At 69.2% G+C, this 55595-nt stretch carries 58 protein-coding genes and 1 pseudogene (2 of these 59 running past the window's edge); 24 read left to right on the plus strand and 35 right to left on the minus strand.

Annotated features, from left to right (window positions below):
* On the plus strand, positions 1–626 hold the 3' end of the coding sequence (locus FCG67_RS20640; protein WP_136911523.1) for a DEAD/DEAH box helicase. 1879 nt of this gene lie to the left of the window's left edge; 626 of the gene's 2505 nt are visible here — the last part of the coding sequence; the start codon falls outside the window, past its left edge; it ends in the stop codon at positions 624–626.
* 5 nt (positions 627–631) lie between these two features.
* Positions 632–2062: an amidohydrolase gene (locus FCG67_RS20645; protein WP_136911590.1), complete on the plus strand. Its 1431-nt coding sequence runs from the start codon at positions 632–634 to the stop codon at positions 2060–2062.
* Here FCG67_RS20645 and FCG67_RS20650 read toward each other — a convergent pair.
* Positions 2059–2496: a DUF5997 family protein gene (locus tag FCG67_RS20650; protein ID WP_136911524.1), complete on the minus strand. Its 438-nt coding sequence runs from the start codon at positions 2494–2496 to the stop codon at positions 2059–2061. The genes FCG67_RS20645 and FCG67_RS20650 overlap by 4 nt on opposite strands.
* 55 nt (positions 2497–2551) lie before the next feature.
* Between FCG67_RS20650 and FCG67_RS20655 the strand changes: the two genes are divergently transcribed.
* The gene (locus FCG67_RS20655) at positions 2552–3298 is read left to right on the plus strand and encodes a LysR substrate-binding domain-containing protein (RefSeq protein WP_136911525.1); all 747 of its coding nucleotides are present in this window, start codon (positions 2552–2554) and stop codon (positions 3296–3298) included.
* A gap of 62 nt (positions 3299–3360) precedes the next feature.
* Here the strand turns inward: FCG67_RS20655 and FCG67_RS20660 are convergent, their stop codons facing one another.
* From FCG67_RS20660 to FCG67_RS20675, 4 genes are all read right to left on the minus strand, one after another.
* Positions 3361–4539: an acetyl-CoA C-acyltransferase gene (locus FCG67_RS20660; RefSeq protein WP_136911526.1), complete on the minus strand. Its 1179-nt coding sequence runs from the start codon at positions 4537–4539 to the stop codon at positions 3361–3363.
* A 98-nt stretch (positions 4540–4637) separates the two neighbouring features.
* The gene (locus FCG67_RS20665) at positions 4638–6827 is read right to left on the minus strand and encodes a heavy metal translocating P-type ATPase (RefSeq protein ID WP_136911527.1); all 2190 of its coding nucleotides are present in this window, start codon (positions 6825–6827) and stop codon (positions 4638–4640) included.
* A gap of 6 nt (positions 6828–6833) precedes the next feature.
* On the minus strand, positions 6834–7121 hold the full coding sequence (locus tag FCG67_RS20670; RefSeq protein WP_136911528.1) for a DUF1490 family protein: 288 nt from the start codon (positions 7119–7121) through the stop codon (positions 6834–6836).
* Between the two features lie 64 nt (positions 7122–7185).
* The gene (locus FCG67_RS20675) at positions 7186–8127 is read right to left on the minus strand and encodes a LysR substrate-binding domain-containing protein (protein WP_136911529.1); all 942 of its coding nucleotides are present in this window, start codon (positions 8125–8127) and stop codon (positions 7186–7188) included.
* A 188-nt stretch (positions 8128–8315) separates the two neighbouring features.
* Between FCG67_RS20675 and FCG67_RS20680 the strand changes: the two genes are divergently transcribed.
* The 3 genes from FCG67_RS20680 to FCG67_RS20690 all read left to right on the plus strand — a co-directional run bounded on the left by FCG67_RS20680 (position 8316) and on the right by FCG67_RS20690 (position 10211).
* Positions 8316–8903: a peroxiredoxin gene (locus tag FCG67_RS20680; protein ID WP_077041398.1), complete on the plus strand. Its 588-nt coding sequence runs from the start codon at positions 8316–8318 to the stop codon at positions 8901–8903.
* A 2-nt stretch (positions 8904–8905) separates the two neighbouring features.
* Positions 8906–9445 carry an alkylhydroperoxidase, AhpD family gene (gene ahpD, locus FCG67_RS20685; protein ID WP_136911530.1) on the plus strand — a complete coding sequence of 180 codons (540 nt, stop codon included), beginning with the start codon at positions 8906–8908 and terminating at the stop codon, positions 9443–9445.
* 91 nt (positions 9446–9536) lie between these two features.
* Positions 9537–10211, plus strand: a complete 675-nt coding sequence (locus FCG67_RS20690) for a PhzF family phenazine biosynthesis protein (protein ID WP_136911531.1) — start codon at positions 9537–9539, stop codon at positions 10209–10211.
* Positions 10212–10220: 9 nt separating this feature from the next.
* Here the strand turns inward: FCG67_RS20690 and FCG67_RS20695 are convergent, their stop codons facing one another.
* A complete protein-coding gene (locus FCG67_RS20695) occupies positions 10221–10793 on the minus strand; it encodes a TetR/AcrR family transcriptional regulator (protein WP_136911532.1) in 573 nt (190 codons plus the stop codon).
* A 70-nt stretch (positions 10794–10863) separates the two neighbouring features.
* Here FCG67_RS20695 and FCG67_RS20700 point away from each other — a divergent pair, with 70 nt between their 5' ends.
* Positions 10864–11442 carry a dihydrofolate reductase family protein gene (locus FCG67_RS20700; RefSeq protein ID WP_136911533.1) on the plus strand — a complete coding sequence of 193 codons (579 nt, stop codon included), beginning with the start codon at positions 10864–10866 and terminating at the stop codon, positions 11440–11442.
* Positions 11443–11464: 22 nt separating this feature from the next.
* Here FCG67_RS20700 and FCG67_RS20705 read toward each other — a convergent pair whose 3' ends face one another.
* A complete protein-coding gene (locus FCG67_RS20705) occupies positions 11465–12163 on the minus strand; it encodes a hypothetical protein (RefSeq protein WP_136911534.1) in 699 nt (232 codons plus the stop codon).
* 17 nt (positions 12164–12180) lie between these two features.
* On the opposite strand from FCG67_RS20705, the gene FCG67_RS20710 reads away from it, so the two are divergent.
* The 3 genes from FCG67_RS20710 (at position 12181) to FCG67_RS20720 (ending at position 14525) form a co-directional block, all read left to right on the plus strand.
* The gene (locus FCG67_RS20710) at positions 12181–12447 is read left to right on the plus strand and encodes a hypothetical protein (RefSeq protein ID WP_136911535.1); all 267 of its coding nucleotides are present in this window, start codon (positions 12181–12183) and stop codon (positions 12445–12447) included.
* Positions 12422–13411: a TauD/TfdA family dioxygenase gene (locus FCG67_RS20715; RefSeq protein WP_246045195.1), complete on the plus strand. Its 990-nt coding sequence runs from the start codon at positions 12422–12424 to the stop codon at positions 13409–13411. The genes FCG67_RS20710 and FCG67_RS20715 overlap by 26 nt, the downstream gene beginning before the upstream one ends.
* A gap of 136 nt (positions 13412–13547) precedes the next feature.
* Positions 13548–14525, plus strand: a complete 978-nt coding sequence (locus FCG67_RS20720) for an Acg family FMN-binding oxidoreductase (protein WP_136911536.1) — start codon at positions 13548–13550, stop codon at positions 14523–14525.
* Positions 14526–14550: 25 nt separating this feature from the next.
* Here the strand turns inward: FCG67_RS20720 and FCG67_RS20725 are convergent, their stop codons facing one another.
* The gene (locus FCG67_RS20725; RefSeq protein ID WP_136911592.1) at positions 14551–15744 is read right to left on the minus strand and encodes an aminotransferase family protein; all 1194 of its coding nucleotides are present in this window, start codon (positions 15742–15744) and stop codon (positions 14551–14553) included.
* A gap of 35 nt (positions 15745–15779) precedes the next feature.
* Positions 15780–16481 carry a Pr6Pr family membrane protein gene (locus FCG67_RS20730; RefSeq protein ID WP_136911537.1) on the minus strand — a complete coding sequence of 234 codons (702 nt, stop codon included), beginning with the start codon at positions 16479–16481 and terminating at the stop codon, positions 15780–15782.
* Positions 16482–16554: 73 nt separating this feature from the next.
* On the opposite strand from FCG67_RS20730, the gene hrpA reads away from it, so the two are divergent.
* A complete protein-coding gene (gene hrpA, locus FCG67_RS20735; RefSeq protein WP_136911538.1) occupies positions 16555–20463 on the plus strand; it encodes an ATP-dependent RNA helicase HrpA in 3909 nt (1302 codons plus the stop codon).
* 3 nt (positions 20464–20466) lie between these two features.
* On the opposite strand, the gene nrdR is transcribed toward hrpA, so the two are convergent.
* Together nrdR and FCG67_RS20745 are read right to left on the minus strand one after the other, a co-directional pair.
* Entirely contained in the window at positions 20467–20931 is a 465-nt protein-coding gene (gene nrdR / locus FCG67_RS20740; RefSeq protein ID WP_077041388.1) for a transcriptional regulator NrdR, read from the minus strand.
* A gap of 108 nt (positions 20932–21039) precedes the next feature.
* Positions 21040–21507, minus strand: coding sequence for a LysM peptidoglycan-binding domain-containing protein (locus FCG67_RS20745; protein WP_136911539.1), 468 nt, complete (start codon positions 21505–21507; stop codon positions 21040–21042).
* 187 nt (positions 21508–21694) lie between these two features.
* Here FCG67_RS20745 and lexA point away from each other — a divergent pair, with 187 nt between their 5' ends.
* The gene (gene lexA / locus FCG67_RS20750; RefSeq protein ID WP_136911540.1) at positions 21695–22426 is read left to right on the plus strand and encodes a transcriptional repressor LexA; all 732 of its coding nucleotides are present in this window, start codon (positions 21695–21697) and stop codon (positions 22424–22426) included.
* A gap of 79 nt (positions 22427–22505) precedes the next feature.
* Here lexA and FCG67_RS20755 read toward each other — a convergent pair whose 3' ends face one another.
* Positions 22506–23651, minus strand: a complete 1146-nt coding sequence (locus FCG67_RS20755) for an acyl-CoA dehydrogenase family protein (RefSeq protein WP_027499503.1) — start codon at positions 23649–23651, stop codon at positions 22506–22508.
* 121 nt (positions 23652–23772) lie between these two features.
* The gene (locus FCG67_RS20760; protein WP_425467868.1) at positions 23773–25050 is read right to left on the minus strand and encodes a uracil-xanthine permease family protein; all 1278 of its coding nucleotides are present in this window, start codon (positions 25048–25050) and stop codon (positions 23773–23775) included.
* A gap of 149 nt (positions 25051–25199) precedes the next feature.
* Between FCG67_RS20760 and FCG67_RS25460 the strand changes: the two are divergent.
* Positions 25200–25799, plus strand: a pseudogene (locus FCG67_RS25460) (pyridoxamine 5'-phosphate oxidase family protein); the annotation flags it as partial.
* Between the two features lie 354 nt (positions 25800–26153).
* On the opposite strand, the gene FCG67_RS20770 reads toward FCG67_RS25460, so the two are convergent.
* The 3 genes from FCG67_RS20770 to FCG67_RS20780 all read right to left on the minus strand — a co-directional run bounded on the left by FCG67_RS20770 (position 26154) and on the right by FCG67_RS20780 (position 29169).
* Positions 26154–27164: a PHP domain-containing protein gene (locus FCG67_RS20770; RefSeq protein ID WP_136911541.1), complete on the minus strand. Its 1011-nt coding sequence runs from the start codon at positions 27162–27164 to the stop codon at positions 26154–26156.
* A gap of 60 nt (positions 27165–27224) precedes the next feature.
* Positions 27225–28553, minus strand: coding sequence for an alpha/beta hydrolase (locus FCG67_RS20775; protein WP_136911542.1), 1329 nt, complete (start codon positions 28551–28553; stop codon positions 27225–27227).
* Between the two features lie 82 nt (positions 28554–28635).
* Positions 28636–29169, minus strand: coding sequence for a PadR family transcriptional regulator (locus FCG67_RS20780; RefSeq protein ID WP_136911543.1), 534 nt, complete (start codon positions 29167–29169; stop codon positions 28636–28638).
* Positions 29170–29266: 97 nt separating this feature from the next.
* On the opposite strand from FCG67_RS20780, the gene FCG67_RS20785 reads away from it, so the two are divergent.
* The gene (locus FCG67_RS20785; RefSeq protein ID WP_136911544.1) at positions 29267–29827 is read left to right on the plus strand and encodes a hypothetical protein; all 561 of its coding nucleotides are present in this window, start codon (positions 29267–29269) and stop codon (positions 29825–29827) included.
* 37 nt (positions 29828–29864) lie between these two features.
* The gene (locus FCG67_RS20790) at positions 29865–31160 is read left to right on the plus strand and encodes a carotenoid oxygenase family protein (protein WP_136911545.1); all 1296 of its coding nucleotides are present in this window, start codon (positions 29865–29867) and stop codon (positions 31158–31160) included.
* A 57-nt stretch (positions 31161–31217) separates the two neighbouring features.
* On the opposite strand, the gene FCG67_RS20795 is transcribed toward FCG67_RS20790, so the two are convergent.
* The 8 genes from FCG67_RS20795 to FCG67_RS20830 form a co-directional block, all read right to left on the minus strand.
* Positions 31218–32276: a beta-ketoacyl-ACP synthase 3 gene (locus FCG67_RS20795; protein WP_077043629.1), complete on the minus strand. Its 1059-nt coding sequence runs from the start codon at positions 32274–32276 to the stop codon at positions 31218–31220.
* Positions 32277–32369: 93 nt separating this feature from the next.
* Complete coding sequence (locus FCG67_RS20800) at positions 32370–33425, minus strand: hypothetical protein (RefSeq protein ID WP_246045196.1); 1056 nt, start codon at positions 33423–33425, stop codon at positions 32370–32372.
* Positions 33418–34359: a hypothetical protein gene (locus FCG67_RS20805; protein ID WP_136911546.1), complete on the minus strand. Its 942-nt coding sequence runs from the start codon at positions 34357–34359 to the stop codon at positions 33418–33420. Before FCG67_RS20805 ends, FCG67_RS20800 begins: the two co-directional genes overlap by 8 nt.
* Before the next feature lie 86 nt (positions 34360–34445).
* Entirely contained in the window at positions 34446–35930 is a 1485-nt protein-coding gene (hflX, locus tag FCG67_RS20810) for a GTPase HflX (RefSeq protein WP_136911547.1), read from the minus strand.
* Between the two features lie 45 nt (positions 35931–35975).
* The gene (gene dapF / locus FCG67_RS20815) at positions 35976–36845 is read right to left on the minus strand and encodes a diaminopimelate epimerase (protein ID WP_136911595.1); all 870 of its coding nucleotides are present in this window, start codon (positions 36843–36845) and stop codon (positions 35976–35978) included.
* Positions 36846–36979: 134 nt separating this feature from the next.
* On the minus strand, positions 36980–37825 hold the full coding sequence (locus tag FCG67_RS20820; RefSeq protein WP_136911548.1) for a TrmH family RNA methyltransferase: 846 nt from the start codon (positions 37823–37825) through the stop codon (positions 36980–36982).
* Positions 37822–38739, minus strand: a complete 918-nt coding sequence (miaA, locus tag FCG67_RS20825) for a tRNA (adenosine(37)-N6)-dimethylallyltransferase MiaA (RefSeq protein WP_136911549.1) — start codon at positions 38737–38739, stop codon at positions 37822–37824. Before miaA ends, FCG67_RS20820 begins: the two co-directional genes overlap by 4 nt.
* The gene (locus FCG67_RS20830) at positions 38736–39449 is read right to left on the minus strand and encodes a class III extradiol dioxygenase subunit B-like domain-containing protein (RefSeq protein ID WP_136911550.1); all 714 of its coding nucleotides are present in this window, start codon (positions 39447–39449) and stop codon (positions 38736–38738) included. The genes miaA and FCG67_RS20830 overlap by 4 nt, the downstream gene beginning before the upstream one ends.
* A 161-nt stretch (positions 39450–39610) precedes the next feature.
* On the opposite strand from FCG67_RS20830, the gene FCG67_RS20835 reads away from it, so the two are divergent.
* Positions 39611–40966, plus strand: a complete 1356-nt coding sequence (locus tag FCG67_RS20835) for a DUF349 domain-containing protein (RefSeq protein ID WP_136911551.1) — start codon at positions 39611–39613, stop codon at positions 40964–40966.
* On the opposite strand, the gene FCG67_RS20840 is transcribed toward FCG67_RS20835, so the two are convergent.
* The 4 genes from FCG67_RS20840 to FCG67_RS20855 all read right to left on the minus strand — a co-directional run bounded on the left by FCG67_RS20840 (position 40963) and on the right by FCG67_RS20855 (position 44613).
* On the minus strand, positions 40963–41904 hold the full coding sequence (locus FCG67_RS20840; RefSeq protein ID WP_136911552.1) for a tellurite resistance/C4-dicarboxylate transporter family protein: 942 nt from the start codon (positions 41902–41904) through the stop codon (positions 40963–40965). The two genes, FCG67_RS20835 and FCG67_RS20840, sit on opposite strands and share 4 nt — an antisense overlap.
* A 97-nt stretch (positions 41905–42001) precedes the next feature.
* Positions 42002–42577 carry an Rv2732c family membrane protein gene (locus tag FCG67_RS20845; RefSeq protein WP_097211219.1) on the minus strand — a complete coding sequence of 192 codons (576 nt, stop codon included), beginning with the start codon at positions 42575–42577 and terminating at the stop codon, positions 42002–42004.
* Positions 42574–44124: a tRNA (N6-isopentenyl adenosine(37)-C2)-methylthiotransferase MiaB gene (miaB, locus tag FCG67_RS20850; RefSeq protein ID WP_136911553.1), complete on the minus strand. Its 1551-nt coding sequence runs from the start codon at positions 44122–44124 to the stop codon at positions 42574–42576. The genes FCG67_RS20845 and miaB overlap by 4 nt, the downstream gene beginning before the upstream one ends.
* A 57-nt stretch (positions 44125–44181) precedes the next feature.
* On the minus strand, positions 44182–44613 hold the full coding sequence (locus FCG67_RS20855) for a group III truncated hemoglobin (protein ID WP_136911554.1): 432 nt from the start codon (positions 44611–44613) through the stop codon (positions 44182–44184).
* A 164-nt stretch (positions 44614–44777) separates the two neighbouring features.
* Between FCG67_RS20855 and FCG67_RS20860 the strand changes: the two genes are divergently transcribed.
* From FCG67_RS20860 to FCG67_RS20875, 4 genes are all read left to right on the plus strand, one after another.
* Positions 44778–45506 (plus strand): amino acid ABC transporter ATP-binding protein, encoded by a 729-nt coding sequence (locus tag FCG67_RS20860; protein WP_097211334.1) that lies wholly within the window; start codon positions 44778–44780, stop codon positions 45504–45506.
* A gap of 72 nt (positions 45507–45578) precedes the next feature.
* Positions 45579–46412 (plus strand): glutamate ABC transporter substrate-binding protein, encoded by an 834-nt coding sequence (locus FCG67_RS20865; protein WP_136911555.1) that lies wholly within the window; start codon positions 45579–45581, stop codon positions 46410–46412.
* 97 nt (positions 46413–46509) lie between these two features.
* Complete coding sequence (locus tag FCG67_RS20870) at positions 46510–47190, plus strand: amino acid ABC transporter permease (RefSeq protein ID WP_097211215.1); 681 nt, start codon at positions 46510–46512, stop codon at positions 47188–47190.
* Complete coding sequence (locus FCG67_RS20875; RefSeq protein WP_136911556.1) at positions 47187–48095, plus strand: amino acid ABC transporter permease; 909 nt, start codon at positions 47187–47189, stop codon at positions 48093–48095. The genes FCG67_RS20870 and FCG67_RS20875 overlap by 4 nt, the downstream gene beginning before the upstream one ends.
* Positions 48096–48116: 21 nt before the next feature.
* Here FCG67_RS20875 and FCG67_RS20880 read toward each other — a convergent pair whose 3' ends face one another.
* A complete protein-coding gene (locus FCG67_RS20880; protein WP_136911557.1) occupies positions 48117–49007 on the minus strand; it encodes an alpha/beta fold hydrolase in 891 nt (296 codons plus the stop codon).
* Between the two features lie 165 nt (positions 49008–49172).
* Between FCG67_RS20880 and FCG67_RS20885 the strand changes: the two genes are divergently transcribed.
* The 3 genes from FCG67_RS20885 (at position 49173) to FCG67_RS20895 (ending at position 50769) form a co-directional block, all read left to right on the plus strand.
* Entirely contained in the window at positions 49173–49631 is a 459-nt protein-coding gene (locus tag FCG67_RS20885) for a pyridoxamine 5'-phosphate oxidase family protein (RefSeq protein ID WP_136911558.1), read from the plus strand.
* A gap of 50 nt (positions 49632–49681) precedes the next feature.
* Positions 49682–50164, plus strand: a complete 483-nt coding sequence (locus FCG67_RS20890) for a hypothetical protein (RefSeq protein WP_136911559.1) — start codon at positions 49682–49684, stop codon at positions 50162–50164.
* A 164-nt stretch (positions 50165–50328) separates the two neighbouring features.
* The gene (locus FCG67_RS20895; RefSeq protein ID WP_136911560.1) at positions 50329–50769 is read left to right on the plus strand and encodes a hypothetical protein; all 441 of its coding nucleotides are present in this window, start codon (positions 50329–50331) and stop codon (positions 50767–50769) included.
* On the opposite strand, the gene recX is transcribed toward FCG67_RS20895, so the two are convergent.
* From recX to FCG67_RS20925, 6 genes are all read right to left on the minus strand, one after another.
* The gene (gene recX, locus FCG67_RS20900) at positions 50766–51326 is read right to left on the minus strand and encodes a recombination regulator RecX (RefSeq protein WP_136911561.1); all 561 of its coding nucleotides are present in this window, start codon (positions 51324–51326) and stop codon (positions 50766–50768) included. The genes FCG67_RS20895 and recX overlap by 4 nt on opposite strands.
* A 7-nt stretch (positions 51327–51333) precedes the next feature.
* Positions 51334–52377: a recombinase RecA gene (gene recA / locus FCG67_RS20905; protein WP_136911562.1), complete on the minus strand. Its 1044-nt coding sequence runs from the start codon at positions 52375–52377 to the stop codon at positions 51334–51336.
* A gap of 235 nt (positions 52378–52612) precedes the next feature.
* Positions 52613–52807: a DUF3046 domain-containing protein gene (locus FCG67_RS20910; RefSeq protein ID WP_077041371.1), complete on the minus strand. Its 195-nt coding sequence runs from the start codon at positions 52805–52807 to the stop codon at positions 52613–52615.
* Positions 52808–52829: 22 nt separating this feature from the next.
* A complete protein-coding gene (locus tag FCG67_RS20915) occupies positions 52830–53978 on the minus strand; it encodes a glycosyltransferase (RefSeq protein ID WP_136911563.1) in 1149 nt (382 codons plus the stop codon).
* 37 nt (positions 53979–54015) lie between these two features.
* Complete coding sequence (locus FCG67_RS20920) at positions 54016–54414, minus strand: low affinity iron permease family protein (RefSeq protein ID WP_136911564.1); 399 nt, start codon at positions 54412–54414, stop codon at positions 54016–54018.
* A 15-nt stretch (positions 54415–54429) separates the two neighbouring features.
* On the minus strand, positions 54430–55413 hold the full coding sequence (locus tag FCG67_RS20925) for an LLM class F420-dependent oxidoreductase (RefSeq protein WP_211243288.1): 984 nt from the start codon (positions 55411–55413) through the stop codon (positions 54430–54432).
* A gap of 164 nt (positions 55414–55577) precedes the next feature.
* On the opposite strand from FCG67_RS20925, the gene FCG67_RS20930 reads away from it, so the two are divergent.
* Positions 55578–55595 carry the beginning of a pyridoxamine 5'-phosphate oxidase family protein gene (locus FCG67_RS20930; protein WP_136911565.1) on the plus strand. It continues 603 nt past the right edge of the window, so 18 of the gene's 621 nt are visible here — the first part of the coding sequence; its start codon is at positions 55578–55580; its stop codon lies off the right edge, out of view.

A 55595-nucleotide genomic window follows, 5' to 3' on the forward strand; every position in this document is an offset into this window, starting at 1 on the left:
CGTTCGCCGAGCTGGTCAGCCACTACGGGCTGGCCCGCTCCGAGGGTCTGGTGCTGCGCTATCTCGCCGACGCCTACCGGGCGCTGCGTCAGACCGTGCCCGACGCGGCCCGCACCGAGGAGCTCGAGGACATCACCGAGTGGCTGGGCGAGCTGATCCGCCAGGTCGACTCGTCGCTGCTGGACGAGTGGGAGCAGCTGACCAATCCGGGCGTGGAGTCCGACGATCAGCAGATCGCGTTCGGCGCCGACATCCCGCGCCCGGTCTCCGCGAACACCAGGGCCTTCAAGGTGATGATCCGCAATGCGATGTTCAAGCGGATCGAGCTGGCCTCGCGCAAGCGCTGGGACGCGCTCGCCGAACTCGGCGACGGACTGGAGTCGGAGGACTGGTCCGATCTGATGGAGCTGTACTTCGACGAGTACGACGAGATCGGCACCGGGCCCGATGCCAGGGGACCGCAACTGTTCTCGGTCGAGGTGGAGCCGGAGCTGTGGCGGGTGCGCCAGACCATCGCCGATCCGCAGGGCGATCACGGCTGGGCGCTGGTCGGCGAGGTGAACCTGGCGGAGTCGGACGCGGCGGGCGAGGTGGTGTTCGACGAGTTCGAGGTCGTCGAGGGGTGAGCGCGATGCTGCTGCGGGGGGCTCGGTTGGCGCCGGGAGAGGCGCCGACGGATCTGATGGTCACCGGCGACCGGATCGGCGGCGACGGCTCCGCCGCGCCGGACGTCGTCGATCTCGGTGGCCGGCTGGTGCTCCCGGGTCTGTGGGACGCGCACGTGCACCTTGACCAGTGGGCCCTCTCGCGCGCCGCGCTCGACCTGTCGGGGGCGACCTCCGCCGCGCACGCCGTTCGGTTGATCGCGGAGCATCTGCCGTCCGCGGATACCGACGTCGTCGTCGCACACGGGTTCCGGGACGGCCTGTGGCCGGACTCCCCCACCGCCGCGCTGCTGGACGCGGCCACCGCGGACCGCCCGGTCGTCGCGATGAGCGGCGACCTGCACAGCGGCTGGTTCAACACCGCTGCGCTGCGGCGCTTCTCGCTCGCGCCGCACCCGAGCGGACTGCTCACCGAGACCGAGTTCATGCCCATCATGAACGACGTGCAGCGCGTCGACCCGGCGGTGCTCGATCGCCGGGTCGACGCGGCGGTACGGGCCGCGGCCGCGCGCGGGGTGGTCGGGGTGACGGACTTCGAGATCGCTGACAACCGCGCGGTGTGGGCGCGGCGGATCGCCGCGGGCACCGACCTGCTGCGGGTTCGGTGCGGCATCTGGCCGCGGTGGCTCGACCAGGCGATCGCCGACGGTGCGGGCACCGGGGACCCGGTGCCGGGCACCCGCGGGCTGGCGACGGTCGGGCCGATGAAGGTGATCGTGGACGGATCGCTCGGCACCAGGACCGCGTACTGCCACGACCCGTATCCGGGCGGCGGGAACGGGGTGCTGTCGGTGCCGCCGCGCGCGCTGATCGGGCTGATGTCGCGGGCCACCGGCCACGGGCTCGAGTGCGCGATCCACGCGATCGGCGACCAGGCCTGCGAGCACGTGCTCGACGCCTTCGCGGCCACCGGTGCACGCGGGTCCGTCGAGCACGCACAACTGGTGGCGGCGAAGGACTTTCGGCGCTTCGCCGACCTGGGTGTGACCGCGAGTGTCCAGCCCGCACACGTGCACGACGACGCGGACCTGGCCGAACGTTACTGGGCCGGCCGCACCGGCCGGGCCTTCCCGTACGGCACCCTGCTGTCCTCGGGTGTGCGGTTGGCGTTGGGCTCGGACGCCCCGGTGGCGCCGCTGGACCCGTTGCTGACCCTCGCCGCCGCGGTGGACCGCACCCTGCCCGACGGCCGGGTGTGGCACCGCGAACACGAGATCCCGTGGGAGGTTGCCCTCGCCGCGTCGACCGGCGGCCGCGCGAGGGTCACGACCGGTGACCTCGCGGACCTGGTGGTGCTGGACACCGACGAGCTGCCTGCCACCGGCGCCGGCCTGGCCTCGATGCCCGTGTGGGGCACGATGCTCGGCGGGCGGTGGACCTACGAACCGGCGGCCTAGTCCTCGTTCGGGTGGTGGATCGGCTTCGCGAACCGCTGCTTGCGGTTCGACTGCTCGCGGCGGGTCGCCTGCTGCTCCTTGATCCGCTTCTCGTCCTTGCGGACCTCCACCAGGGACTTGCGCTCGGCCTGCAGCCAGTCCGGCTGATCGGCGAGCAGCGCCTCGATCTGAGCGGTGGTGAGCGCCTCCTCGACGCCGCCGCGGGCCAGCCCGGCGATCGAGACGCCGAGCTTGTCGGCGACCACGGACTTCGGGTGCGGGCCCTCGGCGCGCAGGTCGGTCAGCCACTGCGGCGGGTTCGTGCGCAGCTCGGCGAGCTCGTCACGAGTCACCACGCCGTCGCGGAACTCGGCGGGGGTTGCCTCGAGGTAGACGTCCAGCTTCTTCGCGGCGGTCGCCGGCTTCATCGTCTGGGGTGTCTTCTGCGCGCTCATGGGGTTCAGCCTATCGAGCTGCCACCCGAGCTCCCCGCCCCGGTAGCCTGGCGGAATGACCGAGCCCGATGCGCCCACCCCGTTCCGGCTCGCCTATGTGCCCGGCGTCACGCCGTCCAAGTGGGTGCGGATCTGGGGCGAACGCCACCCCGACGTCCGGCTGGAGCTGGTCGTCACCACCGCGGCCGACGCGCCGACTCTGCTGCGTGACGGGCTCGCGGACGCCGGCCTGGTGCGGCTGCCGATCGACGGCGGCGGCCTGAGCGTGATCGCGCTCTACGAGGAGACCCCGGTCGTGGTGGTGCCGAAGGACCACGTGGTCACCGCGGCTGACGAGGTGTCGACGGCGGACCTGGAGGGCGAGATCGTGCTGCACCCGCTCGACGACGCCCTGGACTGGGAGTCGCTGCCGGGGACGCCCGCGGCCCAGCGGCCCGCCACCACCGCCGACGCGATCGAGCTGGTCGCGGCCGGGATCGGGGTGCTGGTGCTGCCACAGTCGCTGGCCCGGCTGCACCACCGCAAGGACCTCACCTACCGCACCGTCACCGATGCACCGGAATCGCCGGTCGCGCTGGCCTGGCCGCAGGACGCGACCACCGACCGGGTGGAGGAGTTCGTCGGGATCGTGCGCGGCCGCAGCGTCAACAGCTCCCGCGGTCGGGATGCGCAGGAGCCTGCCCCCAAGCGCACCGCCTCCCAGAAGGCCGCCGCGAAACAAGCGGCGCGGGTCAAGGCGGGCAAGAACCCGACCCCCCGGAACAGCAAGGGCGGCAAGCCCGCCAAGCGCGGCAGGCGCTGACGCGCCTGTGCGCGGTTGACGAGTCCTGAGACTCGTCAACCGCGCACAGGCGGCGTAGCCGCCTACACCTCGATGATCATGGCGATGCCCTGGCCGCCGCCGCCACAGAGGGCCGCCGCACCCTTGCCGCCGCCGCGCGCCTTGAGCGAATGCGCCAGGGAGAGGACGATCCTCGCACCGGACATGCCGACCGGGTGCCCGACCGCGATGGCACCGCCGTGGATGTTGACCTTGTCCGCGTCGACGCCGAGCTGACGCATCGACGCGATCGCGACACCGGCGAACGCCTCGTTGATCTCGAGCAGGTCGAGGTCGGCGACGGTGGTCTCACCGTCACGCTTCAGCGCCGCCTCGATGGCGTTGGCGGGCTGGTGCAGCAGGGAGGTGTCGGGGCCCGCGACGAGGGCATGCGCCTTGATCTCGGCGATCCACTCGATCCCCCGGGCCTCCGCAACGTCCTTACGCATCACGATGACGGCGGCCGCGCCGTCCGACAGCTGCGAGGACGCGCCCGCCGTGATGGTGCCGTCCTTCGCGAACGCCGGACGCAGCTTGCCGAGGGAGTCCACGGTGGTCCCCGCGCGGATGCCCTCGTCGTCGGCGACGGTGACGGCACCCTTGCGGGACGCGATCTCCACCGGTGCGATCTCGGCCGCGAACGCGCCCGACTCGGTCGCGGCGGCGGCGAGGCGGTGCGAGCGGGCCGCGAACTCGTCCTGCTCGGCGCGGCTGATGTTCTCCGAGGCCTGGTAGCTCTCGGTGGACGCGCCCATCGACACGCCGTCGAACGCGCACACCAGGGCGTCCCGATCGAGGGCGTCCTCGAAGCCGGTGGTGCCGTACTTCAGTCCGGTCCTGGCTCCGCGCACCAGGTACGGCGCGTTCGTCATCGACTCCATGCCGCCCGCGACCACGACATCGGCGGCGCCGGTGGCGATCAGCCGGTCGGCCTGCATGATCGCCTCGAGGCCGGACAGGCAGAGGTTGTTCACGGTGGTGGCGGGCACCGTCATCGGCAGGCCCGCCGCGACCGCCGCCTGCCGCGCCGGGTTCGGGCCGACACCGGCCTGCACCACGGTGCCCATCACCACTGCGTCGACACCATCGGTACCGAGGCCGCTGCGTTCGAGGGCGGCGGCGATCGCGCGCCCACCCAACTCCGCCGCCGTCAGCGACGCCAGCGCGCCGGAGAGCTTTCCGATCGGGGTCCTGGCCCCCGCCACGATGACACTGGTGCTCACGCTGAATCTCCTTCGTCGTTCGATCGCCGCACACCGGTGCGGGTTCGATCCATCGTCCCATCCGCTCCCCGGGGCGACCGTCGTGGGCGGTGACGGTCTCAGCGTTCCCCGTCGACCCGGTACCGGATCAGGCGGGAGCTGTTGGCGACCACGGCGACCGAGGACGCGTTGTGCAGGATCGCCGCGAACACCGGGGACAGCGCGCCGCCTGCCCCGACCAGCAGGCCGAGTGCGTTGACGGCGATGGACATCGAGTAGTTCTGCCGGATCAGGCGGACCGCGTGACCGCCGAGGTCGCGGACGTCGAGCAGTCGGGTCAGATCGTCGCTCGCGAGCGCGACGTCGGCGGTCTCGACGGCGACGTCCGTACCCGCCAGGCCCATCGCTATCCCGATGTCGGCAGCGGCGAGCGCCGGTGCGTCGTTGGTGCCGTCGCCGACCATCGCGACCACATGGCCCTCGGCCCGCAGGCGCTGCACGACCTCCAGCTTGTCGTCGGGGAGCACCTCGGCACGCCACTCCTCGATCCCCAGCTCCGCGGCGACCGCGGCGGCCGTCTCCGGATGGTCGCCGGTGAGCATGATCACCCGCCGCGCCCCGGTGGCCCGCAATCGGTCAAGGACCGATTGCGCCTCCGGTCGCAGCTCGTCGCGCAGGCTGATCAGGCCGACCAGCCTGCCGTCGACGGCCAGCAGCAGCGGGGTCTCCGCCCGGCGACGTAACTTGCCGACCCAGTCGGCGGCCCGTTTCGACACCCGCACGTTCTCCGATTCCAGCAGTGACACGCTGCCGAGCAGCAGTGTCCTGCCGTCGGCCCAGGTGCGCATGCCCAGCCCGACGAGCACCTCGCACTCCTGGTGCGGCGGGATCTCGATGTGCCGTTCCGCCGTCGATCGCAGCACCGCCTCGGCCAGCGGATGCCGCGAGTGGATCTCGGAGCTCGCGGCGTAGGCCAGCACCTGATCGGGTCGCCAGTCCTTCGCCAGCGCGACGATATTGGTCACCACCGGCCTACCGACGGTCAGGGTTCCCGTCTTGTCGAAGACGAACGCGTCCACCCGGCCCGCGTCCTCGAGGTGCGAGCCGCCCTTGATGAGGATGCCCCGCCTGGCGCCGTTGCCGATGGCCGCGCTGATCGCCGTCGGCGTCGCGAGCCCGACCGCGCACGGGCAGGCGACGAGCAGCATGGTCATCGCCCGGCGTACGTCCCGCGTCGCGGCCAGTGTCAGAGCCGAGAGCACGAAGGAGGCGGGCACGAACCGGCGCGAGAAGTTCTCCCCCACCGTCTGGATCGCGGCCCTGTCCTCCTGCGCCTCCTCGACGCGGGTGATGATCCGACCGATGGTGGTGTCATCGCCGACCGCGTCCGCACGCACCACCAGCCTGCCCCGCATCACGACCGAGCCGGCGTGCACCCTGGCCCCTGCGACGATGCTCGCGGGCAGCGTCTCGCCGGTGATCGCGGACCGGTCGACGATGGCCTCGCCCTCGATCACGATCCCGTCGACCGCGAGGGCGACGTGCTCGTGCACGATCACCTCGTCGCCGATCTCCAGCGCGTCGATCCCGACCTGGATCTCACTCCCGTCGGCGGTCCGGACCCAGGCGGTGTCCTGGGTGCCCTTGAGCAGGTCCGAGATGGCGCGTCGGGTCCGGCGCAGGGTCAGATCCTGAAGGTACTCACCGATGTTCAGGAGCCACAGCACGGTGAGGGCGACGACATTCTCACGGAGCACGAGGCTGGCGACGGTCGCGGCCGAGACCAGCGCGTCGGTGCCGGGCGCCCGGCTGCCGCGCAGCGCCCGCAGCGCCCCGCGCAGAAAGGGGTATCCCGTGAACACCGTCGCCCCGGTGGCCACGGCGCGTCCGGTGGGGCCCAGCAGCGCGGGCCTCCCGAGTGCGTGCCGGCGGAAACCGAGCAGCACGAGCGCCGCCCCGCCGACCGCCATCCGCACGACGTCCGCGTTACCGATGTCCGCAGAGGTGGGCGCCCGATCCGGCACCAGGGCGTCGGGGATGAGCCTGCTGGCGCCGATGGCCGCCGCGAATCCGTCCCGGTCGGCGGTGCGGGGCGAGTACCAGATGACGATCGAGGCGGTGCGCGGATAGGCGTGCACGGCCCGCACCCCGGTCAGGGTGCCGACGGCGTCCTCGACGGCGACCGCCCGCGGCCGGCTGCCCCGCAGCCACGGCGCGTGCATCCGCACCCGTCCACCCGCGTCGGAGAGGACGGTCAGGTCTCCGACCGCGGTCGGAACCTGATGCAGCACCGCCGGTTCCGCGGACATCTCGCCCTAGTGAGCGTGCCCGTGGCCGCCCGCGTCCGCAACCCCTGGCGGCGGCACCTCTTCGCCGAGGCGCTCGCGCGCTTCGGCCACCACGTCAGCCATCGTGAGACGGGCGGACTCCGCGCCTTCCTCCGCCTTGCGGGCGCCCCGCAGGCCCCACTCGGTGGCCGTCACGGCGGCCTCCCGCAGCGGCGCCCTCGCGACGATCCGCCGCGCCCCGTTGTAGGCGGCGACCCCCACGGCCCCGGTGACCACCGTCGAGGCGGCCTTGATGATCAGTCCGTGCAGAGGCATCGTCGTTCCTCCTGCTGGTGCGGCGTATGTCCATTGTGACGCACCGACACGCGATCGCGGAGGCCTATCGGGAACCCGCGGACGGCGTCGCGGCAGCGCCAGGCGCGACCGACCGCACCACATCGGCGAGCCTGCGGTAGCCGTCGGCCCGCCCGCTGGAGGAGCGGAACACCAGGCCGATCGTCCGGCCCGGCGCCGGGCTCGCGAACCGGGCGGTGGCGAGGTCGCCGCGGCGGGTCTCCACCGGGACCGCCGAATCCGGCACCAGGGTCACCCCGAGGCCACCAGCGACGCACTGCACCACGGTCGCGAGCGAGGTCGCCCTGGTGTCCCCGGACGACGGGTGCGCGTCCACCGAGCGGCACAGGTCGAGAGTCTGGTCGCGGAGGCAGTGCCCCTCGTCGAGCAGCAGCAGCGGCAGGTCGTCGAGCACCTGTGGCGACAGGTCGACCCGCCCGGCCAACTCGTGGTCACCCGGCACCACCATCACGAAATCCTCTGTGTAGAGAGGGATCTCCACCAACCCGGTCGCCTCCGACGGGAGCGCAAGGACAGCGACGTCCAGCACGCCCGCGCGCAGCGAATCCAGCAGCCGCGCGGTCTGGTCCTCGATCACCTGGGGCACCACGGCGGGCAACTCCGCACGCATCGCGGGCAGCAGAGCGGGCAGCACGTACGGCGCGACGGTCGGGATCAGACCCATGCGAAGCGGACCGCCGAGCCGGTCCCCCACGCCCGCCGCGGTGGCCACGAACCCGTCCGCCGCCTCGAGGATCATCTTCGCCTGCGCGAGCAGCTGGGTGCCTGCGTCGGTCACGAGCACCCGACGGGTGCTGCGCTCGATCAGCTGCACCCCGAGCCCGTTCTCGAGCGCCGCAAGCGCCTGCGACAACGTGGGCTGGCTCACATTCAATCGCGCTGCCGCGGTACCGAAGTGGCGGTATTCGGCGACCGCGACGAAGGCACGCAGCTGCGACAGTGTGGGTTGATAAGTCTGATCAGCCATGCCTATCAGTGTAGTGGCATATATCGCCTTTACCTTTTGAAAGGTTTCGGGCACTATGGACTCATACCAAAGAGCGCAGGTCAGCGGGGACCCGCGAGACCCGCTCCCGGTATCGAAATCACCCCGGCGTAGCCACCAGTGTGGTTGCCCGTGCCCGACGATCCATCACAAGTAGGAGGACGAGACATATGGCTCTGCTGACCATCGGCGACCAGTTCCCGGCGTACAACCTCAAGGCCGTCATCGGCGGGGACCTGTCCAAGGTCGACGCCCAGCAGCCTGACGACTACTTCACCCAGGTCACCAGCGACGACTACGCCGGCAAGTGGCGGATCGTGTTCTTCTGGCCCAAGGACTTCACCTTCGTGTGCCCCACCGAGATCGCCGCGTTCGGCAAGCTGAACGAGGAGTTCGCGGATCGCGACGCCCAGGTGCTCGGCGCCTCCGTCGACAACGAGTTCGTGCACTTCCAGTGGCGCGCACAGCACGACGAGCTCAAGACCCTCCCCTTCCCGATGCTCTCGGACCTCAAGCGTGAGCTGGCCGAGGCCACCGGCGTCCTCAACGCCGACGGCGTCGCGGACCGCGCCACCTTCATCGTGGACCCGAACAACGAGATCCAGTTCGTCTCCGTGACCGCCGGTTCCGTCGGCCGCAACGTCGACGAGGTGCTGCGCGTGCTCGACGCACTGCAGTCCGACGAGCTGTGCGCCTGCAACTGGAAGAAGGGCGACCCGACCATCAACGCCGGCGAGCTGCTGGCCGAGAGCGTCTAGTCATGAGCGTCGAGAACCTGAAGAACTCGCTGCCCGAGTACGCCAAGGACCTCAAGCTGAACCTCAGCTCGCTGGCCCGGTCCACCGAGCTGAACGAGCAGCAGCTCTGGGGCACCTTCCTCGCCGCAGCGGCCGCCACCCGGTCCGCGACCGTGTTGCGGGAGATCGCGGAAGAGGCCGCCGACAACCTGTCGGCGGAGGCGTACAACGCCGCCCTCGGCGCCGCGTCGATCATGGGCATGAACAACGTCGCGTACCGCGCAAAGAGCTTCCTCGGTGACGATTTCACCCAGGTGCGCATGGGCCTTCGCATGAACATCATCGGCAGCCCCGGCGTCGAGAAGGCCGACTTCGAGCTGTGGTCGCTCGCGGTGTCGACCATCAACGGTTGCCACGACTGCACCGCCGCCCACGACGCGGTGGTCCGCAAGGAGGGCCTGACCAAGGAACAGGTCTGGGAGGCCGTCAAGGTCGCCGCCACCCTCCAGGGCGTGGCCCAGGCGGTCACCGCCAGCGAGACCCTCGCGGGCGCGGGCGTCTAGTCCGGCTTCACCCTCAAACCCGAAGGTGTCTTTTGTGCGATCGGATCGCACAAAAGGCACCTTCGGTCGTTACCGGCGGTATCGTTTAACGATGAGTATCGAGGTTGACGTCGTCAGGGTCTTCACCGATGCGAACGGCCACCACGGCAACGCATTGGGCATCGTGGATGCGGCATTGGTGCCGGCGGAGCGCAGGCAGGGCCTGGCCGCCGAACTCGGGTTCAGCGAGACGATTTTCGTCGAACTACCCGGCCCTGGCGCCGCGAGCGCGCGGGCGCAGATCTTCACCCCCGCCACCGAACTGCCCTTCGCCGGGCACCCGACGGTCGGCCTGTCCTGGTGGCTGCGCGAACGGGGCGCGGCCGTCGACGTCCTCGAGGTCCCGGCCGGTCCGGTCACCACCTACGTCGACCACGGGATGACCTGGGTGCGCGCCAAACCCGACTGGGCGCCCGAGTTCACCCTGCACCCGAAACCCGACTCCGCGGCAGTGGTCTCCACCAGGGCGGACTCGTTCGAATCCGGACACCACTACGTCTGGGCGTGGGCAGGCGAGGGTGCGATCAGATCCCGAATGTTCGCCCCGCTCATGGGGATACCGGAGGACGAGGCCACCGGCGCGGCGGCGGTCCGGATCACCGAGCACCTGCGCCGAAGCCTGCACATCACCCAGGGGCGCGGGTCGCAGATCTACACCGTCTACGCACGCGACGGATGGGTCGACGTCGGCGGACGCGTACACCCGGACCGAACGCTGAGCGTGTAGACCCACCGGCTATCCGGACAGCGCGCGATCGACCGCCGCCTCGATGAGTTCGTCGATCTCGCTGTCCGAGAACAGCTCCGGCAGCGTCAGCCGGTCGACGATCAACCAGTTCAGCGCGAGATAGAGCAGGCGGACCGTGGTGGCGTCGCCCGGCATGCCCGCCTGCAGGTGATTGGTGACGTTGAAGTCCAGGTCGGCCCGGATCCGTTCGGTCAGCACCGCGCGCAGCTCCGGTCGCCGGGTCGCCTCGAGCCTGAGCTCGAGCAGGGCGAGGAAGCCCGTGCGGAACTCGGTGATCCGGCCGACGACCTCGCGCATCAGCCCGACCAGATGATCACGATCGTGCGGACCGCCGAGGCTCTGCGCCAAGGACTCGTCATCGGGGGTCAGCCGCTCATAGAACCGGCCGCCCGCCTGAGCCAACAGGTCGTCGCGGTTGGCGAAATAGTTCGACGCCGTACCCGGCGGCACCCCCGCCCGCGAATCGACGGCCCGGAAGGTGAGCCCGCGCGCACCCAGTTCCGCCAGGACCTCGATCGCGGCGTCGACCAACGCCGCTCGTCTCTCCGGATTGCTCCGCACTTGACACCACTCCATCCGTAGTACTACGTTCAGACCACTTCAAATAGAGTACTACGGACGGAGCACTTATATGCGCAAGCTTGTGTACTACGTGGGAATCTCGCTCGACGGTTACATCGCCGGCCCGGGCGGCGAATGGGAATTCATGCTCTCGGACGAGGTGACGGCATGGATCACCCAGCGATACCCGGACACCGTCCCCACCCACATCCGCCCGCACGTCGGCCTCGACGGCACCGCCAACCAGGCGTTCGGCGCGGTGGTGATGGGCCTCGGGACCTATCAGCCCGGCCTCGACGTCGGCGTCACCAGCCCCTACGCCCACCTGAAGCAGTACGTGGTCTCGACCACCCTCGGCGAGATCGCCGATCCGGCGGTCGAGCTGGTCACCGGCGACCCGATCGGCCTCGTCCGCGAGCTCAAGGCCCAGGAGGGGATGGACGTCTGGCTCGCGGGCGGCGGAAAGCTGGCGGGCACCCTGCTGCCCGAGATCGACGAACTCGTCATCAAGCGCTACCCCGTGATCGCGGGGGCAGGCATCCCGGCGTTCGACGGGGCGTTCCTGCCGACGCGGTTCACCCCGACCCGCACCGAGTCCTTCGACAGCGGCGCCTCGGTCACCTGGTTCTCCCGGACCCCGGCGGCCTGATCCGACACGGGGCCGGTCGCCGTCAGCTCTCCGGCGACCGGCCCGCCGCGAGATCGGCATCGCTGAGCAGCACCTCGATCTCCCCGCCCAGCGTCACCCCCGGGGCCAGCGGCAGCCGGTCGCCGCTCCAGAATCGGCCCGGGTCATACCAATTCGTCTTGCGGCGCTCCGTGAGCAGCCCCATCGACTCATAGGTCTGCGCGACCACCTCGGCGCAGTACGCGCTCTCGAGACCCGCCGAAGCCTCCGCGGAATCCCGGGACGAACTGCGCCGCAGCGACGGCAGCCGACCACCGAACCAGCGCGTGACCAGCTTCGCCGTGGACGGGAACGGCGTGCCGTCGAGCCGCGCGACGGTGCGCATCAGCGCGTCCTCCTGCTCCCGGGTCACCGGCTCCTCGAGCTGCCGCAGCCAGCCACGCTGACCGTACTTCGCACCCCACACCTGGACCGCCTGCCGCAGATCGTGCAGCTGCACGCCGCGCTGGAACCGCCCGGTCCACATGTCCTGCAAGGAATGTCCGAGCTCCGCGTGCCACATCAGCGGCGGCATGTCATCGAGAACCACCGACATCCCGACGTGGTTCACGGGGCTGTTCGTCAGCGTCTGGATCGCCCGATCGGCGCCCGAGTGGCCGCGGAAGATCCAGATGTCCCCGGTTCGGGTGGCATCCACGGCCTCGTCGAGGCTCACCTGCGATTCGTGCATCCGGCGACTCATGCACCTAGCCTAGAGCGATGCGCATGGACGGCAGGAACGTGTGGAAGCTCGTCGGACTCGCGGGCGTCGTCGGGGTCGCGGCCACGGGGGCACTCGCCGCGCGCGCCGAACGCAAGCGCCGCGCCTACACCCCCGACGAGGTCCGGTCCCAGCTGCACGCCCGTTTCGCGCAGGCCACCGCCGCGGCCGACCTCCCGCGGGTGGATCTGATCGAGGTGAAACCGACTCTGCGCGAACGCGTGTCGGGACTCTTCCGGCGTGTTCGCCGGCAAGGCGGGAACTGACAAGCCCGATCAGGTGATCCGGTCACCTCAGGTTTCGGACGCGGTCTGGGACAGATCGGACTTCCCCGACAGTTCGACATGGACCGTGGTCCTCACCGGAGCCGAGCGATCGGAGATCGTCGAGGCGGCCAGATCCGACGCACCCGACGACTCACGCCTGTTCCCCACCCTTCGGTCCCGCTGCGTCCAGTGGGCGCACACGCTGAACTCGGGATGCGGTTTCGTCCTGCTGCGCGGGTTCCCCCTGGACGAACTCGGCACCGAGGAGATCGAGCGGGCCTATCTCGCGCTGGGATCCATGCTCGGCGATCCGGTGAGTCAGGATCGCGACGGCTCGGTGCTCACCCACATTCGCGACGAGCGGATCGAGCGGACCGATCCCACCGTCCGGCTCTACCGGACCAGGGAGCGCCAGGATTTCCACACCGACGGTTCCGACCTGGTCGCGCTGCTGTGCCTGGCCGAGGCGGCGACCGGAGGCGAGAGCTGGATCGCCAGCTCGGCAGCCATCTACAACGAGGTGCTGCGGCGGCGGCCGGATCTCCTCGAAGTCCTCTACTCCCCCATGCCCTGGGACCGCAACGGTGAAGAGGCCGCCGGCGACCCCCCGTACTTCGAACTCGCCCCACTCAATGACATCGGCGGAGCACCCCGCCTGTTCTACATCAGCTGGTACATCCGAGACTCCCAACGGCACCCGCAGGCCCCGCGACTGACGGCGGAGCAACTCGAGGCCCTCGAACTCGTCGAGGCCATCGCCAACGAGCCGCGCTTCCACGTCGAGATGGTCTTCGAACCCGGCGACGTCCAGATCCTGAACAACGGACGCATCCTGCACGCCCGCAACGCCTACCAGGACCACCCCGACCTCGACAGGCGCAGGCACCTGCTGCGATTGTGGCTGTCGGCCGCGAGCGCACACAGCGTCGCGGAACCGCTGCGATCGGGCATCCCGCGGCGCTGAACCGGCGGGCCGATCACGGGGGTGGGGTCGAAAGGCCCTAGCCGCGGCCGATCCCCGGGCAGATAATTGACTGTCCGGTATCGAGGGAGCTCCCAGGCGAGGTTCCCGGGCACCGGTCAACGGTGAGGAGACGGTCATGGACACCGCGGTGCCGGACACCGGCGTCATCCAGAGTGCGGTCGATCTGGCGTGCCGCGCGCCGTCGGTGCACAACAGCCAGCCCTGGCGGTGGCGATACTCCGCGGGTCGGCTCGACCTGTTCAGCGAGCGCACCCGGCTCCTGCCCTCCGCCGATCCGTCGGGACGCCAGCTGCACATCAGCTGCGGCGCGGCGCTCCATCACGTCGAGGTCGCCCTCACCTCGCTGCGCTGGCGATCGGACATCGACCTCCTGCCGGAGCCCAGCCTTCCCCGGCTCGTCGCCGCCATCCACTGTCACCGGGACGCGACCCCGCGCTCACACGACTTCGACCTGGTCACCGCCATCCGCCACCGCCGCACCGATCGCAGACCCTTCGGCCCACTCGCCGCGGAGGCGGGACCGGTCGGGCGGCTGGGCGATCAGGCGGGCAGGTTCGGCGTCACGCTGACGGTGCTCGCGCCCGAGGCGAGGACGACGCTGGCCGCGGCGACCGACGCCAGCTCCGCGGCCAGGCGGTACGACTCCGACTACCAGGCCGAACTGCACTGGTGGGCCGGGCACTCCCTCACCGGCGAGGGGATACCACCCGGTTCGCTGGCGACCACCGGCGAGAGCGCACATGTCCCGATCGGGCGAGCGTTCCCGCGTCCCGGCAGGCAGGAGTCGACGCCCGGGCCGGGCGTCGACGAGTCCACCGTGCTGATGCTGAGCACCGATTCCGACTCACCCGCCGCCTGGACGCGGTGCGGGCAGGCGCTGTCCGCGGTCCTGCTCGAGGCGACGTCGAGAGGGATCGCGACCTGCCCGCTGACTCACCTCACCGAGGTCGAAACGAGCCGGGACATGATCGCGGCGCTGGCGCCCGACGCCGGACTCCCCCAGGTCCTGCTCCGGATCGGCTCGGTCACCGGCTCGCCCCCGGCGGGGCGCACGCCGCGCCGATCGACCGCAGAGGTTCTCACCCTGCACTGAACCGTCGACCGGCGGGCGCGAGCGCTCAGCCGAGCGCCTTGAGGACCCCCGCCGCCATCTCGGCCACCTCGTCGTCGCTCATCACGAAGGACGGCGAGAACTGCATGGCGCCGACGCCCGCCGCGCGACCCGAGATGCCGTGCTCCCGAAGGGTCTTGACAAACGGCAACGCCTCCGCGGGATCCGTGAGCTGCACCGCCGCCACCGCACCGAGACCGCTGCGCACCTCCGCGACCCGCGGGTGCTCGGCCAGCGGCGACAGGTGCTCGTGCAGCGACCGCTCGAGCCGAGCGGACTCCTCGAGCAGGTTCTCCCGCTCGATGATGTCCAGGTTCGCCAGCGCCGCGGCTGCCGCGCCCGCGTGCCCGCCATAGGTGTACCCGTGCCGCCACCACACGCCGCCGGAGAAGAAGGGCTCGGCGACCCGGGGCGCGATGAATACCGCACCCATCGGGACGTATCCGGAGGTCAGTCCCTTCGCCGTGGTCACCATGTCCGGCTGCAGGTCGAAACGGGTCGAGGCGAACCACGAGCCGCCGATCCGGCCGAAGCCCGTGACCACCTCGTCGACGACGAACAGGATGTCGTGGTCACGGCAGATCTGCCGCACCTCGGCGAGGTAGCCCTCCGGCGGCAGGTAGATCCCGCCCGCGCCGATGATCGGCTCGACGAAGAAGGCCGCGATCGTGTCCGCGCCCTCCCGCTCGATGAGCTCGAGCAGGCTCTTGCCGTTGTCCCACTCGACCGTCCTGGCGTCCGGCATCAGCTCGCCGTAGCCTTCCCGGTTCACGGGGATGCCTGCCAGTGCGGTGCCCGCCACGTGCATGCCGTGGTACGCCTTCTGCCGCCCGACCACGATCCGCTTGTTCGGCTTGCCCATCTCGTGCCAGTAGCGCCTGGCCAGCTTGGCCGCGGTGTCAACCGAGTCGGAGCCGCCCGAGGTGAAGAAGATCTTGCTACCAGGCACCGGCGCGATCGCGGACAGGCGCTCGGCGAGCGCGAACGTCGTCTCGGGCGCGAAATCGCCGAAGTTGGAGAAGTGCGCGATCGACCTGAGCTGCGTGGCGACCGCGTCCGCGATCTCGGCGCGACCGTGCCCGACGTTGGTGAACCAGAGGCCCGCCGTCGCGTCGAGGTAGCGGTTGCCCTTGTCGTCCCAGATGTACGCGCCGTCGCCGCGGCTGACGACGAACGGACCGCCATCGCTCACCGCGCCCATGTCCGCGAATCCGTGCCACAGTGCCTGGGTGTTCGTCACGCCATCTCCTCGCTCTCGCCGGTGGCGATCCCTTCCGCCGCCATCCGGCGCTCGGTTCCACCGTATCGCCACCGCTGGGCGAGCCTGCCCGCGGCGTTGACCGCGAACGACATCAGCACCATGGCCAACAGCAGCACCACCAGCCCGATGGACATCTGCAGGTAGCCCTGCACGCGGGGGTCGATGAACGGATACGGGTACCAATCCACGATCGGGCCACGGACGAGTGTGTAGACGCCGTACACGACCGGGAACGTCAGCCAGGTCATCGACTGCCGGTCGGTGATCCGCATCCGCGGCGGGTTGATCAGCCAGTCCAGGAAGATCGCGAGCGGCAGGATCTCGTGCAGGAGGACGTTGATCCATTTGTCCTGCAGCATCACATCGACGTTGGCGAGCAGGGCCGCGTAGATGATCCCTGTGATGACCATGTACACGGTGGTCGCGCCGCGAAAGAGCTGCCAGTTCCGCGACTGCGGGTCCGCGAACGCCCCGACGAGGAACACGATCACCGTCAACACGTTGCTGAGGATGGTGAAGTAGCTGAAGTAGTTCGTGGTCGAGAACGTCTCGCTGTCGATGTTGCGCAGCGGAATCCAGACCAGCGCGAGGATCCCGAGACCGGCGAACACCAGCCGCAGCGCCCGCCAGATCGGATTCGTGTGTGGGTAGACCGGGGTCTCCGTGGCAGCAGTCACCCGCAGATGTTCGCACAGGGCAACAGCGGGCTGCGGTATTTGAGTGGCGGCCTTTCGATAGGCTGGTCCGAGCATGTCCACCACACCTTCGCCCGAGCTGCCCGACGTCGACCGGCGCGAGCTCAAGCGCCGCCTGGCCCACCTCTCCCTCCGGGACGAGCACCGACTCCGGCGTCGCCTCGACCGCGCCTCGAACCCCGAGGCCCTCACCGGGCTCCTCCGCGAGGTCTCGCAGGCGGAGACCCGCATCGCATCCCGCCGCGCGAACACCCCGAAGACCAGCTACCCGGACAACCTTCCGGTCAGCCTGCGCCGTGACGACATCGCCGCCGCGATCGCCGCGAACCAGGTCGTCATCGTGGCCGGCGAGACCGGATCCGGTAAGACCACCCAGATCCCGAAGATCTGTCTCGACCTCGGGCGTGGGGTGCGCGGGCTGATCGGGCACACCCAGCCGCGCCGGATCGCCGCGCGCACCGTCGCCGAGCGCATCGCCGAGGAGTTGGACACCCCGCTCGGCGAGGCCGTCGGCTACACGGTCCGCTTCACCGACCAGGTGTCGGACGGCACCCTGATCAAGCTGATGACCGACGGCATCCTGCTCGCCGAGATCCAGCGCGACCGGATGCTGCGCCGGTACGACACCCTCATCATCGACGAGGCGCACGAACGCAGCCTCAACATCGACTTCATCCTCGGCTATCTCAGGGAACTGTTGCCGCGGCGGCCCGACCTGAAGGTGATCATCACCTCCGCGACGATCGACCCGGAGCGCTTCGCGCAGCACTTCGCCGTGAACGGGGTGCCCGCACCGATCGTGGAGGTCTCGGGTCGCACCTTCCCTGTCGAGGTCCGGTACCGGCCGCTGAGCGTCGACGTCGGCGAGCAGACCATCGATCGCGACCCCGTCGACGCGGTCGGCGAGGCAGTCGAGGAACTGCTCGGCGAGGGTGACGGCGACATCCTGGTGTTCCTCTCCGGCGAACGCGAGATCCGCGACACCGCCGACGCACTGCGGGACCGCAAGCTGCGCGGCACGGAAATCCTTCCGTTGTACGCGCGGCTGTCCGCGGCCGAGCAGCACCGGGTCTTCGAGCGGCACACGGGACGCCGGGTGGTGCTCTCGACCAACGTCGCGGAGACCTCGCTGACGGTCCCCGGCATCCGGTACGTCATCGATCCCGGCACCGCCCGCATCTCCCGGTATTCCGTGCGCACCAAGGTCCAGAGGCTGCCGATCGAGGAGATCTCGCAGGCCTCGGCCCGCCAGCGCGCGGGGCGCTGTGGCCGTGTCGCGGACGGCATCTGCATCCGCCTCTACTCCGAGGACGACTTCGAGTCGCGTCCCGCCTTCACCGAACCCGAGATCCTGCGCACCAACCTGGCGTCGGTGGTGCTGCAGATGACCGCCCTCGGCCTCGGTGACATCGCCGCCTTCCCGTTCGTGGAGGCACCTGATCCGCGTGCGATCCGTGACGGCGTCGCGTTGCTCGAGGAACTCGGGGCGATTAAGCCGGGGGCCAAGGACGGCGTCACCGAGCTGACCCCGGTCGGGCAGGAGCTCGCACAGTTGCCGGTTGACCCCCGGATGGCGCGGATGCTCGCCCATGCGCACAACACCGGGTGCCTGCGCGAGACCCTCATCATCGTCGCCGCGCTGTCGATCCAGGACGTGCGCGAACGGCCCGCCGAACACCAGCAGGCCGCCGACGAGAAGCACGCCAGGTTCACCGTGGCCGGCTCCGATTTCCTCGCCTACCTCAAGCTGTGGGAGTACCTCGGCGAGCAGCGGAAAGAGCTGTCCTCCAACCAGTTCCGGAAGATGTGCAAGAACGAGTTCCTGCACTGGCTGCGGATCAGGGAGTGGCAGGACCTGCACGGCCAGCTCGCGCAGATCACCCGTGGGCTCGGCTGGACCGGCAACGACCAGCCGGCCGGCGAGGCCTCGGTGCACCAGGCGCTGCTGTCCGGGCTGCTCTCCCATGTCGGCCTGCGCGAGGGCGACAAGCGGGACTTTCTCGGCGCCCGCGGCGCCCGGTTCGCGGTGTTCCCCGGTTCCTCGCTGTTCAAGAAGCCGCCGCGCTGGGTGATGGCCGCCGAACTGGTGGAAACCTCCAGGCTCTGGGGCAGGATGGCGGCAGGCATCGAGCCCGAGTGGGCGGAGAAGCTGGCGCCGCACCTGATCAAGCGCACCTACTCCGAGCCACACTGGTCGACCAAGCGCGCCTGCGCGATGGCGTACGAGCGGGTCACGCTGTACGGCATTCCGCTGGTCGCCAAGCGGGCGGTCACCTACAGCTCGATCGACCCCGAGACCTCGCGGGAGTTGTTCATCCGGCACGCGCTGGTGCAGGGCGAATGGCAGACCCAGCACAAGTTCTTCCATCAGAACCGCGCCCTGCTCGAGGATGTCGAGGAGATGGAGACCAGGGCACGCAGGCGCGACATCCTGGTCGACGACGAGGCCCTCTACGAGTTCTACGACCAGCGCGTCGGCCAGGAAGCCGTGTCCGCCAGGCACTTCGACACCTGGTGGAAGCGTGCCAGGCGCACGAATCCGGACCTGCTGAACTTCACGGCATCGACCATCGTCAACGCCGATGCCGCCGGGGTGCTCGGCGGCGACTATCCGAACACCTGGCGCCAGGGCGAGATCTCGTTCCCGCTGACCTACCAGTTCGAACCCGGCACCGAGGACGACGGCGTCACCGCACGCATCCCCGTCGCGCTGCTCGCCCAGGTCCGTCCGGTGGGCTTCGACTGGCTGGTGCCCGGCATGCGCGAGGACCTGGTCACCGCGCTCATCAAGACCCTCCCGAAACCGTTGCGCCGCACCGTGGTCCCCGCACCCGATTACGCCAGGGCGGCACTGTCGGCCGTCAAACCGCGATCCGAGGCGTTGACCATGGCGATCGCCAGGGAACTGTCCCGCATGGCAGGCGCCCCGATCTCGCCCCGTGACTTCGACCTGAGCGCGGTCCCGGATCACCTGAGGATGACCTTCGCCGCGGTCGACGGTTCGGGCAAGGTACTCGGCCGGAGCAAGAGCCTGACCGGGCTCTCCGCCTCGCTCTCGCCCCGCGTCGACGTCGAGGTGGCCAGGGCGGCCTCGAGCACCGAGCGTCCCGCCGCCGCGGCCTGGACGTCGGAGACACTCGGCACCCTGCCGGACAGCGTGACCCGCACCATCGCGGGCCAGAAGGTGGTCGGCTACCCGGCGCTCGTCCCCGAGAAGGAGGGCGTCGCGGTCAGGGTCCTCAGCACCCCGCTCGCGCAGCGCCAGGCGATGCGCGAGGGCACAAGGGCCCTGCTGCTGAGCGCCATCGTCACCCCGACGAAGTCCGCGATCTCCGGCCTCGGCACCCGGGATCGGCTGGCCCTGAGTCAGAACCCGCACGGCAGCGTGGAGGCCCTCGTCGAGGACTGCCGGGCCTGCGCGGTGAACGAGCTGATGGACGCGAACGGCGGGCCGACCCGCACCCCGGAGGCGTTCGAGAAGCTGCAGGCCGCGGTGCGAGCCCAGCTCGCCACTCGGGTGGCGGTACTGGTCCGGTTGGTGGTCCCCGCGCTGTCCCGTGCCCAGGAGCTGCGCGTGATCCTCGATCGCGCCACGGGAGAGGCCGCCGACGATGTGCGCGAGCAGCTCGAGACGCTGATGTACGCCGGATTCGTCACCGACACCGGCACCGACCGGCTGCGGGAGCTGCCCCGGTACCTGGAGGGAGCCATCCGCCGTCTCGAGGCGCTCCCCGCCAGCGCGGGGCGCGACAGCCAGGGCCTGGTGGTGCTGGACGCGGTCTACGAGGATTACGGCCGACTGCTCGGACGCCTGGACGAGCGCAGGCACCACGATCCGGATGTGGACGCGGTCCGCTGGATGATCGAGGAACTGAGGGTCGGCCTGTTCGCGCAGTCGCTCGGGACCCCGTACCCCGTGTCCGAGAAGCGAATCCGAAAGGCGATTGCCGCGATCACCCGGTGACGGTCAGTCGGTCGCGGATTCCTCGCGATGCACGCGCAGGTCCTTGATCTCGCGCTCGAAATCCTCGGCGGAGCTGAAAGAGCGGTACACCGAGGCGAATCGCAGGTAGGCCACCTCGTCGAGGTCGCGGAGCGGGCCGAGGATCGCCAACCCGACCTCGTTGCTGGGGATCTCGGCCGATCCGGCCGCGCGCACGGCCTCCTCGACCTTCTGGGCGAGCTTGTAGAGCGCGTCCTCGTCCACCGCCCGGCCCTGGCAGGCCCGCCGAACGCCGCGGACCACTTTTTCGCGGCTGAACGGCTCGGTGACGCCGCTGCGCTTGACCACCGAGAGCACCGCGGTCTCGACGGTGGTGAACCGCCGACCGCATTCCGGGCATGAACGCCGCCTGCGAATGGCGTTGCCCTCGTCGGCTTCACGAGAGTCGACCACGCGTGAATCGGGATGCCTACAGAACGGGCAATGCATGGCGAATCCTTCGTCGGAACCGAGGAGCCCTGTACGACCACTGGATGTGGTGGGGCTGACAGGGTTCGAGGATACCGCCGCCGGGCGCCCGAGGGCGCGCATCGGGGTTCAGTCCACCGGTCCGACGGGCACCACCAGCGATTGTCCCGTCTGCACCGACGCTCCTGACATGGCGTTCAGGTCGAGAATCCGCGCCACGACCTGCTCGACACGACTCCCCGGTGCGACGCGCGAAGCGACGTCGCTGAGCGTCTCCCCGCCCTGCACCTGCACCACCGCGGTCTCGCCGAGGGCGAACGGCGGGTTCGACCGGGCCTGCGCGATCCCGAGCAGGCCGGCCACGGCGACCGCCGACAGCAGCATCCCCACGAGTAGCGCGCCGATTCCGCTCTCCCGCCCGCTCGTGCCGTGCACGGCCCTTGACACCGGCATCGGCGCCCGGCCGTATTCGACGAAGCCGTCCACCCGGCGTCGACGCGAGGCAACCTGTCGCGACCTGCCGCCGTTCGGGACCGTGTTCTTCGGGACCGCCCTGCTCGTGGGAACTGCCATGCTCATGGGGACTGCCATGCTCATCGGAACCTCCGCCGGTGATCGTTTCGCTTCATTCGTTCACACGTTCGAGTGAACGCATGTTCGATTTCTACCACGGCGGTCCGACAAAGTCTCGACTTGACGCGACACATCTCGAACAGATGTTTGAAACATGCTGGAATCCGGTCTAGATTCGTGTCAGAACCCACATCGACACGGGAGGCCCTCCATGAAGGACGACAGCTCCAACGACGGCTCGGCCGCCACCCCAGGCGGAACCGACCTCGCGGCGGGGCTCACGGATCGACAGCGCCGGGTGCTGGAGGTGATCCGCGCCTCGGTCAGCGAACGCGGCTACCCGCCGAGCATCCGCGAGATCGGCGACGCGGTCGGGCTCACGTCGACCTCGTCGGTCGCGCACCAGCTCCGCACGCTCGAACGCAAGGGCTTCCTGCGGCGCGATCCCAACCGTCCGCGCGCCGTGGACGTCCGCGGGCTGGACGACGGTGTTGCGGCCTCCGACACCGAGGCCGGCTTCGAGAACGCGGCGCAGCCCGCGGGCGAGGGCACCGAGACCCAGCTGCCGAAGCCGACTTTCGTCCCCGTGCTCGGACGGATCGCAGCAGGCGGTCCGATTCTCGCCGAGGAGGCCGTCGAGGACGTGTTCCCCCTCCCCCGCGAGCTCGTCGGGCAGGGATCGTTGTTCCTGCTGAAGGTGGTCGGCGAATCGATGATCGAGGCGGCGATCTGCGACGGCGACTGGGTGGTCGTCCGGCAGCAGAGTGTGGCCGACAACGGCGACATCGTGGCCGCGATGATCGACGGCGAGGCGACCGTGAAGACGTTCAAGCGGACCAAGGGTGAGGTGTGGCTGATGCCGCACAACCCGCTGTTCGAACCGATTCCCGGGAACGATGCGGCCATTCTCGGCAAGGTCGTCACTGTGATGCGCAAGATCTGATCCGCCGCGGCCGAACCCCCGGTACGCACGAGAAAGGCCGCGGCACCAGGTGCCGCGGCCTTTCTCGTGTCCGGTTCGATCAGGACAGGTTCAGTCCCCGACCGATGATCTCCTTCATGATCTCCGTGGTGCCGCCGTAGATGGTCTGCACGCGAGAGTCCATGTACGCCTTGGCGATTGGGTACTCGCGCATGTAGCCGTAACCGCCGTGCAGCTGCAGGCAGCGATCGATCAGCTTGACCTGCGCCTCTGTCGTCCACCACTTGGCCATCGCGGCCTCCTGGACGGTGAGCTTGCCTTCGTTGAGCTGCTCGATGAACTTGTCCACGAGGATCCGCACGGCGGTGGTCTCGGTGGCGAGCTCGGCAAGCACGAAGCGGGTGTTCTGGAAGCTGCCGATCGGCTTGCCGAACGCCTTGCGGTCGCGGACGTACTGCATCGTCATCTCGAGGCAGGATTCCATCGCGGCGGCAGCGACGACGGCGATCGACATGCGCTCCTGCGGGAGGTTCTGCATCAGGTAGATGAAGCCCATGCCCTCCTCGCCGAGGAGGTTGGCAGCGGGGACCCGCACGTCGGTGAAGCTGAGCTCGGCGGTGTCCTGCGCCTTGAGGCCGATCTTGTCCAGATTGCGACCGCGCTCGAAGCCCTCCATGCCGCGCTCGACGACGAGGAGCGAGAAGCCCTGAGCACCCTTGTCCGGGTCCGTGCACGCGACCACGACCACCAGGTCGGCGTTGATCCCGTTGGTGATGAAGGTCTTCGAGCCGTTGAGGACCCAGTGGTCGCCGTCGCGCACCGCGCGGGTCTTGATGTTCTGCAGGTCGCTGCCGGTTCCGGGCTCGGTCATCGCGATCGCGGTGATGATCTCACCGGAACAGAAACCGGGCAGCCAGCGCTTCTTCTGCTCCTCGTTGGCCAGCTTGAGCAGGTACGGCGCCACCACGTCGTTGTGGAGCATGAAGCCGACGCCACTGAAACCACCGCGGGTGGTCTCCTCGGTGATGATGGCGTTGTAGCGGAAGTCCTCGACGCCGCCGCCGCCGTACTCCTCGGGCACGTCCATGCCGAGGAAGCCCTGCTCGCCTGCCTTCTTCCAGACCTCACGGTCGACGATGTTCTGCTCTTCCCACTTGTCGTGGTTGGGAGCGACCTCCTGCTCGAGGAACTTCTGGTAGGACTCCCGGAAGAGAAGGTGCTCGGGCTCGAAAAGCGTGCGTTCCATCAAGGCTCCTGTGTGTCGACGTAGCTGCCTGCCAGGCTAGGCGTCGTCCGACTCGGCGGTCGATGACCCTAGCGAGCGCAATCTGTGACCAACAGCGAATCCCGGACGCGGCGACGAGCGGTCACCGACGCAGCCGCGCCAACGCCCGCATCAGCGGGTACCCGACGAGGATCCCGACCGAGCCCCACGCGATGCCGCCGAGCTCAACCGAGCCGACCATCAGGGTGAGGTTTCCGATGCCTGCCACCAGCGCCGCGGCGACGACCGTGAGATTCACCGGATCGGTGAAATCGACCTTGGCCTCCATCCAGATCCGCACGCCGAGAATCCCGATGAGCCCGTAGAGCACCAGCGTGGCGCCGCCGATCACCCCGTCCGGCACGGTGAACACGAGGGCACCGAACTTCGGCGAGAACGCGAGCACGATCGCCGTCGCCGCCGCCACCCAATAGGCGGCCGTGGAGTACACCCTCGTCGCCGCCATCACGCCGATGTTCTCCGCGTACGTGGTGGTGCCCGAGCCACCGCCCGCGCCCGCGAGGGTGGTGGCGAGACCGTCCGCGAAGAGGGCGTCGCCCGCGACGTCGTCGAGCGACCGACCGGTCATCGCGGCGACCGCCTTGACGTGACCGACGTTCTCGGCGATCAACACGATCACCACCGGGAGCGCGAGCGCGATCGCCGACCATTGCAAGCTCGGCCCGCGCAGGTGCGGCAGGCCCACCCAGGCCGCCTCACGCAGGGCGTCCACCCGCTCGGTCGACAGGCCACCGGTCACCGCGGCGAACACCCACCCGATCACGACGCCGACGAGGATTCCCAGCCTGCCGAGCAGTCCCGGACCGGCGGCGGTGACCACCAGGATCGCGACGAGGGTGACGGCCGCGATCAGCGGCTGGGCCTGAAACGAACCGACCGCCGCAGGCGCCAGGTTCAATCCGATCAGCATGACCACGGCACCGGTCACCACCGGCGGCATCACGGCGTCGAGCACGCGGGCGCCCGCGAGCTTGACCACGATGCCGACCAGCATCAGCACGACGCCGACGGCCAGCACCGCGCCGAGCTGCGCGGCGGGTCCGTCGGCCGCCGAGGCGGTGAGTGGAGCGATGAAGGCGAACGACGAACCGAGGTAACTCGGGATCCGGCCCCTGGTGATGACGAGGAACAGCACGGTGCCGATGCCCGAGAACAAGAGCGTGGTCGTCACCGGGAATCCGGTGATCGTCGGCACCAACAATGTCGCGCCGAACATCGCGATCACGTGCTGCATTCCGATTCCGACCGTGCGGGGCCACGACAGCCGCTCGTCGGGTGCCACCACGGCACCGTCCGCGATCTTCTTGCCGTCGCCGTGCATCTGCCAGCGGAATCGAGATCCGCCGGCGCCCGTCGTCATCTCCTGCTCAGTCACGGGAGCCAATTCTAGGACGCGACACCGCATTCGCGCCCACGTGGAGGAAACGGTGCGATCGATCGGCCCCTCGGCTAGCGTTACCGCCCATGAACGGGCCAGCTGGTCCGTGACTTCCGTTCCCGAGGAGTTCCATGTCTATTCGTCCCACTTTGGGGAGTGTTGGCGAACATGAACTGCAGAACGAATTCGGCACCACAGAACGTGCCGAGCGGTTCTATTCCGATCAGATGCTCAATCACCTGAACCCGACAATGATCGAGTTCATTGCACGGCAGGAAATGGCGTTCGTCGCGACCGCCGATGCACATGGCGAATGCGATTCCACATTCCGGGCGGGTGAACCGGGCTTCATCCACGTCATCGACCCGCGGACCGTCGCATATCCGGAGTATCGCGGCAACGGGGTTATGGCCAGCCTCGGCAACATCAGGGAGAACCCTCATGTCGGGATCCTGATGATGGATTTCGTCCGCGACCTGATCGGTCTTCACGTCAACGGCTCGGCCCGCATCGTCGAGGACGTCGACCTACGGACCCAGCTGGCCGACCTGCCCGATACACACGCCAACGGCCGCACACCCGAACGCTGGGTGGTCGTGGATGTCGAAGAGGCATACATTCACTGCCGCAAGCACATTCCACGGATGGCGCCCGTCGACCGAGATCGGTCCTGGGGCACCGATGACGTGCGCCGGAAGGGTGGCGACTACTTCGACGCGAAGGGCACACCGCACGAACTGCCGGAGCCGGTCGCGCCGGCCGCGGAAATCCCGGTGGTGCCCGCCAAGGCGCCCGCTCGGAAGCGGACCGCGAAGAAGGCGGCCACCGGAAAGACCCCGGCCATCAAAACTCCGGCTGCCAAAACTCCGGCCACCGAGACTCCCACCAGGAAAACACCGGCGGCCAAGACACCAGCCAAGAAGGCACCCGCACGAAAGGCCGCTCCGCGAAAGGCGGTCGCCGCGACAGCGGCCACCTCACGCACCCCGGTAAAGAAGAGCGTCACTCAGAAGACCACTGCCGCACGCATTCCGGCCAAGCGGGCGGGCGCTTCGGAGCCGACCGTCGAGGAGTGACCGGAGGATCTACTGCCGGGTCCAGGCGATCAGATCGTCGGCGGTCCAGGTATTGACCACCCGTTCGGCCCCGACCCCGGCCGCCTGAGCCCGCTCACACCCGTATCCCTGGAAGTCGAGCTGGCCGGGCGCGTGCGCGTCGGTGTCGATAGCGAACAGGCAGTCCCGTTCGAGCGCCAGCTCGATCAGGCGCGCGGGCGGATCACGGCGCTCCGGCCTGCTGTTGATCTCCACCGCCGTGCCGAACTGGCGGCACGCCTCGAACACGACCTCCGCGTTGAACTTCGACTCCGGCCTGGTCCCTCGAGTGCCCTCGACCAGCCTGCCGGTGCAGTGCCCGAGCACGTCCACATGCGGGTTCGCGACGGCCCGCACCATCCGTCTGGTCATCGCGTCGGACTCCATCGCGAGCTTCGAGTGCACGCTCGCGACCACGATATCGAGTTCGGCGAGCAGCTCCTCCTCCTGGTCCAGGGAGCCGTCGTCGAGGATGTCCACCTCGATCCCGGTCAGGATGCGGAACGGCGCGAGCTCCGAGTTCAGCTCCGCCACCACCTCGAGCTGTCGGCGCAACCGCTCCGCGGAGAGTCCGTTCGCCACCGTCAACCGCGGCGAATGGTCGGTCAGCGCGCAGTACTCGTGCCCGACCATCGCGGCCCGGCGCATCATCTCCCCGATGGGGCTACCGCCATCGGACCAGTCCGAGTGCGTGTGCAGGTCGCCGCGCAGCGCCGCGAGCAGCGCCCGCCCACCCTCACCGATCTGGCCGGCCTTCGACTTCACCTCGGTCAGGTAGGCGGGCACTCCGCCCGCATACGCCTCCGCGATCACCGCGGCCGTCTTCGGCCCGATCCCGCTCAGCGCGGCCCAGGTACCGGTGCGGCCGAGCCGGTCCCGCTGCTCGTCACTCAGAGCCTCGACGACGTCCGCGGCGCGGCGGTAGGCCTTGACGCGGTGCGTCTCGGCCCGCGATCGCTCGAGCCAGTACGCGATCTCCCGCAACGCTTCGACCGGGTCCATGAGTACATCCTGAGCCTTCGGTGGTGACCTGGCCACCGGTTACGAACAACGCCCGTCGTTCTACTGCGCGAGCAAGCCCGTGCGCTCGGCGACCCAGTCGAGCTCGCGGGCCAGCGCTGGTCCCCACACCTGCGGGCTGTGGCCCCCGGGCAGCTCGTAGTAACGGGCGTTCATCCCGGCGGACCTCGCTGCCGCGAACATGCGCTGCTGTTGGGGTCGGTACTCCTCGTCACCGCTGCCCGACACGAACACCCCGGCCAGCTGCGGCATGGGGGTCACGGCCAGCAGGTCGCGCGCGTTGACCGCAGCGAACGCGGACTCGTCGCCCCCGAACGTCACGGCAACTGTGCTCGTGTGGTCACCCAGGGACGGCTCGTCCTGGCCCGAAATGTCCACGAAGGTCGGATAGACGTCCGGGTGGCGGACCGCCAGCTGGACCGAGCAGGTCCCGCCATAGGAGAAGCCCCCGATCGCCCGGTGCGCGGGATCGTTGTCCACCTGGAGGTGGCCGGCGATCCAGTCCGGCACGTCCCGCGCCAGATAGGTGTCCACGTTTCCGAGCTGTGAATCCAGGCACAGCGGCAAGGCATCGGTGGCACCGAGCGCGTCCGGGACCACGACGACCGGGGCGAGTCCGTCGTGTTCGGCGGCGAATGCCGTGACCGTCTCGGCCAGAGCGCCGAGGGTGAGCCAGTCGTCCGGCTTCCCGGGATTTCCCGCCACGAGTACCAGCACAGGAAGCATCGCCCGCGGGGAATCCAGATAGGCGGGCGGCAGGTAGAGCAGCGCGGGCCGTGACGCGAAACCCGACACCGCGCCCGGGATCTCGACGTGCGTGAGCATCCCGTCCCGGGCCGAGCGCAACGGCCGTCGCCAGACACTGGCCACGGGATCACCCGTCTGGACCTCGGCCTGTGGCCCTGGCACCGCGGCGAAATCCGTCGCCAGAGCGCCGGGGGGCGCACGATGGCCGATCACCGCACCGAGGGTGGGAAAGGTTCCGAGATCCTCGTTCACCACTCCGGCACCGCACGCGAGAAGCGATGCGGCCATCGCGAACGCAAGCGCCACCGTCCCACGACCCCGGGAACGAAGGAGGCAGACCGCGGCCGCGAACACACCGAAGAGGCCGACCGCGATCCCCAGACAGCTCTGCACCGACAGTTGAGGGGGCAGCGGTCGCAGTGCCGACCACACCGCGACCGCGATGCAGGCGGATGTCGCCACGGCGAGGCCCGCGACCGTCCCACGCACCCGAATCGAGACCCCTCGCAGCGCCGTGCTCGCGCCGGCAAGCCCTCCCACCCCCAGAACGACAACAGCGGTCGCTGCAACGGCGCCGGTCATCGACACCTGCGAGAGCGCGCTCAGCACGGCATTGGCGTACATCGGACCAGTATCACGACCGGTCCGGTCCCGACACCAATCGGACAATCGTGGCCGCCGGCGCTGGCGTGACCTCGGCGTCGAATCAGGTCCGGCTACTGGCGCGGGGCGGTAGCTGGGTTTGCGCCCACTCCGCCCACTCGCGGTTCATGGTGTGGAAGCGTTCGCCCCACTCCATGGCGATCCGACCGTAGACCGACAGATCGGTGTCGTCCCAGTCGATGGTTGCCTTCAGCGCGGCCAGCTCGCCGTGTGCTTTGAGTGAGCGCTCCTCGATATCGCGGAGGTACTGGCGAGCATGCTCCTGGGAGTCGACGCCGAGGAAGAACACGCGCAGCAGCATTTCGTTCCGCGCCACCCGCTTGGGTTTCGTGGTGGTGAGCCAGGTGCGCAGGTCGTCGAGCCCGGCGTCGGTGATCGTGTATTCCTTGCGCCCGCGCGGACCCTCGTCGGTGACGGCGATCAGGCCGGTATCGGCGAGTTTGGTGAGCTCGGTATATATCTGACTCTGGGTCGCGGGCCACACGTTCGCGAGGGACTCCTTGAAGCGCCGCAGCAGGTCGTAGCCGCTGGCCGGTCGATCGGACAGCAGCCCTAGCAGCGCGTAGCGGAGACTCATGCCATTCACTCTACATTCCAGTATTGACATGTCGAGTATGGAGGCTCATTGTTTGACATGTCAGAACTGGAATGTCAACGGCGAGGAGCCTGACGAGATGACGTACCTTCGCACTTTCGCCCCGTGGATCGTCTACGCCGTGATTCCATCGCAGCACTGGCAGTGGTCCGCGGTGATCGCGCTCGTCATCGCGCTGGCCGGTATCGCACAGCAGATCCGCGCCGGGCAGCGATGGGACGCGCTGATCATCGATATCGGGTCGGCGGTGTTCTTCACGGCGCTGACGGTCCTGGCGCTCACAGATCCGGACACCGCGCTGCATCCGTACATGCCAGCGATCTCTTCCGGGGTGCTCGCGCTGATCGCCGGCGTCTCGCTACTGGTGCGGGTGCCGTTCACCCTGCCGATCGCCAAGCAGACCACGCCGCAGGAGTTCTGGGATCAGCCGATGTTCATCCGGACCGCCTACATCCTGACCTCGGTGTGGACGGCGAGCTTCGCGATCGGCTGCATCGCACTGACCGCGCTCGCCCATTCCTCCTCGGGCCTGCGCACCACGGTGCAGGTGCTGGCCTTCGTCGTCCCGGTGGTGTTCACCCTCCGCTACGTCGCCCACATCCGGGCCAAGGCGAAGCTACTCGGCCAGCCCGCAGCCTGACCCTTCACCAGTCCCTTCGAAAGAACAGGTACGGACAATGACCGTCCCGCATCTGACCGGCAATTACGCACCGGTTACCGAGGAACTCACTGCCTACGAATTGCCTGTCACCGGAACCATCCCCGCCGAGTTGACAGGCTGGTACCTGCGCAACGGCCCCAACCCTCACGCCGCGGCCTCAAAGCACTGGTTCCTCGGCGACGGCATGGTGCACGGCGTGCGTCTCGAAGGCGGACGTGCCGTCTCCTACCGCAACCGGTGGGTCCGCACCACGACCTTCACCGAGGGCGCACGTGGTCGTGACAGTCGGGGCAATCGGGATCTCGTTGCCGGCGTGGCCAATACCCACGTCATCCGGCACGCGGGGCGCACCCTCGCACTGGTCGAATCCTCCTACCCCTACGAATTGACCTGCGACCTGGACACTGTCGGCCCGCACGACTTCGACGGCAAACTGACGACCGCTGTGACCGCGCACCCCAAGACGTGCCCGATCACGGGTGAACTGCACTTCTTCGGATACGACGTTTTCGAGCCGTATCTGACCTATCACCGCGCCGATGCCGCCGGCAACCTCGACGTGAGTCGTACGGTCGAGGTGCCGGCCGCCACCATGCACCACGACTTCAATCTCACCGCGCAGCACGTCGTATTCATGGATCTGCCGGTGTGTTTCGACCTCGAGTCCGCGCAAGCCGGGACGGGTATGCCGTTCCGGTGGAACGACGACTATCAGGCCCGGCTCGGCGTACTGCGCCGCGATGATCCGTACGGTGAGATCCGCTGGTTCCCGATCGACCCTTGCTATGTCTTCCATGCACTCAACGCGCACGACGAGCCCGGCCGAATCGTCCTGCACGTCATGCGGTATCCGAGCATGTGGCGGGCCGATTCACACGACTTCAAGCAGGCCACACTGTGGCGCTGGACCATCGATCTGGTCACCGGAACGGTTCGGGAGGAGCAGCTCGACGACCGTGTCGCGGAATTTCCTCGGATCGACGATCGGCTCGCCGGTCTCGACACCCGATTCGGGCATGCCAGCGTCTCGGGCAGCAGTGGCGCACTGATCCTCTACGACTTACACAAGGGTGTCAGCTCGGCTCACGAATTCGGCCCCGGCCGGATTCCGGCCGAGGCGTCATTCGTCGCCGCCGATGAAAACCCCGGCGGCGACGGCTATCTCATGACCTATCTCTACAACGCCGACAGCGATCGCAGTGATCTGGTCATCCTCGATGCGGGCGAGCTCGCCGCGCCGCCCATGGCGACCATCCACCTGCCCAGCCGGGTTCCCTATGGGTTCCACGGCAATTGGCTCGCCGACGGCTGACCCGCGAGGCCCGCATCCCCGCCGCCAGCTCACCCGCTACGGCAACGCCCTGATCGGTCAGAAGCTCGTTTCGACGGGCACCGGCGGCAACGTGACGACCTGGCCCGCGTAGCTCAGTCCGGCGCCGAAGCCGAGCAGCAGGGCGAGCTGTCCGCCCTTTGCCTTGCCCGTCACCAGCATCTCCTCCATAGCGAGCGGAATCGACGCGGCGGAGGTGTTGCCGGTGTTCTCGATGTCGTTCGCGACGGGCACGTCGTCCCCGAGGCCCAGGTTCTTCTTCATGAGGTCGTTGATCCGGGCGTTCGCCTGGTGCGGGACGAATACCTCGATGTCCTCGATCGCGACGCCTGACTCCGACAGGATGCTGCCGAGGGCCTTGGGCAGGGTGATCGCCGCCCACCGGAACACGCGGGGGCCCTCCATCGACACCACCATGCGACCGATCTGCTCGGCGTCCGCGCCCTGTGCCTGCAGGGCCTCCGCGCGGTCCATGTACGCGGGGATGTCGTAGTTCTGGCTGATGGCGGCGGAGTTCTCGCCGTCGCTACCCCACACCGTCGGCGAGATGCCGTTCCGCTCGCTGGGGCCGACCACAACAGCACCCGCGCCGTCGCCGAAGATGAAGGCGGTGTTGCGGTCGGTCGGTTCCATCACCACGGACATGGTCTCGACACCGATGACCAGGACATACTCGGCCGAACCGGACCGGATCATGTCGGTGGCAACGCCCAGACCATAGCCGAAGCCGCCACAGCCGGACGCGAGGTCGAACGCCGCGATGCCGTTGATGCCCAGTTCGTGCGCCACCTGCGGGGCGCCGTGCGGGATCTTCGTCTTCCAGCTGCCGGTGGCGAGGACGAGCGCGCCGATCTGCTCCTTGTCGATGCCGCTGTTCTTGATCGCCCGCTCGGCCGCGGCAACGGCCATCGACTTTGCGGTCTCGTCGCCGCTGATCCACCGACGGTTGCGGATGCCGCTGCGCTCGTAGATCCACTCGTCCGACGAGTCGAGTACCTCGCACACCTCGGCGTTGCTGACGATCCGCTGGGGCCGGTAGGCGCCGATACCGAGCAGCGACACGTTCTCGTGCCCCTTCTTGACCGCAATGTTGAACATCTGGAGCTTGCCCTTCGCCGCTGTGAGAGTTGTCCGCCGTTCGGCTGACGTGTGAATCGGCATGGAGCCTACCGACCCGAACCCGACAACTGTTCAGTTCCGTCGACGCCGCGAGCGGATCCGCCACCACAGCACGCCGCCGAGGGCGACCACGAGCCCGGCGCCGACGCCCGCGGCGATCAGCGCCGTGGGGTCGACCTGCAGCGCGACCCCCACCTCCCCGGCCGCGGGGGTGACCAGCCCGGTCGCTCCGTACAGGACCCGGATCGGGGGCAGCGGTCCGCCGTTCGCCTCGGACGCGCTGAGCAGGTCGCCTGCCGGGGTGAAGGCGATGGCCTCGCCCTGCGGCTGGTCCGGCATCGGCACCCTGATCGGTTCGGCACCCGTCAGCGCCGCCACGACGTCGCCGTCCGGCGCCGGGTACAGGTACACGTCGGTGTATGTACGCAGCGCCACCACCGTGCCGTCCGCGCCGACAGCGCCGCCGGTGATCATGGTCGAGGCAGCGAACGGGACCGGGCCGCCCGGCGTCTCGGTGGGCTCGAATCCGATCTGCCCCACCCGCTCCAAACCGGTGGGTCCCGGGCTCGGCAACTGCTCGGCGCGCAGTGCACCGGCGGGACGGTAGATGCCGCTCGCGCCGAACAGCTCCTTCGTCACGAGCACCGGGACCCCGTCGCTGCCCATGAGGATCGCCTCCGCGTCGCGGGCGCCGTCGGGATAGGTGAGCCGGCGCAGCGTGCCCGCGCCGGTGCCGGTGTCCATGTCGGTCAGCGCGACGGTGGTCCGCGCACCGGCGTTGTCGCCGGTGTCCGAGAGCCACAACCGCCCGTCAGCCTGTGCGAGGTCCTCCACGTCGAACGGGTCGACGGGCAGGGGCAGCGTGCCCGTCACCCGGCACTGATCGTCGAGGACCCGGACCGCATCGTCCGTCCCGCTGTCGGCGGCCGCGTAGATCCCGTCGTCGGTGACGGCCAGACCGGACACCTCCTCCAACGCGGGATCCGTTGGAGTGCAGAAGTTCTCGAAGACGGCATCGACGGTCTCGATCGCCCCGGGGGCCGAGCTCGGCTGCGCCACCGCGGGCATCGCGCAGAGAACGGCCGAACCCAGGACCGTGACGACCACCGCCGCGAGGCGGCTACGCACCGAGGTCGACCAGTCCGGTGGCGCCGCGCAGGACCTGAATCGGCGGCAGCGGACCGCCGTTCGCCTCGGACGCGCTGAGCAGGTCGCCGTCCGGGGTGAACGCGATGGCCTCACCCTGCGGCTGATCCGGCATCGGGACCCGCACCGGCGTCGCGCCGGTCAGCGCGGCCGCGATATCGCCGTCGGGCGCAGGGTAGAGGTAGACGTCGGTGTAGGTGCGCACCGCGACGACCCGGCCGTCGGCGCTGACCGCGCCGCCGGTGACCAGGATCGATCCCGCGACCGGCATCGGGCTGCCGGGAGTGTCGGTGGGCGCGTAGGCGATCTGCCCGATGCGCTGCAGCGGCGCCGGGCCCGGGCCGAGCTCGTCCAGCGTCGCGCCGCCGGCCGGTCGGTAGATGCCGCTGGCCGCGAGGATCTCCTTGGTGACGATCACCGGTCGGCCATCGCGGCCGACCAGCAGCGTCTCCGCATCGTGCGGGCCGTCCGGGTAGGTCAGCAGGTGCATCGCGCCCGCGCCGGTGACGTGGTCCAGGTCGGTCAGCGACACCTGCTGGCGGACCTTGAGGTTGTCGCCGGTGTCCGAGAGCCAGAGCCGACCGCCCACCATGGCCATGTCCTCGACGTCGACCGGGGTCGGCGGAACCGCCACCGTGCCTGCGACCTGGCACTGGTTGTCGAGCACCCACACCTCGTCGTCGGTGCCACTGTCACCGATGGCGTAGATCGTCTCACCGGTGGAGACCAGTCCGGAGATCTCCGCGAGCCCGGGATCGGTTGGGGTGCAGAGCGTCTCGAAACGCGCGTCGGACGCCTCGGAACCGGTCGAGGAGCCGGCGGAACCGCTCGACCCCGGCGCGGCCCCGGCCGAGGCCGCGGTCACCACGGCCGACCCGACCACCGCCAGCGCGAGTACCGCCAGCCGGCTACGCATCGGCGCACCAGCAGGATCCGGCCGCGGTGCCCGCGGCGTCGAGACAGGCAGCAGCGCCCGGTTCCGTCATGTCCGTTCCCGTCCGGTCAGGCGCTGTGTCGGTACTCCTGGAGTGCGGAGGCCAGCGCCTCCGGCACCTTCGCGCGGACCAGTGTGCCTTCCGCCTCGTGCGAAGACCCGAGAATTCGCCCATCTGAGTGGATGCGGGCCACCAGGTCGCCGCGGGTGTACGGCACCAGCACGGTGACCTCCACCTCCGGCGCCTTCACAATCTCCGCGAGGCACTCCCGCAGCTCGGCGATCCCCTCGCCGGTCCGCGCGGAGACGAACACCGCACCGGGCAGCAGCCCCCGCAACTGGGTGAGCATCACCGGATCCGCGGCGTCGATCTTGTTGACCACCAACAGCTCGGGCGGCGCAGGCGAATCGGTCTCGCGGAGCACCTCGGTGACCACCTCGCGCACCGCCTTGATCTGATCGGTCGGCAGCGGGTCGGAGCCGTCGACCACGTGCAGCAGCAGGTCGGCGTCGGCCACCTCCTCGAGCGTCGACCGGAACGCCTCGACCAGCTGGGTCGGCAGGTGCCGGACGAAGCCGACGGTGTCGGTCAGCACGTACTGGCGGCCGTCCTCGAACTCCGCCTTGCGGGTGGTCGGGTCGAGGGTGGCGAAGAGTGCGTTCTGCACCAGCACGCCCGCACCGGTGAGCGAGTTGAGCAGGCTGGACTTGCCCGCGTTGGTGTAACCGATGATCGCGACCGAGGGCACCTCGTTGCGCAGACGCTGGGTGCGTTTGGTGTCGCGGGCGCCCTTCATCTCCTTGATCTCGCGGCGCAGCTTCGCCATCCGCTCCCGGATCCGGCGACGGTCGGTCTCGATCTTGGTCTCGCCCGGTCCGCGCGTTCCCACGCCGCCGTCCTTGCCCGCGCGACCACCCGCCTGCCGGGACATCGACTCACCCCAGCCGCGCAGCCGCGGCAGCATGTACTGCATCTGAGCCAGCGCGACCTGCGCCTTGCCCTCGCTGGAGGTGGCGTGCTGGGCGAAGATGTCGAGGATCAGCGCTGTCCGGTCGATGACCTTGACCTTGACGACCTTCTCCAGCGCGTTGAGCTGCGCCGGGGTCAGCTCACCGTCGGCGATGACGGTGTCGGCGCCGGTGGCGAGCACCACCTCACGCAGTTCGTTGGCCTTGCCGGAGCCGATGTAGGTGGCGGCGTCGGGCTTGTCGCGGCGCTGCACCAGCCCCTCGAGCACCTCCGAACCCGCGGTCTCGGCGAGCGCGGCCAGCTCGGCCATGCTCGCCTCTGCCTGCTCGGCCGTGCCGTGGGTCCAGACGCCGACCAGCACCACCCTCTCGAGGCGGAGTTGTCGGTACTCGACCTCGGTGACGTCGGTGAGTTCGGTGGACAGTCCGGCGACCCGGCGCAGCGCGGCGCGCTCGTCCAACTGCATCTCGCCGACCGAGGGGTCATGGCCCGCCCAGTCGGTGTCGTGGTCGGCGCCGTCGTGGTGCTCGGCGTCGATGTCGTCGAGGATCGGTGTCTTCGTGATACGCGGTGTTTTCGTCATACAGGATCCATGGTCCCACGACCGACCCTCCCGGTGCACGCGCATTTACGCGAGCGCGTTCCACCAGTCGTCGTCGATGCGCCCGGAACCGACAAGAACCGACGGCCCCCGCAGTTCGGCGGCGCCGGCGCGCACCGCGACCAGGACCTCACCGCCCGGCACCCGCACCCGGACCTCGCCCTCCTCGCGCCCGTCGGCCCGCAGCGCGGCGGCGGCGGCCGCGACGGTGCCGGTGCCGCAGGACCGCGTCTCGCCGACCCCGCGCTCGTAGACGCGCATGTCGACGGCGCCGTCGACGAGCGGGGTGAGGATCTCGATGTTGACCCCGTGCGGGAAGAAGTCCGCCGCGAAGTCGGGCGCCGCGGTCAGGTCGAGCGCGGCGAGCTTGTCGGCCGTGAGCGACTCCTCGACGCAGGCCAGGTGCGGATTGCCCACGTCGATGCCCAGCCCGGTGAACGTCTGGCCGCCCACGGTGGCGCTGGAGGTCCCGAGCTCGGTGACCGTGCCCATGCCCACGCTCACGTCGGCCGTCCATCCGTCGCAACGGTGCACGACCACCGGCCTGGCGCCCGCGCGGCTACCGACGACGAACTCCGCGGATCCCTCGAGGCCGGTGGCCCGGAGGTAGTGCGCGAACACCCGGACCCCGTTGCCGCACATCTCGGCGATCGAGCCGTCACCGTTGCGGTAGTCCATGAACCAGTCGTCGTCGCCGACGCCCTCGGGCAGCGCGTCGAGGACGCCTGCCGCACGAAGGGCGCCCGCCCTGGCGACCCGCAGGACGCCGTCGGCGCCGAGTCCGCGACGCCGGTCGCACAGCGCGGCCACCCGATCTGCGCGCAGATCCAGGCGCACGTCGAGGTCCGGCAGCACCACGAAGTCGTTCTCGGTGCCGTGGCCCTTGCTGAATTCCATGCCGATCATGCTACCGAGCGGCGGGTACGGTTCGCCGACCCCGGCGAACAGCGCCATCCGGGCGGCGAGCCGGCCCGCGAGCGCCGCCGACGACCCGTCCGGGTGCGACGTCCAATCCGAATCCCACTCGTCGCTCATCCGCGCTGCCTCGCGATCTCGTAGAGGCAGACCGCGCCCGCGCTCGGCGCGCCGAGGGAGCTGGCCGCACCGCCGATCGGGATGCTCACTGTGACGTCGCAGGCCGCGCGCCAGGAGGCGCTCATCCCGCGGGTCTCGTTGCCGATGACCAGGATCGTGCCGCCGGTGAAGTCGTGCTCGAAGATCGGCACATCGCCCTCCTCGTCGGTGCCGACGATCCGCAGCTCGGTGCCGGCCTCGCGGACCCGCGCCCGGTAGGCCAGCACCTCGTCCGCGTCGGAGGCCGTCAGCACCGGCACCGCGAACAGCGATCCCGTGGAGGCGCGCACGCACTGCGGGTCGTACGGATCGGCCGCGTGCCCGGCGACGATCACCGCGTCCGCGCCGAAGGCATTGGCCGACCGGATGAGGGTGCCCAGGTTGCCGGGCGAGGACGGCCGGTCGAACACCACGAGCAGGGGCGACGCACCGGCGAGGTCGAGCGAACCCAGCCCGCGATGCCGCTGCTTCGCGACCGCGATCAGTTCGGGTGAGGCGTCCTTCTCCCCCAGCTCCGCCATGAGTTCGCCACTGACGCCGACCTTCTCGTGCTGCCAACCGTCGAGCACTCCGCGGGCCCAGGACGAGAGCGGTGGCCCGTCGATCCGGTACAGCAGCGCCTCCAACGGCCAGTCGTGCTCGATCGCGAGCGTCAGTGGTCGCACGCCCTGGATCAGGAACCGCGCCGACTTCGTCCGCTTGGCGCGGGTGTTCAGGTACGACTCCCATTGCTGAAAGCGCGCATTGCGCACCGTGACCCGCGCCTCGCGGGCCGCGAGTCTGCTCACCGGCTTCTTGCTCACTGGCTCCCCACAATCGTCATTGCTCTAGAGATCACATCGCGGTCGCCGCCGTCGAGCCAGTGCACCCGCCGGTCGCGCCGGAACCAGGAACGCTGCCTGCGGACGTACCGCCTGGTCCCGATCAGGGTCCGTTCCCTGGCCTCGTCCATGTCGTACTCGCCGTCGAGAGCGGCCAGCACCTGGGCGTAGCCGATGGCCCGCGGGGCCGTCACACCCTTGCGCAGTCCCACCTCGATCAGGCCGAGAACCTCCTCGACGAGACCGCCGTCGAACATCAACCGGGTGCGCAGCCCGATTCGTTCGTCGAGCTCCGCGGTGTCGCGATCCACACCGAGAATAACGGTCCCCCAACGCGGTTCGCCGATGGCCGGCGCGGAGGCCGCGAACGGCCTGCCGGTGAGCTCGACGACCTCGAGGGCCCGGACCATCCGCCTGCCGTCGGTCGGCAGGATCGTCGCGGCGGCCTCGGGGTCCGCCTTGAGGAGTTCCGCGTGCACCCCCGCCACCCCGCGCTCGGCCAGCACGGCCTCCCAGCGCGCCCGCACCGTGGGATCGGTGGCGGGGAACGACCAGTCGTCGAGCAGGGACTGCACGTACATCATCGAACCGCCGACGATGATCGGCACCGCGCCGCGGGCGGCGATCGCCTCCACGTCAGCCCTCGCCGAACTCTGGTAGTTCGCGACGGTGGCCGTCTCCGTGACGTCGAGCACGTCGAGCTGGTGGTGCGAGATGCCGCGACGCTGATCCGGTGGCAGCTTGGCGGTGCCGATGTCCATGCCGCGGTACTGCTGCATCGCGTCGATGTTGACGATCTCGCCGCCGAGCCGCTCCGCGAGGTCGAGTCCGAGGTCCGACTTCCCGGTCGCGGTCGGGCCGACCACCGCGACGGGTACGGGTGTGCGCGCGGTCACGGCAACCACATCCCGACGTGGTAGCCGACGCCATAGGGCGCGCCCCGGTAGTAGGTCCGGCACTCGCTCGGTGCGCCCCCGAACAGCCCGGCGAGCACCTGCCAGGCCGCACGCCCCTCGATCCCGATGTCGAGACAGGCCACCGGATCGAGCTCCGCCAGGTACTCGGTGTCGCCGGAGTCCAGTGCCCGGTCCAGCTCGGCCTGCGCCTCGGGCGCCCGCTCGTCGAACGAGCCCGGCGCCTTGGCCGTGAGCGTCCGGGCGCCGTCGGCGATCACCAACACGCCGTGGGGTCGGGGGTCGGCCTCGAGGCGATCACGCAGCCGGGCGCCGAGTTCGGCGCAGTACACCGGCGAGGTGTCCTCGGCCACGAGGATCGCGTCCACGACGGTCTCGGCGGGCGCCGCGGCTCGCAGCCAGCCGGCCATCAACGCGGCCAGCGGCAGCTCCGGGTCCAGAGCCGAGGCGGCGGGCGACAGCGCGACCCGCACGTCGGCCCCGTAGCCGCGGAAGGTGCCCGCCGTGGTCGCCGGGATCTCGCATTCGGTGCGTCCGACGCCGATCGCGGTCCAGCGAGTCGAGAGCGCGCCGAGCCGTGCGGCCACGTCCTTCGAGGCCAGCCGCAGCTCGTCCGTCTCGGCAGCAGCGCCGCCCGCCAACTCGGGTATCAGCAGGGGTGGCGAGGGGACGAGAGCCGCGGCGGTGAACACACTGGGCCACGGTAGTCGACGGCGGAATCCCCGACTTCGGGGTCTGACCTGTTTCAATAGTCCTGGCCACGTGCAGCGGGTTGAATGGAACCCACATGTACGAATGGCACTGAGACCTACGACGCAACGGCAGCCGTGACGCGCGGCAGAGATGAGGAGTCATGACCGACAGCAGCGCACCCAAGCCAGGCGCCCCGAAGCCAGGAGCGCCCAAGCCCGGCGCCCCCAAGCCCGGCGCGATCAAGCCGTCGGCCGCCGGGCCCGCCCCCGCCGTGGCGCACCCGCCCACCCTGGCTCCGCCGAGCGACCCGAGCCTCTTCGGGCGGGTGGACGAGGACGGCACCGCCTGGGTCAAGACCACCGACGGCGAGCGCCAGATCGGTTCGTGGCAGGCCGGCGACGCGGCCGAGGGCCTGGCCCACTTCGGTCGCCGATACGACGACCTGGCCACCGAGGTCGGATTGCTGGAGGCCCGGCTCGCCTCGGGTGCGGGCGACGCGAAGAAGACCAAGGCCGCCGCCGTCGCGCTCGCGGAGTCGCTGCCGACGGCCGCGGTGATCGGCGACATCGATGCGCTCGCCCGCAGGCTGGACGTGATCGTCGCCGAATCCGATCAGGCCGCGGCGGCCGCGAAGGTCGAACGCGAGCACGAGCGGGAGGAGCACACCCACCGCAAGGAGGAGCTCGCCGCGGAGGCCGAGCAGATCGGCGCCGAGTCCACCCAGTGGAAGGCCGCGGGCGATCGGCTGCGCGAGATCCTCGACGAGTGGAAGACGATCCGCGGGGTGGACCGCAAGGTCGACGACGCGCTCTGGAAGCGGTACTCGAAGGCCAGGGAGGCGTTCAACCGGCGTCGCGGCGCGCATTTCGCGGAACTCGACCGCGATCGTGCCTCCGCGAAGGTCGTCAAGGAGGAGCTCGTGGTCCGCGCCGAGGCGCTGTCCGACTCCACCGACTGGGGCCCGACGGCCGCCGCCTTCCGTGATCTGCTGACCGAGTGGAAGGCCGCGGGCCGGGCGCCGCGCGATGCCGACGACGCCCTGTGGAAGCGATTCAAGGGCGCCCAGGACGTGTTCTTCGCCGCCCGCAACGCCGCGGCGTCCGAGCGCGACGCCGAGTTCGACGAGAACGCCACCGCGAAGGAGGCGTTGCTGCGCGAGTTCGGCGACATCAATCCCGAGAGGGACCTCGAGGCCGCCCGCGCCGCGCTGCGGGACCTGCAGGACAAGTGGGACGCCATCGGGAAGGTGCCGCGCGAGCGCATGCACGATCTCGAGGGCAAGCTGCGCGCGATCGAGAAGAAGGTCCGCGACGCCGTCGATTCCCAGTGGCGCCGGACCGATCCCGAGGCCATGGCCAGGGCCGCCCAGTTCCGCGAGCGGGTCGCGCAGTTCGAGGACCAGGCCGCGAAGGCGACCGCCGCGGGCAAGACCAAGGACGCGGAGAAGGCCCTCGCCCAGGCACAGCAGTGGCGCGAGTGGGCCGAGGCCGCCGAGGGCGCGGTCAACGGACTCTAGCCGGCGCTGGTGTCCGCGGATCCCGCGGACACCAGGTGCCGGGCCGAGGCCACCAGCAGGATCACGCACACCGCCACCGCGGGCCAGATCAGCGTCATCCCGATCGATCTGAGCCAGGGCGCTCCGATCGCGTCGGCGACCGTGATGGTGGCCGCGGCGGTCATCCCCATCGGAAACGCGGTTGACCAGCGCCGGACGTCGAATCCCAGGCGGGGCCACCGCACCTCACAGATCACCAGTGCCAGGTACCCGGCGAGATCCAGGGCCAGGATCACCGCAGCCGCGACCCGGATCACGGTGTGCGGCCAGCCATTCCAGCCGGCCGCGTCCATCGCGACGATGAGCTTTCCCGCCGCCAGAGCGCTGATGGCCAGTCCGCCCGCGCACACCCAGTGGTCGCCCGCGCCGGTCTTGAACTGTGAGAACGAGAACCGCGACAGCACCACGAGGTACGCGATCATTCCGAGGACGAAGGTCGCCGCCGCCACCGGGGTGAGCCAGGACGCCGGGAGCGCCACCGCGAGGGTCGCGCCGAGGACCACCAGTCCCTGGGTCGCCACGCACAGCAGGAAGTGCGCCCCGACGGTCGGTCCGGTCCAGTGCCCGATCACCGCGGGCATCAGCACCGCCCACACCAGGGCGGCCAGGCACAGCGCGAGCACCGCGATCGCGTGCCAGCCGAGCAGGATGACCCGGGTGCCAAGGACCGTGGTCGCAGCGACCGCAGTCAGTGCGGCCGGGGTGTCGGCCTCCGCCACCCAGCGGGCCCGGTCACCGACCAACCGCATGAGGAAGACGCCGACGAGCACCGCCCAGATGCCGACCCCGATGGCAAGCCAGATCCTGGAGAACCACTCGATGCCCGCCAGGTGCAGCGCGACCGACACGATCCCGGTCGCCATGGCGGCAGCACCGGCGCCAGGCGGCACGGCGCTCATGGCGCGATCCGCGGCGACTACATCCTGATGACGACTGCGCACCGACCCAGCATGACGGCAGCGACGGCGCCGCGCCGGACGAATCCGGTCAGGCTGCTCAATCCTTCTGGTCGCCCCAGATCGTCCGCTGCTCGGCCTCGGCCGTCTTCTGCCTGCGTTCCTGCTCCGCGGCCAGCTGCAGGGAGGTGCGGCTCCAGACCACCTTGAGCCAGTGGAAGGTCAGCACCAGCACCGCGATCCAGCCGAGGATCAGGCCGATGCCGGGCCCGCCGCCCGTGCTGGTCGGGGGCAGCGTCTGCCGCGACCAGATGGCCAGCATGCCGAACACGAAGGCCACCGCGCAGCCGGCCGACGCGATCCAGGCCAGCGCCCAGCGGCGGGTGACCAGTGCCAGCACGCTCACCCCGACGCCGAACACCATGGCGAGCCACACGAATATGCGGGACGGCAGCGCGATCGACTCCGCGATGGCGGTGTCGTCGCCCGCGAGCACGTCCCACCCGTTCGCGGACCCGGCGTGGGGCAGCATGAACGAGAGCAGGAGCACCAGCACGGCCACCGCGACGACGACAGCGCGCATCCCGGGGTCGATCTCCCCGGCGACCTTCCGCTCGGCCGCGTCGATGTCCTTGCGGTACTGCTCGATGGGGTCCTCGTGCGCGTCTTTGCTCATGCTCCACATCCGGTTGCGGTTGGCAGCGGCGCGGGCGCGCCGATCTGCGGTAGGCCCAACCCCACGCCGATGGGCGGCGTCTTGGGGGTGATGCCACGTTCGTGCGAGTCGCCCGCCCTGGTGCGACGGTGGCTGAGCACCGGGCCGTCGGCGATCAGGTGGTGCGGGGCGGCGCCGGTGATCGTCGCGGTGATCACGTCGCCGGGGCGGATGACGCCGTCGAGCCTGCCCTCCGGGCGGAAGTGCACCAGCCGGCCGTCGCGGGCGCGGCCGCTCATCCGCTGGGTCGCCTCGTTCTTGCGGCCCTCGCCCGCGGCGACGAGCAGCTCGACCTCGGCGCCGAGCAGCTTCTGGTTCTCCTCGAGGGTGATCTGCTCCTGCAGCGCGATCAGCCGCTCGTACCGCTCCTGGACGACGGCCTTCGACAGCTGGCCCTCCATCTCGGCGGCGGGGGTACCCGGACGCTTGGAGTACTGGAAGGTGAAGGCGCTGGTGAAGCGGGCCTTCCGCACCACGTCGAGGGTCTCCTGGAAGTCTTCCTCGGTCTCGCCAGGAAAGCCGACGATGATGTCGGTGGTGATCGCGGCGTGCGGCATGGCCGCGCGGACCTTCTCGATGATGCCGAGGAACTTGGTCTTGCGGTAGGAGCGGCGCATCGCCTTGAGCACGCGGTCGGAGCCGGACTGCAGCGGCATGTGCAGCTGCGGGCAGACGTTGGGTGTGGTGGCCATCGCCTCGATCACGTCGTCGGTGAACTCGGCGGGGTGCGGGGAGGTGAAGCGGACCCGCTCCAGACCCTCGATGTTCCCGCAGGCGCTCAGCAGGGCGGCGAAGGCGCCCCGGTCGCGGGGGACCTCGGGGTCGGCGAAGGAGACGCCGTAGGAGTTGACGTTCTGCCCGAGCAGGGTGACCTCGAGGACACCCTCGTCGACCAGGGCCTGCACCTCGGCGAGGATGTCGCCGGGACGACGGTCCACCTCCTTGCCGCGAAGCGCGGGCACGATGCAGAACGTGCAGGTGTTGTTGCAGCCGACCGAGATGGACACCCAGCCCGCGTAGGCGGACTCCCGCTTGGCGGGCAGGGTGGAGGGGAAGGCCTCGAGCGACTCGAGGATCTCCACCTCGGCCCGCTGGTTGTGCCTGGCCCGGTCGAGCAGGGTGGGCAGCGAGCCGATGTTGTGGGTGCCGAACACCACGTCCACCCAGGGCGCCTTCTTGACCACGGTCTCGCGGTCCTTCTGCGCCAGGCAGCCCCCGACGGCGATCTGCATGCCCGGGTGCGAGGCCTTGGTGGGTCGGAGCATGCCGAGGGTGCCGTACAGCTTGTTGTCGGCGTTCTCGCGGACGGCGCAGGTGTTGAACACCAGCAGGTCGGGCTCGGCCCCCGGCTTCGCCTTGGTGTATCCGGCATCCTCGAGCAGACCGGACAGTCGCTCGGAGTCGTGCACGTTCATCTGGCAGCCGAACGTGCGTACCTCGTAGCTACGCGCCACCTGGTCGTCGGAGTCGCTGTGCGCCGCGGGGGTCTCTCGGTCGATCGTGTCCACGTCAACAAGGGTACGGCCCCGTCAGGGGGCGCTCGCACGCCCACGTTTGCCTGGGGCTCAGGCGGGCGGCGCCGAACCCGGTACGCCCAGGCGCAGTGCTTCCGCCGCGACGCTCGGCAGCCCCGACAAACGCCGGTTCATCGACGTCGCGATCCCCGCGCCCTGGACCTTGGCCCGGTCCGCGTGCGGACCCGTGTACATCTCGTCGACGGTGCGGTGCCAGAGTTCGAGCCAGCGGTCGAAGTGCTCGGCCCCGAACGGGTGCTGTGATCGGACCCTCTGGTGCACCCGGAACGCGCTACCACGGTAGGTTCCCGCGCCGAACAACACCGTCTCCCAGAAGTCGCACATCACCGGCAGATGGGACTCGAGGCCCTGTTCGCGCACCTCCGTGAACGGCTCCGCGAGCAGGTCGTCGATCAGGGCCCGGCCGTAGAACCGTCGGAGCAGGGCCTCCACGTCGGCCCGGCAGGTCAGGTCCCCGGTCATGCGCTCCCCTTTGCTTCCTGTCGCGTTCGGCCCGGCAAACCTACCGGGGCGCGGCGCGGCGGCCCGCAAAGGTCGCGGTGCGCCGTCCCGACCCCCTAGGGTCTTGGGCTATGACGAACGCGGGTGAATCGGGGGCTGCCACCTCGGTGGCCGACTCCCCCACCATGATCTCGATGAAGTCGGTCCAGAAACACTTCGGTGACCTGCACGTGCTTCGCGACATCGACCTGGAGGTCCCGACCGGCCAGGTCGTGATCGTGCTCGGGCCGTCGGGGTCCGGAAAGTCCACGCTGTGCCGAACGATCAACCGGCTCGAGCCGATCGACTCCGGAACGATCGCGATCGACGGCAAGGAATTGCCCGCCGAGGGCCGGGCGCTCGCCGCGTTGCGGGCCGACGTCGGGATGGTGTTCCAGTCCTTCAACCTGTTCGCGCACAAGACGATTCTCGAGAACGTGATGCTCGGGCCGATGAAGGTGCGCAAGAAGAGCAAGAGCGAGGCCAAGCAGCGGGCGACGGAACTGCTCGAGCGGGTCGGCATCGCCAACCAGGCGGACAAGTATCCGGCCCAGCTCTCAGGCGGGCAGCAGCAGCGGGTGGCCATCGCGCGGGCACTCGCGATGAACCCCAAGGTGATGCTGTTCGACGAGCCCACCTCCGCGCTGGATCCCGAGATGGTCAGCGAGGTCCTCGAGGTGATGATCTCGCTGGCGAAGGAGGGCATGACGATGCTCGTGGTCACCCACGAGATGGGGTTCGCCCGCCGCGCGGGCAATCGCGTCCTGTTCATGGCCGACGGCCTGATCGTCGAGGACACCGATCCCGAGACCTTCTTCACCGCACCGGAGACCGACCGCGCCAAGGACTTTCTGGGCAAGATCCTGGGCCACTGAGCTCGGGACACCCCTCCGGCACGGCCCCACCCGCCACCCTTCACCACCGTTCTGACCACAGAGAGGAACACCATGAGGATCACTCGCGCACTACGACTCGGCGTCGGCATGGTCGCTATCGCCGTCGTCGCCACCGCGTGCGGAGGCGACGAGCAGAAGAACGCCTCGGAGAGCGCCGAGAGCGGCAAGCTGACCGTCGGCATCAAGTTCGACCAGCCCGGCCTCGGCCTGCGCAATCCCGATGGCACGTTCACCGGCTTCGATGTCGACGTCGCCACCTACGTGGCCGACAAGCTGGGCGTGCCCGCCTCCGGCATCACCTTCAAGGAGTCCCCCTCCGCCCAGCGCGAGACGCTGATCCAGAACGGCGAGGTCGACTACATCGTCGCGACGTACTCGATCACCGACGCCCGCAAGGAGAAGGTCGACTTCGCCGGCCCGTACCTGACCACCGGCCAGTCCCTGCTGGTGCGCTCGGACAATACCGATATCACCGGCCCCGAGTCCCTCACCGGCGGCAAGAAGCTGTGCTCGGTGACCGGTTCGACGCCCGCGCAGAAGGTCAAGGACAACTACGCCAAGGACGTCCAGCTGCAGGAGTTCGACACCTACTCCGCCTGTGTGGAGGCGCTCCGCAACGGCGCGGTGGACGCGGTGACGACCGACGCGGTCATCCTGGCCGGCTACGCCGCCCAGTACCCGGGCCAGCTCAAGGTCGTCGGGCAGCCGTTCACCACCGAGAACTACGGCATCGGACTCGCCAAGGGCGACACCGAGACCCGCAACAAGATCAACGACGCGATCGAGGCGATGATCGCGGACGGCTCCTGGCAGGCGGCGCTGGAGAAGAACGTCGGCCCGTCCGGCTACCCGATCCCGGCTCCGCCCACCGTCGACCGCTACTAGCCGGCGCTACGCGCCAGTGGTGCGGTCACGGAGGGCCAGCTCCCCGTAACCGCACCACTGCGGCGCAGCCGCATCATCACGACTCGGGAGAGGCCGCGTGGACATACTCAGTGAGTATTGGGATCAACTGATCTCCGCATTCTGGATGACGATCAAGCTGACCGCGCTGTCCGCGGTGGGCGCGCTCGTCCTCGGCACGATCCTGGCCGCCATGCGTGTCTCCCCCATCCCGGTGGCCCGGTGGATCGGCACGGCCTACGTGACCATCTTCCGCAACACCCCGCTGACGCTGATCATCATCTTCTGCTCGTTCGGCCTGTACCAGACGATGGGCGTCAGCCTGGCGCCGGAGAACTCACCGACCTTCCTGGTGGACAACAACATTCGGCTCGCAATCCTGGGCCTGAGCGTTTACACCGCCGCGTTCGTCTGCGAGTCGCTGCGCGCCGGCATCAACACCGTGCACGTCGGCCAGGCCGAGGCCGGGCGTTCGCTCGGCCTCACCTTCGCGCAGAACCTCCGGTTGATCGTGCTGCCGCAGGCGTTCCGGTCCGTGATCGCTCCCTTGGGCAGCGTGCTGATCGCGCTGACCAAGAACTCGACTATCGCCTCGGTGATCGGTGTCGCCGAGGCGTCGCTGCTGATGAAGTCGATGATCGAGAACGAGGCCGCGATCTTCGTGGTCGGCGGCATCTTCGCCCTCGGGTTCGTGATCCTGACACTGCCGATGGGACTGCTCTTCGGCTATCTGGGCAAGCGGCTGGAGGTCGCCCGATGAGAGCCGAACCGACCCTCCTCTACGACGTGCCCGGCCCGAAGGCACGCAATCTCTACCGATTGCTGTCGGTGGCGGTGGCGGTGGCGCTTGGCGTCATCGGATACCTCGTCTACCGCGCGCTCGACTCGAAGGGCCAGCTCACCTCCGAGAAGTGGAGCCCCTTCACCGAATCCACCTCGTGGACGACGTATCTGATCCCCGGCATCCGAGGCACCCTGATCGCCGCGGCCCTCTCGATCGTGCTCGCGCTGATCCTCGGCGCGGTGCTCGGCATCGCCCGACTGTCCGATCACCGGGTGATCCGGAGCTCGGCAGGCTTCTTCGTCGAGCTGTTCCGCGCGATCCCGGTGCTGATCCTGATGATCTTCGCCTACCAGCTGTTCGCCGACTACCAGATCTTCAAGGCGAAGTACCTGGCGCTCGCGGCCGTGGTCACGGGACTGACGCTCTACAACGGCTCGGTCATCGCCGAGATCGTCCGCGCGGGCATCAAGTCGCTCCCGAAGGGCCAGACCGAGGCCGCGAAGGCGCTCGGCATGCGCAAGAGCATGATCATGCGGACCATCCTGTTGCCGCAGGCGGTGACCGCGATGCTGCCCGCGCTCATCTCCCAGATGGTGGTCGCGTTGAAGGACTCCGCGCTCGGTTACCTCATCGGCTACATCGAGGTGGTCCGCTCGGGGCAGCAGCTCGGCTCGTTCTACGGCAACTACCTACCGGCCCTGCTGGTGGTGGCCGCGATCATGATCGTGCTGAACTCGGCGCTGACCCTCCTCGCCACCCGGGTCGAGAAGCGGTTGCGCACCGGCAGGCGCGGCCGCGCCGCTGTGGTCCCGACCGCCGTCCCGGTCACCTCCGTACCGGGGATGGACCTGACCGGCAACGAACCCGAGGTTCGCGGTTAGCCGGGCGAATCTGAGACCGGTTCAGTTCGACTCCGACGCAAGATCGTTCGCCACCAGCGCGAGAATCTCGTCCGCGTGGCTGACGGCGATGAAATGACCACCGCCGCTGATCGGGTGCCAGAGCGCCCCCGGGGTCTTGTCCGCCACCGTCTTGTTGATGATCTCGGGCACCAGGGTGTCATCGCTGCCCTGCCAGAAATGCACCGGGCGCGTCACTCCGGTCATGTCGAACGGCCAGGCCTCGTAGAGCATGGTGGCGTCGACCACGAGCCCACCTGCACCGGGCCGGAAGCACTCCCGACTCGCTCCCAGGAACAGCCTGAGGACCTCCTCGTCGGCCAGCACCGCCCGATCCGGGGCGCTCACCGACTTGATGATCGCCTTGGCGTACCGATCCTCGAAATGGCTGGCGCTCATGCCGAGCAGCTCGTACATGAGCGTGAATCCGGGATGGAAGTGCAGCGCCAGGCGACCGCCCAGCGCGTCGACGCTGCTCAGGTACTTCGCGGCCCAATTGGGTCCGAACGTTCCGTAGTTGCCGCCTGCGATGCAGGTGACGTGGACGAGACGCGCGGGGTCCAGGTACGCGGCGGACGCAAGGGCCCACGGTCCACCCTCGGACCAGCCGGTCACCGCGAATCGGTGCGCGCCAAGGGCGTCGGCCAGTAGCGAGAGGTCATCGGCCCAGCCCTCGAAGGTGCGGCCCGGCTGAGGATCGGACCCGCCCATGCCCGGCCGATCCGCGCAGACGAATCTCACTCCGTTGGCCTTCGCGGACGAATCGAACAGCTCGGCCTCGAGTCGACTCGAGGGTCCCCCGTGGTTGTGCAGGACGAGTGGGCCGCCCGGGTCACCGACTTCGAGATAGGTGACGGTCCGGTTGCCTATCCGGATGCTTCCCTCTCGAGTCATGTGGACTCCTCACAGTGTTGGCCGAACATTTCCACTGGGATGGTCCGGCGTCGAAACTGCAGGTACTCCGATCTCCTCCATAGTAGGCACCACCGAGGCCCTGGTCGGACCTCCGGAGGGTGAGGTTGTCGGAATACCTGGGCGCACACGAAAGTTGACCACGTCATGGCTCAAGGTCCAGCACCCCGCACCCTGTCCGACGACGCACTCTCCGAGCTGCTGCGCACTCAGCAGTTCGGCACCCTTGCCACCAATAAGCGCAGTGGCCATCCCCATCTCACGACCATGCTCTACAACTGGGACGCCGAAGCGCGCATCGTGCGGTTCTCCACCACGGCCGACCGCATCAAGGTCACGCAACTTCGACGTGACCCGCGCGCGGCCGTACATGTTCCGGGCGGCGACGTATGGTCGTTCGCCGTGGCCGAGGGCGAGGCCGAGGTCTCCGAGATCACCACGACGCCGGGTGATGCGATCGGGCGAGAGCTGCTCGCGATGGTTCCGGAGGCCGCGAAGCCGGAGGATGAGGATGCGTTCCTCGAGCAGTTGGTCGCCGAACGTCGCGTGGTGATCCGGCTGAAGGCGGATCGGCTGTACGGGACGGCACTCGACATCGACGGCTAGGAGATCTGGTCGTCGAGCTCCGAACCGGCCTACCCACCTAGAGTGTGAACGTGAGCAACATCGATCTGAGTTTGCAGGTGGACGAGGACGGTTTCGTCTGTGTAGTCGCACCCGATACCTATCGCGGGTTCGTAGATGAGGATTGGGCGCTCGACGACCTCCTTGCGCGTTTTGTGGAGCAGATGAACCGAGGTTCACTATTCGTCGCCTATCCTGGCCCCGACAACGCGAACAGCAATCTGATTGTTGAGTCCGAGTCTTCGCCTGTGCAGGCACTCCGCGAAGCTTCTGGCATTGTGCAAGTCGGCGCTGAAGGCCTCTGGGTCACGGACTACACCCAGTTGTCGATGGCCGCTCAGTTCGCAGATGAGTCACCGCTCGCAGGATATTCGCAGCGATTTCCGGCAGAGCCTGGGATGTACAGGGTCACATTGCGCGAGGACGCCGAGAACGACTCAACATTCTTGCTCACCATTTCGCTGACAAGCTCGGACACGGTCTTGGAGCACCTTTCGGTCCCCTGGTTCGACTAGATCAATCAGCGACTGCGTCGCTCACAGCGTGAGCAACGATCTGAGGAACGATTCGCCCAAGGTTCGCGCACGATCAGCGTCGATGACCTTGGGCACTTCTTCACTAGCCGCAGTGCGGCGCGCCTAACGCCGAATCGCCTTCCGCCACGGTATAATTAGAGTGCATGCAATCATGCGATTCTGCTCAGATCGAAGCCTTCCTCGCGTGCTACGCCGACGCCGACAGCGCCGAACAATTCGGGCCACTCTACGAAGACCAGGTGCTGGTCGGAGATCCGGACGGCAACCAGCACATCAGCCGCGAACAGTTGCTCGCCGGAATCGCCGCGCGTTCGGAGCTGTTCGCGGCGATCGGCTACGGCGGCACCACCCTCGCCTCGCACTCCGCCACCTGGCTGGGCGAGCACTACTGTCTCGCCGGCACCACCTGGTCCATCCCGCTGCGGCCACGTTCCTCGGACCCCGTCACCCTCACGATGGCCTCGGACTTCCTGTTGCGCCGACGCGGCGACGAACTGCGGATTGCGGCATACCTGACCCGCACGTCGATACTCGACGAGCTCAGGAGGGTGGGGGTCCTCCCGGCCGCGGGAGGGACGCCCTAGCCGTCCACCAGGCCGTCGAGCTCCGAACCGGCCTGCGCGAGTTCGCTCTTCACCACATCGAAGGCCATCGACTGCGGGTAGCCGCGGCGGGCCAGCATGGACACCAGCCGGCGCACGGCCCGGTCCCGTTCGCTGCTGCGCCCGCCCGGTCCGTCCATCTCGAAGTCCAGGGACATGGTGCGCAGCTTCCGTTGCACCAGTTCGATGGCGCGGGCACGCTCGTCATCACCGTCGATCTGGTCGAGCGCCTGCGCGGCGATCTCCGGCGCGACCCCCTTGGTGCGCAGTTCCATCGCCAGCGCGCGCTTCCCCTTGCCGGAGAAGGTGTGTCGCGAATGCACCCATTGGGCGGCGAAGGACGCATCGTCGATCAGGCCGACCACGGTGAGCCGATCGAGCACCCGCACGGCGACATCCTCGTCGAAGCCCTTGTCCGCGAGCTTCTTCGCCAGCTCCGCCCGGCTACGCGCCCGATCCGTCAGGAGGCGCAGGCACACATCCTTTGCCTGCGCCTCCTGAGCGGCGGGGGTCCGGGGGGCATCGTCACCGGAGCGCACGGTGGTCCTAGAAGTCGACCGGGGCAGCAGGCGCCGCGTCCGCCGTCACGTCGGCGCCGATGCCCAGCTTTTCCTTGATCTTCTTCTCGATCTCATCGCGGATGTCGGTGTTCTCCAGCAGGAACTTCCGGGCGTTCTCCTTGCCCTGTCCCAACTGGTCGCCCTCGTAGGTGAACCAGGAGCCCGACTTCCGGATGAAGCCGTGCTCGACGCCCATGTCGATCAGCGAGCCTTCCTTGCTGATTCCGTGACCGTAGAGGATGTCGAACTCGGCCTGCTTGAACGGCGGCGCCATCTTGTTCTTGACGACCTTGATGCGGGTGCGGTTACCGACCGCGTCGGAGCCGTCCTTCAACGTCTCGATTCGCCGGATGTCCATCCGGACGGACGCATAGAACTTCAGTGCCTTACCGCCGGTGGTGGTCTCCGGCGAGCCGAACATGACACCGATCTTCTCGCGCAGCTGGTTGATGAAGATGACGGTGGTGCCGGAGTTGCTCATCGCGCCCGTGATCTTGCGCAGCGCCTGGCTCATCAGGCGGGCCTGCAGACCGACGTGGCTGTCGCCCATCTCGCCCTCGATCTCGGCGCGGGGCACCAGCGCCGCCACCGAGTCGACCACCAGGATGTCGAGCGCGCCGGAACGGATCAGCATGTCCGTGATCTCCAGTGCCTGCTCACCGGTGTCCGGCTGCGAGACCAGCAGCGCATCGGTGTCCACGCCGAGCTTCTTGGCGTAGTCCGGATCGAGCGCGTGCTCGGCGTCGATGAAGGCCGCGATTCCGCCGTTGGCCTGCGCGTTGGCGACCGCGTGCAGGGCGACCGTGGTCTTACCGGAGGATTCCGGACCGTAGATCTCGACCACACGACCGCGCGGCAGACCGCCGATGCCGAGCGCGACATCCAGCGCGATCGACCCGGTCGGGATGACCGCGATGGGCTGACGGGACTCGTCCCCGAGGCGCATCACCGAGCCCTTGCCGAAGTTCTTGTCGATCTGCGCCAGTGCGAGCTCGAGCGCCTTGTCGCGATCGTGTGCCTGTGGTGCCATCTTCGGTTCTCCTTAAGTCAACGACTCGTCCAGCGATCTGGGCTTCATCAGCGATCTGTTTCAAGCGATGCCGTCACGTTAGAGCGGGGTACCGACAAGTTCGTGATCAGTCGACTTGTCCAGGAACAAGGTCGCCGATCCGTGCGATCACCGAACACAGTCCAAGCATAGGGGAACACCTGTTCGAGTCAACATCCGCGGCGGCGTGGCGCCGGACCAATCGACGGATCCGGGTTCACCAGCGGGCGCGCGGGACCTCGAACTCGGCACACAGTGCACGCCAGACCTCACGGGGATCGCGACCTGCCTCGATGGCCTCGGCCGCGGTCTTGCCGTCGAGGCTGATCAGGACGTGGTCCACCAGCAGCGAGTCGCCGTACAGTCGGCCGAACTCGCCGTGGACCATCTCGTTGAACTCGGTCAGTCGCACACGGCAACGGTAGCGCGCACCATCAGCCGGCCGCCGCCCTGCACACCGCCACCGGGTCAGCCACCTCCGTCAGGCCCGCCGCCGCGCCCGCCGCGGCCGCACCGAACCCGGGCTCGGACAGCACGCGCAGGACGGCCTCGCGCAGGGCGTCGACCCCGAGCGGGCGCACCACCACCGCGCTGCCCTGCCTGGCCGCGCGGTTCGCCAGTTCCCATTGGTCGCCACCGCCGGGCACCGTGACCGCGGGGACCCCGGCCAGCAGGGTCTTGGCGAGCATGCCGTGCCCGCCGCCGCACACCACCGCGGCGGACTGCGCGAGCAACGCGTCCTGCCTGCCGAGGCCCGCGCGGGCCCAGTCCGGCAGGTCGGTCGGCGGCTCGTCGAGCATCGAGGCGACCACCCGCACGCCCGCGCCGTCGAGGGCCTTCAGCGCCGTCTCCAGCATGCCCTCGGCGCCGGTGAACGCGGTCGAGGGCGCGATCATCACCAGCGGCTCGTCGCCCGGCGGCGGCGTCAGCAGGTCCGCCGTCGGCTCCCACAACAGCGGACCGACCACGTGCGCGTTCTCCGGCCAGTCGGGCCGCGGCACCTCCAGCGCGGGCAGCGTCGCGATCAGCCGGGCGACCGGGCCGGGGTCCGTCGCGGGCAGCCCGACGCCGACCCGGGCGGCGGATCGCTGGCGCGCGCCCTGCCGGATCGAACGCGCGGTGGCCGTGCGCATCAGCGCGTCCCTGGCCTGGCCACGCAGGCCCTCCCCCGGCGCGAGGCCGCTGCCGATGGGCGGCAACCCCTTCGAGGGCGAGTACAGCGGGTGCGGCGACAGCTCGACCCATGGCACGTCCAGGCGTTCGGCCGCCATCCCGCCGCCCGCGGTGAGGATGTCGGAGACCACCAGATCCGGGAGCATCGCGCTCAGGTCCGGCAGCACCTCGGTCGAGATGTGCGCCGCCCGCGAGTGGATGCGCTGGCCCGCGTCCATGTCGTCGTCCTCGGGCCGCGGCGCCAGGCCCTTGAGCTTGCGCGCGGTGATGCCGGCCTCGCGCGCCGCCTCCAGCCAGCGGACCCCGGTGAAGAGAACGGGATCGTCGCCGGCCGCAATGAATCTCAGGCAGAGCGCGATGGCTGGAATGGCATGACCCGGATCCGGTCCGGCGACGACGGCGACTCGCATCCGATCAGCGTGCCACAGCGGCCGGAGCGCCCTGACCTCAGTGACGTGCTTCGAGTCCGACGGCGTCGCGGAGCCGTGTCGCCGCCTCGCGCAGTGCCGGGTCGTGCGCCGCGGACGAATCCATCAGCGCGGCCAACGCCTCGGCGATGACGTTGAGCTTCTCCTGCGCCGCCTCGTCGGCCCGGCGGCTCGCGTTCTCCAGCAGCACCACCAGCAGCAGGGTGAAGACGCTTGCGACGGTATGGATGGCGACCTGCCACGTCTTGAGGTCGGTCCACATCGGAAGGCTGACCAGCCAGAGGGCGACCAACCCGGCACACACGAAGAAGAAGGGCGCCTGACTGACCCGGAGCTGGGCCTGTTCGACGAACCGCTCGAACGCGGAACGCCGATCCCCGCCCCGCCGGGTCTGCGCCGCGTCACTCCTGCGCTCCATCCCGCTCGCCTCCTCTCAGTGGCGCACCAACCCGCCCAGGGTCCGGCCCGCCAACTCGACGATGCCCGGCTCGTGGCCGTTCGCGACCAGATTGATGATGACGCCGTCGATCCCGCGATCGAGGACCCGCGACGCGATCTGCTCGGCCACGTCGTCGGGATCGCCGACGAACTGCCGGTCCGTCGCGGCGGCGCGTTCGTCCTCGTCGAGCGCGCTCAGGTCGATGCCACGAGCGAGCAGGAAGTCGCGCTGCAGCCGGCGGGCGCGATCGCCGTCCTCGTCGATCATCACGAATGCCAGGAAGCTCGTCTCCAGCGTGCTGCGGTCCCTGCCGATCTCCGCGCAGCGCGCGTCGAGCGCGTCGAGTTTGCGGGGCAGCTCGGATGCGTTGCAGATCACGTTGAGATGGTCGGCGAACCGGGCGGCGTACGCGAAGGTCTTCTTCTCGCCGCTGCCGCCGATCAGGATCGGGAGATCGTCGCGGATCCGCGGTTCGTTGATCGCCCCCTCGGTCCGGTACCACTTGCCCTCGAACGTCGGACGCTGCCCGCGCAGCATCGGCACGATGATCTCCAGCGCCTCGCCGAGCCGCTCGAAGCGATCGGTGAAAGTACCGAACTCATAGCCGAACTGGCGGTGTTCGAGCTCGAACCAGCCGGCGCCGATGCCGAGCACGGCCCGCCCGCCACTGACCACGTCGAGGGTCGTCACGGTCTTGGCGAGCATGGCCGGGTTGCGATAGGTGTTGCCGGTGACGAGCGCCGAGAGCTGGATGCTCTGGGTCGACGCCGCAAGCCCGGCCAGCGCGGTATAGGCCTCGAGCATCGGTTCGTCGGGCTCCCCGATGCCGGGCAGCTGATAGAAGTGGTCCATCACGAAGGCGGTGTCGAATCCGGCAGCCTCGGCCTCGCGGGCCTGGGCGATCACGGTGGGGAACAGCTCCCGCACCGACCGCGAGTAGCTGAAGTTGGGCATCTGATATCCGAGTCGAATGCTCACGAACTCCGACGCTACTCCCGGCGGACCGGGTCCGCTCGGCACCGAGGCGGGCCACCCCAAGGGTGGCGGATCGTCACCCCAGGGTCGGTGGTGGCGGACCCGGTCCGGACGGAACATGAGGGTGATCGCTTCGCACCACATGCCTCGGCTCCAGGAGAACCACGATGTCCAGCGCCGAACTC

Source organism: Rhodococcus oryzae, from assembly GCF_005049235.1.
Classification (GTDB): Bacteria; Actinomycetota; Actinomycetes; order Mycobacteriales; family Mycobacteriaceae; genus Rhodococcus_G; species Rhodococcus_G oryzae.

What these genes read in the sequence shown, in the direction of transcription:
- FCG67_RS20680 (WP_077041398.1), top strand. Translation starts at nt 8,316, where the DNA reads ATGGCTCTGCTGACCATCGGCGACCAGTTCCCGGCGTACAACCTCAAG.
- FCG67_RS20875 (WP_136911556.1), top strand. Translation starts at nt 47,187, where the DNA reads ATGAGAGCCGAACCGACCCTCCTCTACGACGTGCCCGGCCCGAAGGCA.
- nrdR (WP_077041388.1), bottom strand. Translation starts at nt 20,931, where the DNA reads ATGCATTGCCCGTTCTGTAGGCATCCCGATTCACGCGTGGTCGACTCT.
- FCG67_RS20690 (WP_136911531.1), top strand. Translation starts at nt 9,537, where the DNA reads ATGAGTATCGAGGTTGACGTCGTCAGGGTCTTCACCGATGCGAACGGC.
- FCG67_RS20860 (WP_097211334.1), top strand. Translation starts at nt 44,778, where the DNA reads ATGATCTCGATGAAGTCGGTCCAGAAACACTTCGGTGACCTGCACGTG.
- FCG67_RS20720 (WP_136911536.1), top strand. Translation starts at nt 13,548, where the DNA reads ATGGACACCGCGGTGCCGGACACCGGCGTCATCCAGAGTGCGGTCGAT.
- FCG67_RS20855 (WP_136911554.1), bottom strand. Translation starts at nt 44,613, where the DNA reads ATGACCGGGGACCTGACCTGCCGGGCCGACGTGGAGGCCCTGCTCCGA.
- FCG67_RS20780 (WP_136911543.1), bottom strand. Translation starts at nt 29,169, where the DNA reads ATGAGTCTCCGCTACGCGCTGCTAGGGCTGCTGTCCGATCGACCGGCC.
- FCG67_RS20670 (WP_136911528.1), bottom strand. Translation starts at nt 7,121, where the DNA reads ATGCCTCTGCACGGACTGATCATCAAGGCCGCCTCGACGGTGGTCACC.
- dapF (WP_136911595.1), bottom strand. Translation starts at nt 36,845, where the DNA reads ATGGAATTCAGCAAGGGCCACGGCACCGAGAACGACTTCGTGGTGCTG.
- ahpD (WP_136911530.1), top strand. Translation starts at nt 8,906, where the DNA reads ATGAGCGTCGAGAACCTGAAGAACTCGCTGCCCGAGTACGCCAAGGAC.
- FCG67_RS20845 (WP_097211219.1), bottom strand. Translation starts at nt 42,577, where the DNA reads ATGAGCAAAGACGCGCACGAGGACCCCATCGAGCAGTACCGCAAGGAC.
- FCG67_RS20840 (WP_136911552.1), bottom strand. Translation starts at nt 41,904, where the DNA reads ATGAGCGCCGTGCCGCCTGGCGCCGGTGCTGCCGCCATGGCGACCGGG.
- FCG67_RS20795 (WP_077043629.1), bottom strand. Translation starts at nt 32,276, where the DNA reads ATGTTCAACATTGCGGTCAAGAAGGGGCACGAGAACGTGTCGCTGCTC.
- lexA (WP_136911540.1), top strand. Translation starts at nt 21,695, where the DNA reads ATGAAGGACGACAGCTCCAACGACGGCTCGGCCGCCACCCCAGGCGGA.
- FCG67_RS20895 (WP_136911560.1), top strand. Translation starts at nt 50,329, where the DNA reads ATGCAATCATGCGATTCTGCTCAGATCGAAGCCTTCCTCGCGTGCTAC.
- FCG67_RS20770 (WP_136911541.1), bottom strand. Translation starts at nt 27,164, where the DNA reads ATGGACCCGGTCGAAGCGTTGCGGGAGATCGCGTACTGGCTCGAGCGA.
- FCG67_RS20745 (WP_136911539.1), bottom strand. Translation starts at nt 21,507, where the DNA reads ATGAGCATGGCAGTCCCCATGAGCATGGCAGTTCCCACGAGCAGGGCG.
- FCG67_RS20710 (WP_136911535.1), top strand. Translation starts at nt 12,181, where the DNA reads ATGCGCATGGACGGCAGGAACGTGTGGAAGCTCGTCGGACTCGCGGGC.
- FCG67_RS20705 (WP_136911534.1), bottom strand. Translation starts at nt 12,163, where the DNA reads ATGAGTCGCCGGATGCACGAATCGCAGGTGAGCCTCGACGAGGCCGTG.
- hflX (WP_136911547.1), bottom strand. Translation starts at nt 35,930, where the DNA reads ATGACGAAAACACCGCGTATCACGAAGACACCGATCCTCGACGACATC.
- FCG67_RS20760 (WP_425467868.1), bottom strand. Translation starts at nt 25,050, where the DNA reads ATGACGACGGGCGCCGGCGGATCTCGATTCCGCTGGCAGATGCACGGC.
- FCG67_RS20920 (WP_136911564.1), bottom strand. Translation starts at nt 54,414, where the DNA reads ATGGAGCGCAGGAGTGACGCGGCGCAGACCCGGCGGGGCGGGGATCGG.
- FCG67_RS20650 (WP_136911524.1), bottom strand. Translation starts at nt 2,496, where the DNA reads ATGAGCGCGCAGAAGACACCCCAGACGATGAAGCCGGCGACCGCCGCG.
- FCG67_RS20775 (WP_136911542.1), bottom strand. Translation starts at nt 28,553, where the DNA reads ATGTACGCCAATGCCGTGCTGAGCGCGCTCTCGCAGGTGTCGATGACC.
- hrpA (WP_136911538.1), top strand. Translation starts at nt 16,555, where the DNA reads ATGTCCACCACACCTTCGCCCGAGCTGCCCGACGTCGACCGGCGCGAG.
- FCG67_RS20665 (WP_136911527.1), bottom strand. Translation starts at nt 6,827, where the DNA reads ATGTCCGCGGAACCGGCGGTGCTGCATCAGGTTCCGACCGCGGTCGGA.
- FCG67_RS20675 (WP_136911529.1), bottom strand. Translation starts at nt 8,127, where the DNA reads ATGGCTGATCAGACTTATCAACCCACACTGTCGCAGCTGCGTGCCTTC.
- FCG67_RS20645 (WP_136911590.1), top strand. Translation starts at nt 632, where the DNA reads ATGCTGCTGCGGGGGGCTCGGTTGGCGCCGGGAGAGGCGCCGACGGAT.
- FCG67_RS20865 (WP_136911555.1), top strand. Translation starts at nt 45,579, where the DNA reads ATGAGGATCACTCGCGCACTACGACTCGGCGTCGGCATGGTCGCTATC.
- FCG67_RS20885 (WP_136911558.1), top strand. Translation starts at nt 49,173, where the DNA reads ATGGCTCAAGGTCCAGCACCCCGCACCCTGTCCGACGACGCACTCTCC.
- FCG67_RS20835 (WP_136911551.1), top strand. Translation starts at nt 39,611, where the DNA reads ATGACCGACAGCAGCGCACCCAAGCCAGGCGCCCCGAAGCCAGGAGCG.
- FCG67_RS20655 (WP_136911525.1), top strand. Translation starts at nt 2,552, where the DNA reads ATGACCGAGCCCGATGCGCCCACCCCGTTCCGGCTCGCCTATGTGCCC.
- recA (WP_136911562.1), bottom strand. Translation starts at nt 52,377, where the DNA reads ATGGCACCACAGGCACACGATCGCGACAAGGCGCTCGAGCTCGCACTG.
- FCG67_RS20915 (WP_136911563.1), bottom strand. Translation starts at nt 53,978, where the DNA reads ATGCGAGTCGCCGTCGTCGCCGGACCGGATCCGGGTCATGCCATTCCA.
- FCG67_RS20790 (WP_136911545.1), top strand. Translation starts at nt 29,865, where the DNA reads ATGACCGTCCCGCATCTGACCGGCAATTACGCACCGGTTACCGAGGAA.
- FCG67_RS20700 (WP_136911533.1), top strand. Translation starts at nt 10,864, where the DNA reads ATGCGCAAGCTTGTGTACTACGTGGGAATCTCGCTCGACGGTTACATC.
- FCG67_RS20785 (WP_136911544.1), top strand. Translation starts at nt 29,267, where the DNA reads ATGACGTACCTTCGCACTTTCGCCCCGTGGATCGTCTACGCCGTGATT.
- FCG67_RS20805 (WP_136911546.1), bottom strand. Translation starts at nt 34,359, where the DNA reads ATGCGTAGCCGGCTGGCGGTACTCGCGCTGGCGGTGGTCGGGTCGGCC.
- FCG67_RS20725 (WP_136911592.1), bottom strand. Translation starts at nt 15,744, where the DNA reads ATGGGCGCGGTGAGCGATGGCGGTCCGTTCGTCGTCAGCCGCGGCGAC.
- FCG67_RS20880 (WP_136911557.1), bottom strand. Translation starts at nt 49,007, where the DNA reads ATGACTCGAGAGGGAAGCATCCGGATAGGCAACCGGACCGTCACCTAT.
- FCG67_RS20755 (WP_027499503.1), bottom strand. Translation starts at nt 23,651, where the DNA reads ATGGAACGCACGCTTTTCGAGCCCGAGCACCTTCTCTTCCGGGAGTCC.